Annotated in this window: 59 protein-coding genes, 1 pseudogene and 3 other annotated features (2 of these 63 running past the window's edge); of the genes and pseudogenes, 54 read left to right on the plus strand and 6 right to left on the minus strand. The window is 37.0% G+C overall.

Annotated elements, in window-relative coordinates; all coding sequences use genetic code 11:
- From J7W16_RS10815 to J7W16_RS10850, 8 genes are all read left to right on the plus strand, one after another.
- Window positions 1–1,312 carry the 3' end of a glycoside hydrolase family 3 N-terminal domain-containing protein gene (locus J7W16_RS10815; protein ID WP_210597324.1) on the plus strand. 1,559 nt of this gene lie to the left of the window's left edge, so the window shows 1,312 of its 2,871 coding nt (coding positions 1,560–2,871); its start codon lies off the left edge, out of view; its stop codon occupies window positions 1,310–1,312.
- A gap of 108 nt (window positions 1,313–1,420) precedes the next feature.
- Complete coding sequence (locus J7W16_RS10820; protein WP_210597325.1) at window positions 1,421–3,844, plus strand: beta-glucosidase; 2,424 nt, start codon at window positions 1,421–1,423, stop codon at window positions 3,842–3,844.
- A 30-nt stretch (window positions 3,845–3,874) separates the two neighbouring features.
- Complete coding sequence (locus tag J7W16_RS10825) at window positions 3,875–4,522, plus strand: hypothetical protein (RefSeq protein WP_210597326.1); 648 nt, start codon at window positions 3,875–3,877, stop codon at window positions 4,520–4,522.
- Between the two features lie 54 nt (window positions 4,523–4,576).
- Complete coding sequence (locus tag J7W16_RS10830) at window positions 4,577–5,593, plus strand: glycosyltransferase family 2 protein (RefSeq protein WP_210597327.1); 1,017 nt, start codon at window positions 4,577–4,579, stop codon at window positions 5,591–5,593.
- A gap of 170 nt (window positions 5,594–5,763) precedes the next feature.
- A complete protein-coding gene (locus J7W16_RS10835) occupies window positions 5,764–7,221 on the plus strand; it encodes a family 43 glycosylhydrolase (protein WP_210597328.1) in 1,458 nt (485 codons plus the stop codon).
- 262 nt (window positions 7,222–7,483) lie between these two features.
- The gene (locus J7W16_RS10840) at window positions 7,484–8,638 is read left to right on the plus strand and encodes a serine hydrolase domain-containing protein (RefSeq protein ID WP_210597329.1); all 1,155 of its coding nucleotides are present in this window, start codon (window positions 7,484–7,486) and stop codon (window positions 8,636–8,638) included.
- Window positions 8,639–8,710: 72 nt separating this feature from the next.
- A complete protein-coding gene (locus J7W16_RS10845) occupies window positions 8,711–8,878 on the plus strand; it encodes a hypothetical protein (RefSeq protein WP_210597330.1) in 168 nt (55 codons plus the stop codon).
- A gap of 226 nt (window positions 8,879–9,104) precedes the next feature.
- Window positions 9,105–9,830: a SurA N-terminal domain-containing protein gene (locus J7W16_RS10850; protein ID WP_210597331.1), complete on the plus strand. Its 726-nt coding sequence runs from the start codon at window positions 9,105–9,107 to the stop codon at window positions 9,828–9,830.
- A gap of 457 nt (window positions 9,831–10,287) precedes the next feature.
- Here J7W16_RS10850 and J7W16_RS10855 read toward each other — a convergent pair whose 3' ends face one another.
- Window positions 10,288–11,541 carry a glycosyltransferase gene (locus tag J7W16_RS10855; protein WP_210597332.1) on the minus strand — a complete coding sequence of 418 codons (1,254 nt, stop codon included), beginning with the start codon at window positions 11,539–11,541 and terminating at the stop codon, window positions 10,288–10,290.
- Between the two features lie 173 nt (window positions 11,542–11,714).
- Window positions 11,715–12,926, minus strand: coding sequence for a threonine--tRNA ligase (gene thrS, locus J7W16_RS10860; protein ID WP_210597333.1), 1,212 nt, complete (start codon window positions 12,924–12,926; stop codon window positions 11,715–11,717).
- 58 nt (window positions 12,927–12,984) lie between these two features.
- Window positions 12,985–13,210: a binding site (T-box leader), on the minus strand.
- A gap of 39 nt (window positions 13,211–13,249) precedes the next feature.
- Window positions 13,250–13,475, minus strand: a binding site (T-box leader).
- 251 nt (window positions 13,476–13,726) lie between these two features.
- On the opposite strand from thrS, the gene J7W16_RS10865 reads away from it, so the two are divergent.
- The 35 genes from J7W16_RS10865 (at window position 13,727) to J7W16_RS11030 (ending at window position 44,951) form a co-directional block, all read left to right on the plus strand.
- A complete protein-coding gene (locus tag J7W16_RS10865) occupies window positions 13,727–14,011 on the plus strand; it encodes a DUF3784 domain-containing protein (protein WP_210597334.1) in 285 nt (94 codons plus the stop codon).
- Window positions 14,012–14,072: 61 nt separating this feature from the next.
- Window positions 14,073–14,348, plus strand: a complete 276-nt coding sequence (locus tag J7W16_RS10870) for a hypothetical protein (protein ID WP_210597335.1) — start codon at window positions 14,073–14,075, stop codon at window positions 14,346–14,348.
- A gap of 335 nt (window positions 14,349–14,683) precedes the next feature.
- Window positions 14,684–15,700 (plus strand): phosphotransferase, encoded by a 1,017-nt coding sequence (locus J7W16_RS10875; RefSeq protein ID WP_210597336.1) that lies wholly within the window; start codon window positions 14,684–14,686, stop codon window positions 15,698–15,700.
- Between the two features lie 57 nt (window positions 15,701–15,757).
- A complete protein-coding gene (locus J7W16_RS10880; protein ID WP_210597337.1) occupies window positions 15,758–16,165 on the plus strand; it encodes a hypothetical protein in 408 nt (135 codons plus the stop codon).
- Window positions 16,166–16,520: 355 nt separating this feature from the next.
- A complete protein-coding gene (locus J7W16_RS10885; protein WP_210597338.1) occupies window positions 16,521–16,940 on the plus strand; it encodes a hypothetical protein in 420 nt (139 codons plus the stop codon).
- Between the two features lie 106 nt (window positions 16,941–17,046).
- Window positions 17,047–17,541: a hypothetical protein gene (locus J7W16_RS10890; RefSeq protein WP_210597339.1), complete on the plus strand. Its 495-nt coding sequence runs from the start codon at window positions 17,047–17,049 to the stop codon at window positions 17,539–17,541.
- Between the two features lie 86 nt (window positions 17,542–17,627).
- Window positions 17,628–18,509 (plus strand): aminoglycoside 6-adenylyltransferase, encoded by an 882-nt coding sequence (locus J7W16_RS10895; protein ID WP_210597340.1) that lies wholly within the window; start codon window positions 17,628–17,630, stop codon window positions 18,507–18,509.
- A 240-nt stretch (window positions 18,510–18,749) separates the two neighbouring features.
- Window positions 18,750–20,303 carry a nickel ABC transporter substrate-binding protein gene (nikA, locus tag J7W16_RS10900; protein WP_210597341.1) on the plus strand — a complete coding sequence of 518 codons (1,554 nt, stop codon included), beginning with the start codon at window positions 18,750–18,752 and terminating at the stop codon, window positions 20,301–20,303.
- 1 nt (window position 20,304) lies between these two features.
- Window positions 20,305–21,252, plus strand: a complete 948-nt coding sequence (nikB, locus tag J7W16_RS10905) for a nickel ABC transporter permease (RefSeq protein ID WP_210597342.1) — start codon at window positions 20,305–20,307, stop codon at window positions 21,250–21,252.
- Window positions 21,249–22,097: a nickel transporter permease gene (gene nikC / locus J7W16_RS10910; RefSeq protein WP_210597343.1), complete on the plus strand. Its 849-nt coding sequence runs from the start codon at window positions 21,249–21,251 to the stop codon at window positions 22,095–22,097. Before nikB ends, nikC begins: the two co-directional genes overlap by 4 nt.
- Window positions 22,094–22,885, plus strand: a complete 792-nt coding sequence (locus J7W16_RS10915; RefSeq protein ID WP_210597344.1) for an ABC transporter ATP-binding protein — start codon at window positions 22,094–22,096, stop codon at window positions 22,883–22,885. Before nikC ends, J7W16_RS10915 begins: the two co-directional genes overlap by 4 nt.
- 3 nt (window positions 22,886–22,888) lie before the next feature.
- Complete coding sequence (locus J7W16_RS10920; RefSeq protein ID WP_210597345.1) at window positions 22,889–23,650, plus strand: ABC transporter ATP-binding protein; 762 nt, start codon at window positions 22,889–22,891, stop codon at window positions 23,648–23,650.
- 123 nt (window positions 23,651–23,773) lie between these two features.
- Window positions 23,774–25,120, plus strand: coding sequence for an MATE family efflux transporter (locus tag J7W16_RS10925; protein WP_210597346.1), 1,347 nt, complete (start codon window positions 23,774–23,776; stop codon window positions 25,118–25,120).
- A gap of 144 nt (window positions 25,121–25,264) precedes the next feature.
- Window positions 25,265–25,489 (plus strand) — a binding site (T-box leader).
- 61 nt (window positions 25,490–25,550) lie between these two features.
- Window positions 25,551–26,006 (plus strand): HIT family protein, encoded by a 456-nt coding sequence (locus tag J7W16_RS10930; protein ID WP_210597347.1) that lies wholly within the window; start codon window positions 25,551–25,553, stop codon window positions 26,004–26,006.
- On the plus strand, window positions 25,999–26,823 hold the full coding sequence (locus J7W16_RS10935; RefSeq protein WP_210597348.1) for a PP2C family serine/threonine-protein phosphatase: 825 nt from the start codon (window positions 25,999–26,001) through the stop codon (window positions 26,821–26,823). Before J7W16_RS10930 ends, J7W16_RS10935 begins: the two co-directional genes overlap by 8 nt.
- Window positions 26,824–26,848: 25 nt before the next feature.
- Window positions 26,849–27,274 carry a hypothetical protein gene (locus tag J7W16_RS10940; protein ID WP_210597349.1) on the plus strand — a complete coding sequence of 142 codons (426 nt, stop codon included), beginning with the start codon at window positions 26,849–26,851 and terminating at the stop codon, window positions 27,272–27,274.
- 129 nt (window positions 27,275–27,403) lie between these two features.
- Window positions 27,404–28,360, plus strand: coding sequence for an NAD(P)-dependent alcohol dehydrogenase (locus J7W16_RS10945; protein ID WP_210597350.1), 957 nt, complete (start codon window positions 27,404–27,406; stop codon window positions 28,358–28,360).
- Between the two features lie 312 nt (window positions 28,361–28,672).
- Window positions 28,673–29,377 (plus strand): response regulator transcription factor, encoded by a 705-nt coding sequence (locus tag J7W16_RS10950; RefSeq protein ID WP_210597351.1) that lies wholly within the window; start codon window positions 28,673–28,675, stop codon window positions 29,375–29,377.
- Window positions 29,374–30,375, plus strand: a complete 1,002-nt coding sequence (locus J7W16_RS10955) for a sensor histidine kinase (protein ID WP_210597352.1) — start codon at window positions 29,374–29,376, stop codon at window positions 30,373–30,375. Before J7W16_RS10950 ends, J7W16_RS10955 begins: the two co-directional genes overlap by 4 nt.
- Before the next feature lie 79 nt (window positions 30,376–30,454).
- The gene (locus J7W16_RS10960; RefSeq protein ID WP_283246040.1) at window positions 30,455–31,219 is read left to right on the plus strand and encodes an ABC transporter ATP-binding protein; all 765 of its coding nucleotides are present in this window, start codon (window positions 30,455–30,457) and stop codon (window positions 31,217–31,219) included.
- The gene (locus J7W16_RS10965) at window positions 31,194–33,089 is read left to right on the plus strand and encodes an ABC transporter permease (protein WP_210597354.1); all 1,896 of its coding nucleotides are present in this window, start codon (window positions 31,194–31,196) and stop codon (window positions 33,087–33,089) included. Before J7W16_RS10960 ends, J7W16_RS10965 begins: the two co-directional genes overlap by 26 nt.
- A gap of 175 nt (window positions 33,090–33,264) precedes the next feature.
- On the plus strand, window positions 33,265–34,239 hold the full coding sequence (locus tag J7W16_RS10970) for a YncE family protein (protein WP_210597355.1): 975 nt from the start codon (window positions 33,265–33,267) through the stop codon (window positions 34,237–34,239).
- Window positions 34,236–34,916 carry a response regulator transcription factor gene (locus J7W16_RS10975; RefSeq protein ID WP_210597356.1) on the plus strand — a complete coding sequence of 227 codons (681 nt, stop codon included), beginning with the start codon at window positions 34,236–34,238 and terminating at the stop codon, window positions 34,914–34,916. Before J7W16_RS10970 ends, J7W16_RS10975 begins: the two co-directional genes overlap by 4 nt.
- Window positions 34,913–36,298 (plus strand): HAMP domain-containing sensor histidine kinase, encoded by a 1,386-nt coding sequence (locus tag J7W16_RS10980; RefSeq protein ID WP_210597357.1) that lies wholly within the window; start codon window positions 34,913–34,915, stop codon window positions 36,296–36,298. The genes J7W16_RS10975 and J7W16_RS10980 overlap by 4 nt, the downstream gene beginning before the upstream one ends.
- 248 nt (window positions 36,299–36,546) lie before the next feature.
- The gene (locus tag J7W16_RS10985) at window positions 36,547–38,511 is read left to right on the plus strand and encodes a methyl-accepting chemotaxis protein (protein ID WP_210597358.1); all 1,965 of its coding nucleotides are present in this window, start codon (window positions 36,547–36,549) and stop codon (window positions 38,509–38,511) included.
- Between the two features lie 149 nt (window positions 38,512–38,660).
- Entirely contained in the window at window positions 38,661–39,533 is an 873-nt protein-coding gene (locus J7W16_RS10990; protein WP_210597359.1) for a hypothetical protein, read from the plus strand.
- A gap of 203 nt (window positions 39,534–39,736) precedes the next feature.
- Window positions 39,737–40,108, plus strand: coding sequence for a VOC family protein (locus J7W16_RS10995; RefSeq protein ID WP_210597360.1), 372 nt, complete (start codon window positions 39,737–39,739; stop codon window positions 40,106–40,108).
- Window positions 40,109–40,265: 157 nt separating this feature from the next.
- Window positions 40,266–41,030 (plus strand): GNAT family N-acetyltransferase, encoded by a 765-nt coding sequence (locus tag J7W16_RS11000; RefSeq protein WP_210597361.1) that lies wholly within the window; start codon window positions 40,266–40,268, stop codon window positions 41,028–41,030.
- Window positions 41,031–41,278: 248 nt separating this feature from the next.
- Window positions 41,279–41,488: a hypothetical protein gene (locus J7W16_RS11005; RefSeq protein WP_210597362.1), complete on the plus strand. Its 210-nt coding sequence runs from the start codon at window positions 41,279–41,281 to the stop codon at window positions 41,486–41,488.
- Window positions 41,489–41,651: 163 nt separating this feature from the next.
- Complete coding sequence (locus J7W16_RS11010; protein ID WP_210597363.1) at window positions 41,652–42,212, plus strand: sugar O-acetyltransferase; 561 nt, start codon at window positions 41,652–41,654, stop codon at window positions 42,210–42,212.
- A 78-nt stretch (window positions 42,213–42,290) separates the two neighbouring features.
- Window positions 42,291–42,665: a DUF4181 domain-containing protein gene (locus J7W16_RS11015; RefSeq protein WP_210597364.1), complete on the plus strand. Its 375-nt coding sequence runs from the start codon at window positions 42,291–42,293 to the stop codon at window positions 42,663–42,665.
- Between the two features lie 24 nt (window positions 42,666–42,689).
- Complete coding sequence (locus tag J7W16_RS11020; protein WP_210597365.1) at window positions 42,690–42,845, plus strand: hypothetical protein; 156 nt, start codon at window positions 42,690–42,692, stop codon at window positions 42,843–42,845.
- Window positions 42,846–42,952: 107 nt separating this feature from the next.
- The gene (locus tag J7W16_RS11025; protein WP_210597366.1) at window positions 42,953–43,777 is read left to right on the plus strand and encodes a pentapeptide repeat-containing protein; all 825 of its coding nucleotides are present in this window, start codon (window positions 42,953–42,955) and stop codon (window positions 43,775–43,777) included.
- A gap of 531 nt (window positions 43,778–44,308) precedes the next feature.
- Window positions 44,309–44,464, plus strand: coding sequence for a DUF6366 family protein (locus J7W16_RS21930; RefSeq protein ID WP_246879963.1), 156 nt, complete (start codon window positions 44,309–44,311; stop codon window positions 44,462–44,464).
- 40 nt (window positions 44,465–44,504) lie between these two features.
- Window positions 44,505–44,951: a GNAT family N-acetyltransferase gene (locus tag J7W16_RS11030; protein ID WP_210597635.1), complete on the plus strand. Its 447-nt coding sequence runs from the start codon at window positions 44,505–44,507 to the stop codon at window positions 44,949–44,951.
- Window positions 44,952–45,332: 381 nt separating this feature from the next.
- Here J7W16_RS11030 and J7W16_RS11035 read toward each other — a convergent pair whose 3' ends face one another.
- Entirely contained in the window at window positions 45,333–45,467 is a 135-nt protein-coding gene (locus J7W16_RS11035) for a YjcZ family sporulation protein (protein ID WP_210597367.1), read from the minus strand.
- Between the two features lie 179 nt (window positions 45,468–45,646).
- Here J7W16_RS11035 and J7W16_RS11040 point away from each other — a divergent pair, with 179 nt between their 5' ends.
- The 5 genes from J7W16_RS11040 to J7W16_RS11060 all read left to right on the plus strand — a co-directional run bounded on the left by J7W16_RS11040 (window position 45,647) and on the right by J7W16_RS11060 (window position 50,241).
- The gene (locus J7W16_RS11040; protein ID WP_210597368.1) at window positions 45,647–46,069 is read left to right on the plus strand and encodes an RDD family protein; all 423 of its coding nucleotides are present in this window, start codon (window positions 45,647–45,649) and stop codon (window positions 46,067–46,069) included.
- Window positions 46,070–46,309: 240 nt separating this feature from the next.
- Window positions 46,310–47,077, plus strand: a complete 768-nt coding sequence (locus J7W16_RS11045; RefSeq protein ID WP_210597369.1) for a metal ABC transporter ATP-binding protein — start codon at window positions 46,310–46,312, stop codon at window positions 47,075–47,077.
- Window positions 47,077–47,931, plus strand: coding sequence for a metal ABC transporter permease (locus tag J7W16_RS11050; RefSeq protein ID WP_210597370.1), 855 nt, complete (start codon window positions 47,077–47,079; stop codon window positions 47,929–47,931). The genes J7W16_RS11045 and J7W16_RS11050 overlap by 1 nt, the downstream gene beginning before the upstream one ends.
- 66 nt (window positions 47,932–47,997) lie before the next feature.
- Complete coding sequence (locus J7W16_RS22625) at window positions 47,998–49,581, plus strand: metal ABC transporter solute-binding protein, Zn/Mn family (RefSeq protein ID WP_210597371.1); 1,584 nt, start codon at window positions 47,998–48,000, stop codon at window positions 49,579–49,581.
- A 219-nt stretch (window positions 49,582–49,800) separates the two neighbouring features.
- Window positions 49,801–50,241 carry a pentapeptide repeat-containing protein gene (locus tag J7W16_RS11060; protein ID WP_210597372.1) on the plus strand — a complete coding sequence of 147 codons (441 nt, stop codon included), beginning with the start codon at window positions 49,801–49,803 and terminating at the stop codon, window positions 50,239–50,241.
- Window positions 50,242–50,367: 126 nt separating this feature from the next.
- Here the strand turns inward: J7W16_RS11060 and J7W16_RS11065 are convergent, their stop codons facing one another.
- Window positions 50,368–52,113: a methyl-accepting chemotaxis protein gene (locus J7W16_RS11065; RefSeq protein ID WP_210597373.1), complete on the minus strand. Its 1,746-nt coding sequence runs from the start codon at window positions 52,111–52,113 to the stop codon at window positions 50,368–50,370.
- Window positions 52,114–52,738: 625 nt separating this feature from the next.
- On the opposite strand from J7W16_RS11065, the gene J7W16_RS11070 reads away from it, so the two are divergent.
- The 5 genes from J7W16_RS11070 to J7W16_RS11090 all read left to right on the plus strand — a co-directional run bounded on the left by J7W16_RS11070 (window position 52,739) and on the right by J7W16_RS11090 (window position 56,257).
- Window positions 52,739–52,960, plus strand: a complete 222-nt coding sequence (locus J7W16_RS11070; protein WP_210597656.1) for a hypothetical protein — start codon at window positions 52,739–52,741, stop codon at window positions 52,958–52,960.
- A 169-nt stretch (window positions 52,961–53,129) separates the two neighbouring features.
- Complete coding sequence (locus J7W16_RS11075) at window positions 53,130–53,552, plus strand: hypothetical protein (protein ID WP_210597374.1); 423 nt, start codon at window positions 53,130–53,132, stop codon at window positions 53,550–53,552.
- Between the two features lie 116 nt (window positions 53,553–53,668).
- Window positions 53,669–54,520 carry a P-loop NTPase family protein gene (locus J7W16_RS11080; protein ID WP_210597375.1) on the plus strand — a complete coding sequence of 284 codons (852 nt, stop codon included), beginning with the start codon at window positions 53,669–53,671 and terminating at the stop codon, window positions 54,518–54,520.
- A gap of 151 nt (window positions 54,521–54,671) precedes the next feature.
- Window positions 54,672–55,235 (plus strand): sigma-70 family RNA polymerase sigma factor, encoded by a 564-nt coding sequence (locus J7W16_RS11085; protein ID WP_210597376.1) that lies wholly within the window; start codon window positions 54,672–54,674, stop codon window positions 55,233–55,235.
- A complete protein-coding gene (locus J7W16_RS11090; protein WP_210597377.1) occupies window positions 55,232–56,257 on the plus strand; it encodes a DUF4179 domain-containing protein in 1,026 nt (341 codons plus the stop codon). The genes J7W16_RS11085 and J7W16_RS11090 overlap by 4 nt, the downstream gene beginning before the upstream one ends.
- Before the next feature lie 119 nt (window positions 56,258–56,376).
- Here the strand turns inward: J7W16_RS11090 and J7W16_RS11095 are convergent.
- Window positions 56,377–56,835, minus strand: a pseudogene (locus tag J7W16_RS11095) (AraC family transcriptional regulator).
- Window positions 56,836–57,056: 221 nt separating this feature from the next.
- On the opposite strand from J7W16_RS11095, the gene J7W16_RS11100 reads away from it, so the two are divergent.
- Window positions 57,057–57,362 carry a hypothetical protein gene (locus J7W16_RS11100; protein ID WP_210597378.1) on the plus strand — a complete coding sequence of 102 codons (306 nt, stop codon included), beginning with the start codon at window positions 57,057–57,059 and terminating at the stop codon, window positions 57,360–57,362.
- Window positions 57,363–57,585: 223 nt separating this feature from the next.
- Here the strand turns inward: J7W16_RS11100 and J7W16_RS11105 are convergent, their stop codons facing one another.
- Window positions 57,586–57,671, minus strand: partial view of an APC family permease gene (locus tag J7W16_RS11105; protein WP_210597379.1) — the 3' end only. It continues 1,285 nt past the right edge of the window; only the last 86 of its 1,371 coding nucleotides appear in the window; its start codon lies off the right edge, out of view; it ends in the stop codon at window positions 57,586–57,588.

Below are 57,671 nucleotides of genomic sequence, written 5' to 3' on the forward strand. Positions count from 1 at the left end.
TCGTACGACTGATGACCAAACCGCTGTGAACCAGTTTGATGAAGAAGTAACGGGTGAAGGAAGCATTGAAACATATCTTTCAAGAGCTGACGGCTTTGCTAATTTAGATACGATTGATCAAAATGAAATCTTTACTGTTACAAATGAAGATGGTACGACTAGAGAGGTAGTAGGTACATTAGTTAATACGGCGTTTGTCGACATGGTGAATAGCAAGCGTTATGATGTACCAGCTGATACACATGAAAATGCCCCTACAACTGGAGCAGATAATGGATTAGTTTTGGAAGATTATAAAGATGTTGCTTATGATGATGAAAGCTGGGAGCCACTACTTGATCAATTGACAGTAGATGACCTAGTGAATGTCTTTACACATGGTGGATACAAAACGGCTGAAATTCAATCTGTTCAGAAGCCAGCGACAATAGACTATGACGGTCCAGCCGGGATTAGTAACTTTATTTCAGGTTCGCCATTATCAGGAATCCCATTCCCTGCAGAAGTGATGCTTGCATCAACGTGGAATATTGATCTTGCTGTTGCAATGGGTGAAGCAATTGGTAAGGAAGCACAGGCTTATGGTGTAACTGGTTGGTATGGTCCAGCAATGAACATCCACCGTACAGCATTTGCAGGAAGAAACTTTGAGTACTATTCAGAGGATCCATACCTTTCAGGTAAGTTTGCAGCTGCAACAATTGCAGCCTACCAAGCAGAAGGTGGATACGTTCAAATGAAACACTTTGCTCTAAATGATCAGGAAGATAACCGTACACTTGGTGTTTTAACATGGGGTGACGAACAAGCAATTCGTGAAATTTACTTACGACCATTTGAATATGCAGTAAAAGAAGGCGGCGCATTAGGAGTAATGTCATCATTCAACAGTATTGGTGATGTATGGGCAGGCGCAGATGAGAGCTTGCTTACAGAAGTGTTACGTAACGAGTGGGGCTTTAGAGGTGTTGTTAATACAGATTTCTATATCCTTGATGCATATCCGTACATGAATGCAGAGCTTGCAGTACGTGCTGGTAATGATATCCTTCTTACTGGTGTTGCACCATTTGGTGTACCGCAAGTAAATACAGAAAGTAATGATACATTATGGGCGATGAGAGCTGCGGCGAAAAATGTATTATACACTGTAGCAAATACGAATGCAGTTGATGATGGAATGAGTACTGACAAACCACAATGGGTAATCAACACAATTATTATTGATGTTATTGTTGGTTTAGGTATCATCCTAGGGTTCTTCTTTACTTTCCGTAATAGTAGAAAGAGAGACGAAGACAACATCGCTTAATGGAGTTAAGCATCGGAGATTGTATTGGTTAAGAATTTAATAACAAAAATAATTTTCAGCGGTACTCCTTTGAGGAGTGCCGCTGAAATTGCAAATGAGGCACTGAACATGAAACATAAAGACATCATAGCGAATATGACATTAGAAGAAAAAGCATCCTTAATGTCTGGGAAAGATTTCTGGACAACGCAAGAAATAGATCGACTAGGTATTAATAGTATTTTTCTAGCAGATGGACCACACGGAATTAGAAAGCAAGCCGAAGCTGCTGACCATTTGGGTCTAAATGAAAGCATTCCGGCGACTTGTTTCCCAACTGCTGCAACGGTAGCAAATAGCTGGAATACTGATTTGGGTGAGAAAATCGGGCGCTATCTTGGTGAAGAAGCAGTTGCTCAAAGGGTAAATGTATTACTTGGTCCTGGTATTAATATGAAAAGAGATCCGTTGTGTGGACGAAATTTCGAATATTTTAGTGAAGATCCACTCCACGCCGGCAAACTCGCCGCCGGTTATATAAAAGGCATTCAATCTCATGGGATCTCAGCTTGTGTGAAGCACTTTGCTGCAAATAATCAAGAAGAAAGACGAATGTCAATTGATACAATTGTTGATGAAAGAACGTTAAGAGAAATCTATTTAACGGCATTTGAGATTGCTATTAATGAAGGAAAAACGAAGACAGTGATGTCATCTTACAATATGCTAAACGGTGCTTATACGAATGAAAACATTCATTTAATGAGAGAGATTCTTCGTGATGAGTGGAATTTCAATGGGGTAGTAGTTACGGACTGGGGTGGCAGTAATGATCGAGTGGCAGGTCTAGTGGCTGGAAATGAGTTGGAAATGCCAACAACTGCTGGAGAAACAAATAGAGAAATTATTGAAGCGATCCAATCAGGCAAAATTGAAGAAGATGTGTTAGATGAATGTGTTGATCGTTTACTTGACTTAATCTTTACAACAGAAGCAGTATACCGTCGGCCTCAACCGACAGAGTTCGACGTGACTGAGCACCATCAAGTTGCACAGGAGGTCGCGGAAGAATCGATCGTTCTCCTGAAAAATGAAGGAAACGTACTACCGTTAAATAAAGGGATTAAGGTTGCTACAATTGGTGATTTCGCGAAAAATCCAAGATACCAAGGTGCTGGCTCATCAATTGTTAATCCTACTATTTTAGATAATACGTTGGATTGCATTGAAGCATCAGGAATTGTGAATATTGGATACGAACCAGGATTTGAACGTTACGGAAAGCAAAATAAGAAAAAAATAGAGAATGCATGTGCACTAGCGAAGGAAGCAGATGTTGTGCTTTTGTATATCGGTTTAGACGAAGCGACAGAAGCTGAGGGACTTGACCGCCAAAATATGAATTTGCCAGCAAACCAAATTGAGTTACTACATGCCTTGAATAAGGTCAATCAAAATATTGTAGCGATTCTTGCTAGTGGAGCTGCAATTGAAATGCCATGGATTGGAGAAGTAAAAGGATTATTACACGGTTATTTAAGTGGTCAAGCGGGAGCGAAGGCTATTCTGAGAGTTTTAACAGGAGAAGTAAATCCTTCTGGAAAATTAGCAGAAACATATCCAATCCGTTATGAAGATACACCAGCTTACCATCATTTTCCTGGTAAAGAAGTAAGTGTTGAATATCGTGAAAGCATGTATATAGGATACCGTTACTATGATTCTGCTAACGTGAATGTTCGTTTCCCATTTGGATTTGGACTGAGCTACACTAGTTTTGAATACTCTGATATTCAAGTAAATAAAGACGGGGTAACATTTAATCTATCAAATAGCGGAAAAGTTGCTGGGATGGAAATTGCACAGATGTATGTTGCTTGTCAGTCTGACGCTATTTTTAGACCGAAAAAGGAATTAAAAGGATTTACAAAAGTATTTTTACAACCTGGAGAAACAAAATCGATCACGATTCCATTTGATGATAAGACATTCCGTTATTTCAATGTCAAAACAAATCAATGGGAAATTGAAGAAGCTACTTATTCGATTATCATTGGTGCATCAAGTGTAGATCTTCGATTAGAGGACTCAATTTTCATCGAAGGGACAAATGCAGCACTTCCATATGACAAAGAGATGCTACCTTCATATTATTCAGGTCAAGCAAATAACGTGAGTGAAGCAGAATTCGAGGCTCTACTTGGACGCAAATTACCTATCTCAACTTGGGATCGAACGAAGCCGCTCGGTTATAACGATACGATTGCACAGTGCCAGTACGCTAAGGGAGGCTTTGCTCGATTTGCTTTTCGTTCGATCAGATTTGCTCATTGGTTCCTACGCAAAATCGGAAAAAGAGAGCTCGCGAACCTAATTATGATGTCAGTTTACCATATGCCATTTAGAGGGGTTGCTCGTATGACTGGTGGCATAATTAATATGCCAATGCTTGATGGGATCCTCATGATTGTTAATGGAAAGTTTTTTAAAGGACTACGTCATGTACTAAGTGAACGTAGTAAGATGCAAAAGGTTGCGAAAGGCACGAATTAACAATAGCCTAAGTGACGAAGGAGAGGTAAAATGAATGTAGAAAAAGCAAGTGATAAAAAGGTAGTTTCAGGTCCCATTAAGTTTTGGAATAATTATAAAGAGAAGCATCCAAATATTGCACAGTTTCTAGTGTTTTTTGTGTTAAGCAATGGAATCACTGCATTACAGCTTATCTTAATGCCGGTATTTAAAAGTATATTTGCCCAAACCTCCTTAGTAGATACGAGTTTCCGAGTCATGCAGTTCGGACAAAACTTCGATGGTAGTCCTTACTATGTATTCGATTATGCTGCAGGTCCCTTGTCCGCTGGAGGTGGGGGTGGCCTAGCTTACTTCCTTGCTGTGCAAATAACGATTGCGATTGCACAGATTATTAACTTCTTTGTGCAAAGAAGTGTTACATTTAAATCGAACAGTAATATCTGGAAGGCTGCTTTTTGGTATGTCATTGCGTATGTTATAATTACAATAGGTGCTGCAGCAGCTCAAGGCTTCTACAAAGCTCCGATCTATGATTTATTTATGATTACATGGGGACTCGGTTCATTTGGTGAAACCGCAGCAGATGTTATTACAATGACTATTAATAGTGCGATTGCTTTCTGGGTATTCTTCCCGATCTTCAAAGTGATTTTTAAACAAGAGCCAGAAAATAAGCTAGATGAGTCAAGAGAATAAATTGATTTTTAAACAAGAACCTAAATAAGTAGCATTAGAAAAGGTAGTGTGAGAATGAAATTATTATCAGTAGTTATACCTTGTTATAATTCACAAGATTATATGAGATATTGTATAGAATCCCTATTACCTGGAGGGGACGACGTCGAAATACTGATAGTAAATGACGGCTCCGTTGATCATACAGCAGCAATTGCTGATGAGTATGCAGCAAAGTACCCTACGATTATTAAAGCCATTCATCAAGAAAATGGTGGACACGGGGAAGCGGTTAATGCAGGAATTCGAAATGCAGAAGGACTGTATTTTAAAGTTGTTGATAGCGATGACTGGGTGGATATAAGGGCCTATATAAAGGTATTGAAAACATTACGTGAATTAAGCACGCACGAGCAATTAGTCGATATGGTAATCAGCAATTTTGTGTATGAAAAAGAGGGTGCAAAATACAAAAAAATTATGAAATATGATAACGTCCTTCCACAAAATGTTGTTTTTACTTGGGATGATATTAAGCAATTTCGTAAAGGACAGTATATTCTTATGCACTCGGTTATTTATCGGACACAATTATTGATTGATTGTGGTTTAGAGCTTCCGAAGCATACATTCTATGTTGATAACCTATATGTCTATAATCCATTAGAGCATGTGAAGAAGATTTTCTACGTGAATGTTGATTTATATCGGTATTTTATTGGGAGAGAAGATCAATCTGTTCAGGAAAAGACAATGATTAAGCGAATCGATCAGCAGATTAAGGTGAATAAGCTTATGATCGAGCAGGTTGATCTTGACTCAATTAAAAATGAAAATCTACAACATTATATGTTACGCCATCTAGAAATTGTCACTGTTGTGTCTTCGATTCTATTAATTCGTTCTGGAACAGCTGAAAATCTTCAAAAGAAAGCTGAGCTCTGGAAGTACATTAAAGAAACCGATGCTAGACTGTATCGTAGTTTAAAATACGGTATTATGGGTAATTTAATTAATCTTCCAGGCAGTGCAGGACGAAAGGTTTCTGTTGGTGCATACAAAATCTCCCAAAAGTTCGTCGGATTTAATTAATTGAACAAGACTAATCAGAAAAGCCGTTTTGATGATGGATCATCAAAAACGGCTTTTTTGATTAGTCAACGATTTGTTTAGTGATTGAACGGTTGGTTTATGGTTGTTTTCTAGAATTGTTGTAGAATTAAATGGCAGAGATACGGTCTAACAGGAAGGGAATTATATTGATGAAAAACAACCAAGCGGTTAATCCATTTTTACCAAGCTACGAGTATATTCCAGATGGCGAACCATATGTTTTTGGCGATCGAGTCTATGTCTACGGTTCTCATGATCGTTTCAATGGGAAACTATTCTGTATGAATGATTACGTTTGTTGGTCTGCACCAGTTGATGATTTAGCAGATTGGAAATACGAGGGGGTCATTTATAGAAAGGTTCAGGATCCTAAAAATAGGCTAGGGCTTTTTCAGATGTTCGCTCCAGATGTGGCAAAAGGACCGGATGGAAAATACTATTTATACTATACCCTTGGCTTTCGCAGTATTATGGCCGTTGCCGTCTGTGATACGCCCAGTGGAAGCTATGATTTTTACGGGTATATAAGTCTTCCTACAGGTGAACGGCTTTGGAATCAAAAAGGCGATCTGTATTTGTTTGATCCAGGGATTTTTGTTGATGATGATGGGAAGGTTTATTTGTACTCAGGCTTTGCTCCGAAACAAGATGTTCCTAGCATCCTTACAGATTTTAAAAGGAAAACCTTCAAAGGTGGCTACGTCATTGAGCTAGAGTCTGATATGAAAACAGTCAAGGGTGAGCCAAAGTTAATTTTTCATAGAGAAGGAGAGGCGGAGGGGACTGGGTTTGAAGGACACGAATTTTTTGAAGCGAGTTCGATGAGAAAAATAAATGATACATATTACTTTATTTATTCGTCGATCAATGGACATGAATTATGTTATGCGACGAGCAAGAGTCCTACTGGCGGATTTAAGTACGGTGGAACAATTGTTAGTAACGGAGATTTATATATCAATGGCTATTCAGAAGATGAGCAGGCCTACAATTATATTGGGAATAATCATGGCAGTATTATTTGTATCAAAGAGCAATGGTATGTGTTCTACCATAGGCAAACGAATAGACATCATTACTCAAGACAAGCCCTAGCGGAACCAATTGTGATAAAAGAGGATGGGACAATTCCACAGGTTGAAATGACAAGCAGCGGGTTAAAGAATGGTCCACTAGTTGGACACGGCGAATATGAAGCACGGATTGCTTGCAATCTTATGTCGAAGGAAGGGGCTGGGAGATATGGTACCTACTTTGGAAATATCACATTTAGAAATCACCCTTATTTTACACAAACAGGTAGGGATAGAGAGAATAATCCAACGCAATATATAGCAAATATGATGGACGGGGCAGTTGCCGGATTTAAGTGTTTTATGATTGAAGATCTAAAGAAAATTGCCGTTCAAGTCAGGGCAACAGGTGAGGGTGAAATGCTAGTTTCTACTAAACTCAGCTCAGAACCTTTTGCTAGAATCACTATTCATAAAACGCAGAGCTATGCTTATTTTCAAACGGAAGTGGCAATGGAGAATGGCAAACAAGCATTGTATTTCACTTATAAAGGCTCAGGTAAGGTTGATTTTAGATCATTTGTTTTGGAGTGAAATAAGAAAAAGCAAGGGCTGGAACTTGACGATTATTAATAAAAAAATAACCTAAAATAATTTATGAAACGTCCTACAGGTGAGTAATTTTTAATCTGTAGGACGCTTTTCATTTAGAATGGTTGTTACTTTCTTTTAGTCTGTAAAAGGGAAAATACTGCATGTTCGACAAGGAATAAATTAATTTGAGTCGAATTAGTAAAAGACCATTTATTAGAAAATCTGGAGTTGAAAGAAAACATTCTGAAAGAGGCGAATCGATGTGCAATCCTTCCAGCATCTTCAACCGTTATTAAAGAGATTTGTAGAAAAAGGCCCTGTAGGAAATTCATTAGCAGTGATGCATAAAGGAAAAACAGTATTCGAGGAATATGTAGGCTATGCAGATAAAGAGTTACAAACGAAAATGGAAAAGGATACAATTTTTCGAATCTACTCAATGACCAAAGTAGTGACTTGTGTAGCTGCACTAATGCTGTATGAACGTGGATTATTTTTACTGAATGATCCAGTGGAGGAGTATTTACCGGAATTCAAAAATCCAACCGTATATCGTGGGAAAGATCTAGGGGAAGTGGACGTCACTCCTGCATCAGGCTCAATCAAAATTAAAGATCTATTTATGATGACGTCTGGTTTAACGTATCCTGGTGATGGAAATGCAACAGAACGACACATAGCCAAACTGTCTGAAGAAATGAACAAAGACCAGAGTGAAAAATTAACGACACGTAAGTTATCACAATTGCTTGCAACAATTCCATTAGCATTCGATCCAGGGACTAGGTGGCATTATGGTTTTAGCCATGATGTTCTAGGTGCTTTGATTGAGGTTCTATCAGGTAAATCATTTGGAACGTTTTTGGAAGAAGAAATTTTTAAGCCACTTGGTATGGAAGATACTTCTTTTAATCTATCAGAGGCAAAGAAACATCGAATTGCCTCCATGTATACACGTGACGATGATGGAAGATTAATTAAAGATACTAATATGGATGATGTATTTCTGCCAAGCTTTGAATCAGGAGGAGCTGGCTTGTTATCAACATTAGGAGACTATAGTCGGTTTGCCCATATGCTAGCAAGTGGGGGAGAGTATAATGGTAATCGTATAATCGGTTCAAAGACGATACAGTTAATGGCTACAAATCATCTTTCTCCTGAGCAAATGCATTATTTTAACTGGGATTATCTAAAAGGCTACGGCTATGGTCTAGGCGTAAGGACAATGATTGATCCAGCTGAAGGTGGAATTAACGGTTCAATCGGTGAATTTGGTTGGTCGGGAATGGCTGGTACATGGGTGCTAATTGATCCAAAAGAGAATTTATCGGCTGTGTATATGCAGCAAATGCTACCTAATTTAGAAGCGTTTCATCAGCCGAGATTACGTTCTGTGATCTATGGAGGATTATAGGGATTATCACTGAGTTGACGTGATTCTCTTTAAGGAGCTAGGCGAAAAGCTTTAAGAAGGGAGTTGATTAAAATGAGATGCGGGTCGAAATGTTTTCTTGTTGAACTAGAAGTGGATGGAGAGATGCATCGAAAGTCAGTTAATGCTAGAACACAGGTTGACGCCAGAAAAACGATACGAGTTGAATATGGAGTTGGTGCTCAGATCATATCTGTTAAAGAGGAGAAAAGAGACAAATGATTTTTATATACCAATGGCAACCTTCTCAGAGGGTTGCTTTTTGTGATGATTTATTTAAATTATTTAACTATCCTAACATGTGTATCTGTTGACTCTCATGAGATACAGGCTACAAGATAAGCACTAAGAAAGTTTAGAGAAAATCTTGTTTTTGATTCTATGTTTAAACATATGTAACTCGTGGAAAGGCAGTAGTGACACACATATATAGAAAGAGGGGATAGTAATGAGTAAGAAAAATTTATTTATTGCAGGTGTTGTTTGTTCTACTTTTCTTCTAGCAGCGTGTAATAATGAAGAGGAAGCTGTTGAAGAAATCACAGAAGAGGTTACAGAAGAGACTACAGAAGAGTCTGTTTCATCTGAGACGACAGAGGCAGAAATTGTGGAGTCAGATGCAGTGGTTGCTACAGTTAATGGCGAAGAAATTACAGGAAGTAAGTACAATGATATGTATAGCCAAACATTACTGATGTTTCAACAGAATGGACAGGATGCAACAGATGAGGCAATGGTACAGGAGCAGACATTAAGTAGATTAATTGAACAAGAATTACTTATGCAGGAAGTTGAGACGTTAGGTATTGAAGCACCTAGTTCAGAAATTGAGGAGCGTTTAGAGCAGATTAAATCTCAGTTTGAGAATGAAGAACAATTTGAAGAACAGCTTGCCCAGCTAGATTTAACAGAGCAAGCACTTGAAGATCAACTTGCCTATGAAATTCGGGTAAATAAATATATCGAACAAGAGGTACCGGAAGTAGAAATAGATGAAAATGAAGTTCAAGCATATTACGATCAATTAGTCAGTCAGCAAGGTGAACAGGTTCCTGCCTTAGAGGAGGTAAGAGACCAAATCGAAGAAGTATTAATGAACCAGAGAAGACAAACGAATTTTGCTTCTATGATTGAAATTCTAAAAGAAGAGAGTGAGATTGAGACTCTAATTTAATGTTTTGTGTAAGGGAGTGGTGTCTGCTATAAGGCACCGCTCCTTTTTCTGTAGTTATTACTAAGTAGTATCGAATATTCAGGCTATTAATTCATTAGGTCATGACCCTCTAAAAACATTACTACTATCATCCAAAAGACTAATAATAAGTTAATTTAGTTCAATTATTTTAGCATTCTGGCTCTGTAATTTCGAAAATTGCCATAAACAAACAACTAGTATAATGACCAAAACCATAAAAACCATTTTATTCACCTCAAATGTGATTCTCTATAATTGTTCTGATAATTTTCTAATATGCTGTAATAACAATGTATTATCGCATAAATTACATAGCTGTTCGAAAGATAATCATACTCGCTTCATAAACTATTTGAACATCCTACTAGTATGTTTGCATAACTGTTCAAATGATTTCCTTAGGTAGGAGAACAGAAACGAAATGTTCAATTAAAAGCTAACGAATGCACTCTTCAATAAAATCAACTGTATCCTTGATGCCTTCCTCTTGTGCAATTCGTTCTGACAGTGCTATCGCATTAGAAGTCAGTTCCTGGTTATTTACTAGTTCTTGTATTCTAGTTACAAATGCTTCAACGGTCATATCCTTTTCTCTTAGTGGTGCAGTCGATAAATGTAGGTCATGCATTCGTTTTGCCCAGAAAGGCTGATCCCCCGAAAACGGGCAGATAATCATTGGCTTTCCAGCCTTTAACACTGCAGCAGTGGTACCGGCACCACCATGATGAACGACTCCTGACGTTCTTTTAAACAACCACGAGTGTGGTATAGACTGAACGGAATGGATATGAGCTTTAGTCTTTTTCGTATCCATTCCACTCCAACCAGTGATAAATAAGCCTCGTTGACCTATGATCTCTAAAGCTTCTTCAAGCATTGCTTTTATTTTGTAAGGATTTTTTAAAGGCATACTGCTAAAACTTATTGCTATTGGTGGTGGACCTATTTCAAGGAAATGTAACAAATCGGTAGGTGGTTCCCAATCTATTTTATCCTCTAAAAACCAGAAGCCTGACATCGAAACACTACCATTCCAATTTGGGTCAAAGGGAATTATTTCAGGACTGCACCCATAGAGAACAGGAATCGGTTTATTATGTAGGGTTAAATCATTGGTAAATAGGTTTCGTTTCTTATTCAAACCTAATGTTTCTCGTCTCCAGTTATTAATAAGTTTAAAGAAACTTGCCATAAACAATCGATTGGCTTTAAAACTAATTTCATTCACCCATCCGAAGTTAAATGAAACTGGTAGGGCGGGATTTGAGAACAAACGAGTAGGCGCAATCGCCGGGATTGGGTGAGCAACGAATACAGGAACACCAAGCTTTTCGGCAATATCATAACCCCCGAAAGCCTTCGGATGATAAATGATCAAATCTGCATCTCTAGAAGAAGCCCATAAATCATCTAACATTCGTTCCATCATAGGTATGATCATCGTTTTCATGTTTTTAACGATTTCAATCGGATTGCCACCCATCATTTTTTTCCCTTCCTCAGACTGCGTTAATTCGAGGTAATCAATAGTGACAGGCGAAAAGATTAGTCCGTTGTCTTCAACAAAACGTTTAAAGTTTTTTCCGGTGCAGATTGTAACATGATAACCCCGGTCAACAAGCTCCTTTCCAAGAGCAACAAAAGGTTGTACATCGCCTCTAGTGCCAACTGTCAAAATAGTTATATTCATCATCTACCTCCAGTTTAATCCTTTACCATACAGTCCCTTTTATTCTATTGGAACAGCTTTTGCTTAGTATATCAAGTCAATTAGGGGCCGATGGACGAATGCTGAGATGAGCTCTGTAAAAAAAGTTGCCCAAAAAGAATCGGATTCTTTTCAGGCTTTTAATCTTGATAATCTCAACTAAGATGATGAATCTCCTTAACAAACCTTTTAATTGTATCTTGTATGCTCATACTACCTAGGTTTCCTTGTTTTCGTTGTCGTAATGCTAAGGATTGATTTTCCATTTCTTTATCACCAATCACAAGCATATAAGGAATCTTCTGTTTTTCAGCTTCTCTAATCTTCAATCCCATTTTCTCTGTTCTGTAGTCAACTTCGACACGTATTCCTGCTGACTCAAAATGTGATCTCACCTCATTGGCAAAAGCTGCATGTGCGTCAGAAATAGGAATGATCTTTGCTTGGACTGGTGCGAGCCAGAGAGGGAAGTCTCCAGCGAAATGTTCAATTAAAATCGCCATAAATCGTTCAACAGAACCCAAAATCGCTCGATGAATCATAACGGGCTGCTGTAATTTATTATCTTCATCAACATATGCACAATTAAATTTTTCTGGCATTTGGAAATCTAATTGGACAGTTCCGCATTGCCAGTTTCTTCCGAGAGAATCTAATATATGAAAATCGATCTTTGGACCATAAAAAGCCCCATCACCAGCATTAATTTGATAATTCACTTTCTTCATGTTCAAAACAGACTCCAAGGCTAATTCGGCCATATCCCAAATTTCCACAGAACCCATATACTCTTCGGGTCTTGTCGAAAGTTCTACCCTATACTCAAACCCAAAGTAGGAATAAAACTCATCAATTAATACAAGTATTCGCTCGAGTTCTGATTCGATCTGATCAACCCGAACAAACAAATGTGCGTCGTCCTGAGTAAACGAGCGAACCCTTAATAGCCCATTTAAAGAGCCTGATAGTTCATGTCTGTGGACTAAGCCAAGCTCTGCATAACGAATAGGGAGCTCTCGATAGCTTCGTCGTTTGCTATTGAAAATTAGTATTGCACCAGGGCAGTTCATTGGCTTGATGGCATAATTTTGATTATCAACGTTGGAAAAATACATATTTTCATGATAGTGATTCCAATGACCTGATTGCTCCCAGAGCTCCTGTTTCAGCATGACAGGTGTTTTGATTTCCTGGTAGCCTGCAGTTTGATGCTTTTTTCTCCACAGATTTTCCAGTTCATTTCGAATGATCATTCCATTCGGTAAGAAAAAAGGCATGCCTGGAGCCTCTTCCATTGAAGTGAAAAGTTCTAATTCTTGACCCAACCTTCTATGATTTCTTCTTTCAGCTTCCACTTGTTTAGACATTGTAATCCTCCTCAATTTTGTTTGAATTAAATATAAAAAAGACCGCACTCTTCCCAATAAAAGGGACGAGTACGGTCGTGGTTCCACCCTGATTCCATAAAACTAATACGTCTTATGCTCAGAAAGATAACGGATTTACCGATTATAGATACTTTGATTGAACATTTCCCTATAATAGCTCAAAGGTGGTAAACCACTCACATTTCTTCAGGGTTCTCAGCCACCGACCCTGTTCTCTGTAAAGGAAATATTTGAATGATTCGTGTCCTTTTCAACGCCTAACTATTTCATTTCTAATAAAAAAAGACCGTACTCCTCCCAATAAAAGGGACGAGTACGGTCGTGGTTCCACCCTGATTCCATAAAACAAATGCGTCTTATGCTCAGAAAGATAACGGATTTACCTATTATAGATACTCTGATTGAACATTTCCCTATAATAGCTCGAAGGTGGTAAACCATTCACATTTCTTCAGGGTTCTCAGCCAATGACCCTTTTCTCTGTAAAGAAATAAATTGAATGATTCATGTCCTTTTCATAGCTTGATTAAATATCGATTATTATTGCTGATAACATTATTACACATACTGGAAAATGTCAAGCGGGTTATTATACAGTAAAATTACCCTATTCAATGATTAATGATTGAATACTGAGCATTTCAGTTTTTTATAAGTTACTAGAATCTTCGAGTGTTTGTAACAAAAAAGTAAATTAATGTTAAAATAAAACAATAAACAGTAAAAAACTAGTCGTGGTAGGTAGCAAAAATTTTTGGAGTAACTAAGGAGGTAGCATAATGAGTCAACATCTGGTATTCATAGCAATCATCCTCTTTGTATTAGCTTATTTTGTCGGTGTTAAGAAGAAAACTTGGCTATTGACTGGTTATAACCAAAGACGTGTTAAAGATCAAGATAGGTTGGCAAATCTTGTAGGTTCTTATAATTTTGTAATGGGTATGATTATGCTTGGTGGTTCTTTCATTAACCATCCAGATACCCAAGTATTAATTCCTATTTTAGTAATTGGTTATGTGATTCTGCTCGGTTATGTAAACACAAAAATGGTTGATTCGCAGTGAAGTTCAAGGATTTTGATTAGAGTAAATCTTCTCCAAACGTCTTAACTGTAGGATGATAAAAATGAAAAAAATTAATCTCATTATTTTATTTATCTTGTCGCTTTACATTTTAACCGGTTGCCAAAATGCGAATCCGAACATAACTGTAGAAGAAGCGGAAACCATTGTCGTTGAAAAACATACTGTCGACATAGGCGAAGTTGAAATAGTATCAATAAGTCACAAAAGAGGTAAGTATATTGTAGAGTGGGAAAATACAGATAACTGTGAAAATGGTGTTGATCATATTGATGACCAGAGCGGTGGATATATTAAAGGCGAGACAACCATTTGTTAAATTGTTGAATGGTGCTTCTTCTGAATTTATCAAAACAAGGGAGGGGAAGTTGTGAGTAAACCCTTTTGGATACCACTAATAGTTGCATTTGGAACGATGGCTTTGCTTTATTCAATAGGCATTATAGCTAATGAAAAACTTCTTATCATGAAACTCTCACCCTCTTATACTGAGATATCCCTCGTACCAATCATTATTGGTATATTGATAGGATTTATAACCGAGAGAATGATAAAAAATAGATCTAAAAAGTATAAGTATTAATATAGCATTCAATTTTAGATGACTTTGGACATGAAAATGTTCTGTATTAAGCATTGTGAGGAGTAGGTAGAATGACAGCGGCTGCTGAATTTGATTATCTAATTAACTATTTTTTTGATGACAACGTACCACAGGTAATATATGAAGGAAAAAGTGGATATAACAATACGACTCGTTACCTTGAACGAGATAGAAAGAAATATATTATTCGTATCTATGAGACGCATCAGGAGGAATCGAAGGTTAAGGTGGAACATGAGCTCCTATTGAAACTAGCTGAAGATCCTGAACGTCCTTTCCAGATTCCTATACCAGTCTGCAAGGAAGGTAATTCCTTAGTTCGTTTGCCATCAAATAAAATTGGATGCTTGTATCACTATATCGAAGGAGATAACCCAGTTTTTGATCGAGCTGACGTGCTCTTTTCGTTTGGACAAAGTACAGGGTATTTATTGCATGCATTAGAAAAGATCAAGCTGAATCAGCCTCTAGTGTACCGTCCATATTATGAGATCGAATATGCTCATCCTAATTGTCCTATAGAAAAAGTAGAAGCTTGGTGTAGTCAGCCACCTGACTATTTCAAAAGATACATAAAGGAGCTTTCATGGGTGTCATCTGAGCTAGTTGATTTTCAGAGGTTCACCCCACAACTTAAGAGACTTCCCCATCAAATGATCCATGGAGATTTAAACGAGTCGAATGTTCTCGTAGGTGCAGATAATAAAATAAATGCTATTCTTGATTTTGAATTTGCTACATGGGATCTTCGAATAATGGAAGTCGCTGTTTGTATATCAGAAATCATGTCTGAGGAACCAAATGAAAACATTTATCTTGATAAAATCAAACACTTTTTCGATGGCTTAGGAAATACGGGGACGTTTACAAATCCTGAACTTGAGGCATTACCTGTGCTCGTTCTACTTCGCAGGTTAGATGTATTTCTACACTTTTTAGGCAGATACCAAGATGGACTAGATGATGCCTCGGTGCTTGAGGAACAAATTATTAAGGTAGCTACTTATGAAAACTGGTTAACTAGTAGAGCGGAAAAAGTAGTGAGATTATTGAGACGAGCTGAGTAGAACTCAAGAAAATTATAGATGATTTAAGGCAGGTGAGAATCTCTGAAAAAGATTATATTGCCAATAATTTATGCAGGTGAATGGATTCTATTCCTGTATGTTTTTCTCTTTGTCACTGTATTTAATATGGCATATTACGCTAATACCCTTCTAATTGATCTGCCATGGGAAGAGCCAATTGTTTTACCTATTGTAAATTCATCATTGGCTGTAGTAGGAACTGGTATCGTTTGCTTTTTATATATCAAGTTTTTAACAGGAAATAGGTTATATAAAAAATGTAAAGAAGTGATTTGGGGATTGTTATTTGGAGCAAACCTAGTATCATGTATTCTCTGGGTAGTGCTTAGTTATCCTGTTGGTTTGTCAAATAGTGAACGAACATTACTATTAATAGCTATTGTAGTTAGCTCTGTACTAACAATTCAGGTTATTAGAAAATTTCGAAATGAAAATAAGGAGTAGACATTTTTTCACAAAGGCATAAGGTGTGGACGTTATTCTACATAGGTGTCGAGGATAAATACTAAACTAGTCAATCTGTATTGTAGAATTGGAAAAATGAAACCGGTTTATATTGTCAGTCGTAATCAATATCGTAAGAAGGTTAATTAGGGAAGAGATTGTTAATTCTATTATTATTGTTACGAGTCCCACATGTATTATTCTAAAATATCAAGAAAATCCAACTAGAGAGTAAGCCAATATATATAATTGGGGAGAGATGAATCTGAAAAAGAATATTATAATTTCTATTTTAAGCGTATTGGCTGTCATTTTTGTTTTAACTAGTTCGCATTTTTTCAAAGAAACCAAGAGAATGAAAGTGGATGTGGGTTATGATTACGCGGCATTAATTGAGGAAGCAGATAATGCTCTGGACCATATGCTATCAACTAATGTAAGGGATGCACTTCAGACAGATCATGGAATTGCCCTAATCGAGACTTTTAGAACTCAAACAATTAATAAACATTTCCAATTTTCCCGTCATTATGAGCCAATGCCGCAGATTGGAGATCTGTTTTATGAACTGTATTTAATTCAGGATAAGGCTCTAGAACATAGAGAAATTCCAGAAGAAGATATAGAAATTTACAAGGATCGACTGGAGAAACTTACATATATAATGTTGGATTTAAGTCATAGTTCAATGCCTGAACTGTTTGACACCTTTCATGGTAATGCAGATCCAGAAGTTACCGAGGAAATTAGAAAACGTATAGAAGCTGATTATTAAAAGAATTCGGTCAGCTTAATATAATGAATTAGTTATTGTCAGGAGGGAAATAAATATCATAACTAGCTATAGTAATAGACATATCTATATGGCATTAGGAGTTGGATTGGTCTTTCTATCACCTGTTCTGTTGTTATTAATACCATCTTTTGTAGCGAATACTATCCACCATACTTCAGGGTCTTGGCATGTTATTATACCAAAGGAAGGTTATATTACTTATGGTGTAGCTTTTATTTTTTTATGCTTAGCTCCATTCATTGTTTTTATTTATGACATGAAGAAAAAGTCAATTATCATAGCCCTTATTTTAGTATTCTTCAGTGGCGTATTCTTCTATTTGGCAAGCTTTCACTTTATTTCAATCGGTGGCAAATCAATTATGTATAGAGAAGGCTATTTTAAAGAGGAATATCACTATTCTTGGGATGATGTAAAGAAGGCAGAATATTATGAGGTACCTAGATCAGATGGATTTTCAACGTATAATATATTCTTTGAAGATGGAAATACGGTTTCTTTAAAAGAGAATGGCATAGTTAGAAATTATAGAAGAGCTATATATGCTAAATTGAGTGAAAGAAATATAGCTGTTGAATAATGTACTAATAGGTAAAGGATATAAATGTTTTATACATACTTTAGTCTCTATGCAGATGCTCGCATAACTAGGAAGGGAAAATACACATGAGAAGTGAAAAAGAAATGTTTGATCTAATCATAGGAGTAGCAGAAAGAGATGAACGAATTCGAGCAGTATATATGAACGGTTCTAGAACGAATGCTAATGCTCCAAAGGATATTTTCCAAGACTATGATATTGTCTATGTAGTGACGGAAACTGGTTCATTCATAAAGGATGAAAAGTGGTTAGAGGTGTTTGGAGATTTATTGATGCTTCAAGAGCCTGACAAAATGGATTATGAGATTGGTATGAACCGAGATCTTGAACGTTCATATGGGTATTTAATGCTTTTCACTGATGGGAATCGAATAGACCTTCATCTTGAAACGAAAGAAGCCATGATTGAGAGTTATGGCAATGATAAACTTACAGTTCCACTATTAGATAAAGATACTATTCTCCCATCGATCCCCGCTCCAACAGACATCGATTACCATGTGAAAAAACCTTCAGAAGCTCTGTTTGTAAGTAATACCAATAATTTTTGGTGGTGTTTACAAAACGTAGCAAAAGGAATCTGGAGAGATGAATTGCCATACGCGAAATTAATGTTTGAGTATAATACGAGAAGCTCTCTTGATCAAATGGTCTCTTGGTGGATAGGAACGAAATATGATTTTCAACTGTCAACAGGGAAGTTGGGTAAGTACTTTAAAAATTATCTTCCGGAACCGTATTGGGAGATGTATGTAAATACATATTCTGATCATAACTATGAACATTTTTGGGATTCGATCTTTGTTACATGTGATTTATTTAGGGTTTTAGCAGAGGAGGTTTCAGAGAACCTCTCGTTCACCTATCCAGTTGAAGATGATAAAAATATGACTCAATACCTTAAACATGTTAGAAGTTTAACTCCCGATGCAGAGGGGATTTATTAATTACATATAAATAAGTTTGCGATTGCTCTAATGGGTAATCGCTCTTTGTGTTTAAATAGTTAACTAAAGGCATAAAAATTAGCTGTCTGACTTTTTCAAATGACTTCAACTTGCAAGACAAATGAACGATATATGTAGCTTAGCTATTCCTACATAAAAAAATAACAATTGCTAAATAGTAATGATTACGATAATATATAAAACGTAATCATTACTACTTGTGGAGGTTAGCTTGAAACAATGAAACTATCATCATACATACAAATTCGTAATTTTGCTTTTGTCAGTTTATTTTTTGTCGTTTGTTTACTAGCAGCATGTGGAGATACGACGTCATCGAGTGAGAAGGAAGTGGCTCAAGAGAAACATATTCACTTCCTGTATAATTTCACAACAAATTCCTTGGATCCGCATGTGGATAGTAGCTATGTCCCATTAAGGGCAGGGATTACGGAAACTTTAGTTCGTTTAGATGAAGAAAATTTAACAGTTGAACCTTGGCTAGCAGAGAGCTGGGAAGGTGAGGATGGCATCAATTGGATTATTCATCTTCGCGAGGGGATAACCTTTCATAATGGCAAAGAAATGGATGCAGATGCAGTCAAGGCTTCATTGGAAAGAGCGATTACAGAGAGTGTTGCAATGGAAAATGCTTTAAAAATCGATGAAATATCAGCAGAAGGATATACGCTAAAGATTTCAACAACCGAAGCGTTCCCGGAGTTTATTTCCGAGCTTGTTAACCCGAATGTATCAATAATTGATGTGACAGCAGAAGATATCTTGAACAAACCAATTGGAACAGGTCCTTTTGCATTGGAAACATTTACGCCAGGAAGTCGACTTGAACTAGTGAGATATGATGAGTATTGGGACGGGGCTTCAAACTTGGATCGTGTAACTTTCTCCTTTAACGAAGATGCTAATGCGAGGTCTCTTGCATTAGAATCTGGTCAAGTTGATATTGTCTATCGTCCAGAAGTCGAGAGCTTAGATTCATTAGAACAAATAGAAGGTATACATGTTGAGGCAACGTCAACATTTCGTGTTCATCAGATGACGATGAATATGGAACGTGAGAGTTTGAAGGATGTTCATGTTCGTCGTGCCGTTGATGCTTTGATCGATCGACAGGAGATCGTTGATTCGATTTTGTTAGGGTACGGTGAGGCAGCTGTTAGTCCGTTCCTACCGAGTCTTCCATTTGCACCTGCTTATGAGGAGCGTGAGTCTGGTGCTGAGATAGCTATTGAGCATTTGCAGAAGGCTGGTTATACACTTGAAAATGATGTAATGCAAAAGGATGGAGAGGCCCTAACACTTACATTATTAACGTATCCGGCAAGAGCTGATTTACCTTTGATTGCCCAGGTATTTCAGTCAGATGCTAAGCAACTTGGAATTGGAGTGGAAATTAAGCAAATTGATACTCCTGAAGAATACATGGCTTCGAATCGAGATTGGGATTTGGCAACGTATAGTAATTTAACTGCACCTCGTGGTGACGCAGGCTATTATCTAAATGCAACCTACCATCCAACAGGAGCACTTAATTTCAGTGGAGCTGAAGAGCCAGAGCTGACTGCGATTATTGATGAGCTCAATCGAACGGTTGACCAAGAAGAGAGAGCTAAGCTTGCAAGAAGAGCAACGGATTATGTGAATGGAAATGTGATTAATTCATTTGTATTACATCCATCTACAATCGTTGCCTATAACGAAAACAAAGTGAAAAACTGGGTAACGACCCGAAGTGAGTATTATATGATTACCAACCAATTGGATGTGAACTAATTTGATCCGAATCGTAACACGTAAATTTCTTGAAGTATTTATTTTCGTACTAGCTATTACATTTTTGAGCTTTTTGTTTGTTCGCTTGGCTCCTGGTGACCCTGTGCTAACGATATTAAACGCCGATGAGCTATCGGTTAGCCAGGAGCAAGTAGAGCAGTTAAGAGAGGATATGGGATTCAATAAGCCGCTACTCGTTCAATACGGGTATTGGCTTATTGATTTTGTTCAGTTTGATTTTGGATCGTCCTATGTTACAGGACAGCCTGTCATGGAAATGATCTTACTAGGTCTTCCAGCTACGCTTGAATTAACGTTGGGAGCCTTATTCGTCATGATCCTTATCGCCATTCCGCTCGGCTCTTTGGCCGCCGTTTATCGAGATAGTTGGATTGATCAGCTAAGCCGTATCCTATCGATTATTGGTGCAGCCATACCGAGCTTTTGGCTTGGACTCATTTTAATTGATTTGTTTAGTGCTCGTTTACATTGGCTCCCGAGCATGGGAAGAGATGGAACAATGAGCCTGGTTTTACCGGCATTAACACTCGGCTTAGCCATATCGAGTGTCTATGTCCGATTACTTCGATCCAGCTTGCTCGATTCTCTTAGCCAGGAGTTCATACGAGCAGGGAGAGCAAGAGGTCTATCAGAGTTTCGCATCTTTTTCTATCATGCTTTTCGTCATAGCCTGCCTCCTGTTATTACTGTTTTTGGGGTTAGTCTAGGAAGTTTAATTGGTGGCGTAGTCGTGATAGAGGTATTGTTTGCTTATCCAGGGATAGGAAAAATGGTTGTTGACGCGATACGAGGGCGAGATTATCCGTTGATTCAAGGATATATTTTAATAATGGCTGTGATCGTGTTTGTCGTAAACACATGTGTTGATTTGTCATACCGTTATTTAAATCCTGAGTTAAAAATGAAAGAAAGAGAGATAAATAGATGAAGAGATTTGCTGTACGTTTGCCTCAAAAAAGAAAACAAAAATTTCAAGTCGGCATTGCAATCATCTTCGTTGTCCTGCTTTTGCTAGGAGTAGGGTATACTTTTTTGGTTTTAAAGCATGACCCCTACTTAACTAATTTAAGTGGTAGACTTCAAGGTGCGAGTCTGCAGCACCCATTTGGTACAGATCATCTTGGTAGGGACGTGTTAACACGGATACTGCTTGGAGGAGGGCAAACGATAGGTTTTAGTTTATTAGCACTTATTATAGCCCTAGGCATTGGAGTGCCACTAGGTATTTTTGCTGGATATAAGGGTGGCTTCATTGATCGGTTGTTTATGCGAATTGCGGACGGCTTTTTAGCTTTTCCAGATACAATTGTTGCCATCGTTTTAGTTGGTTTGCTCGGGCCTAGTATCAGTAATTTAATTCTTGCTATCATTTTAGTCAAATGGGTTAATTACGCCAGACTAGTGAGAAGCACTGTATTATCAGAATCACAAAAAGAGTATATCCTACTTGCACGTATCAATGGATTAACTGGAACAAGAATTATGACAAAGCATTTGTTTCCACATATTGTCGGCCACGTACTAGTACTTGCAAGTCTTGACCTAGGGAAAATCATCTTACTAATATCTGCATTTTCATATATTGGCTTAGGAGCACAACCACCAATGCCTGAATGGGGAGCGATGTTGAATGATGCTCGTTCGTATTTTAAGTCGATGCCAGAATTGATGATTTATCCTGGACTCGCAATTGTCTCTGTTGTATTAGTAACGAATATGTTAGGAGATTACTTAAGGGATCGCTTTGATGTGAAGAAAGAGGTAAAGCCATGATACTGTCTCTAGAAGGAATGACGATTCGCAGTGAAAGTAAGATCATAGTCGACCAAGTATCACTTTCGATTCGGGAAGGTGATTGGTTTGCGTTAGTTGGAGCAAGTGGCAGCGGCAAAAGCATTCTCTCCCAAAGTATTGGACAACTGCTTCCGTCCCAATTGCAAATTGAAGGTAGTATCACTTTCAAAGAACAAGACTTGCTCAAACTTTCTGCGAAAGAAATTCGTAAGGTTCGTGGAAAGAAGATTGCCTATATTTTTCAAGATTATCAAGGCTCGTTTACCCCCTTTCGAAAAATTGGACAGCATTTTGATGAATATCTACGTGTACATACTCAATCTGCAAAGAGGACGCGTTACGAGCAAGCAATAGAAGCACTTGAATCGGTTGGCTTAGCGGAAGATCTTTATCATCGTTATCCTTTTCAGCTAAGTGGAGGTCAGCTTCAGAGAGTGGCAATTGCATTGGCACTATTACTGTCACCAGACCTTGTTATTGCCGATGAGATTACAACAGCACTTGATAGTGTTTCAGGACATCGTGTATTAGAAATGCTTGCAAAAAAACAGAAAGAAACAGGTTGTTCGATTTTATTCATTACCCACGATTGGCGTCATGTGAGACGCTATGCTGATCGATTAGCGATCATGAAGGACGGAAGCATTGTTGAAACTGGTGGAAAGCATCGAATCCTTGACCATCCTCAGCATGAATATACCAAACAACTAATAAAAACAGCCCCGATCTTTGAAAAAGGGCTTCGATCTGGTTTAGATAGGAGTTAAGTCATGACATTGCTTACTGTAAAAGACTTATCAAAATCATATAAGCGAGGTAGACCGGTATTTTCTAATATAAGCTTCGATTTACATAAGGGAGAATGTCTCGCACTTGTCGGAGAGAGTGGTTCTGGTAAAAGCACATTAGCCCGTTGCTTACTGCGAATTGAAGCGACTGATCATGGTAGCATTTTCCTGAATGGAAAAGCTATAGAAAAGTTAAGTGAACGTCAATTGAAGCCTTATCGTAAGAAAATACAAGCGGTCTTTCAGAATCCCATGGCTTCGTTAAACCCAAAGCTCAAAATAAAAGACTCTCTTATTGATCCATATATGCAATACAAGAGTGAATTACGTTTAGCACATTTCTCTTATACGTCTAAGGATGCTTATGTGAAGCAACTTTTAGAGGCAGTTGAATTACCGGTATTTCTAGCAGATCGCTATCCACATGAATTAAGTGGAGGACAGCGTCAAAGAGTGACGATTGCTCGTGCAATTAGTATAGAACCAGAGCTGGTTCTCCTCGATGAGCCTACTGCGAGCTTGGATGTTATTTCTCAAAATGCTGTGCTACAATTATTGACTGAACTTCGGCAAAACTTGAATTTATCTTATTTATTTATCTCACATGATTTAGCAGCAGTTAACCAAATGAGTCAGCGTACGATGGTGATGAAGGATGGCCAAATTGTCGATCAGTTTGAACAGCAGCATTTATTTGCAGACGAACGTCATCCTTACACAAAGGAGCTTGTTTCGATTTTCTAGACTAAATATACAGAAGTTGAACCGGGACCAACGATTATGTTGGCTCGGTTCAACTTGTTCTGATAATGGGGATACAACATCGTCATTTTCAATGTGATGATTGATGTAAGGAAGGGGAACGTGATGCAAGCCAAAGCAAGCTATCAAAACATTGAAACGAAACCATCGGTGAGTCAGCGGCAATATTTAATGCTGGCTATTCCGTTAATTATTTCAGGAATATCAACACCAATCTTAGGGGCAGTTGACACAGCGGTAATTGGCCGTATGTCTGATGCAGCTGCAATCGGTGGAGTTGCGATTGGTGCAGTCATTTTCAACACGATGTACTGGCTACTTGGATTTTTGCGAGTAAGTACAAGTGGTTTTACTGCACAAGCCCAAGGAGCAAATGATTCGCAGGAAATGCTATTATCCTTTGTACGCCCAATGATTATAGCTCTTCTTTTTGGACTACTCTTCATTATTTTCCAAAAGCCAATCATTACAATAGCTCTATCTGTTTTTGGAGGGAGCGAAACGGTCTCATCATTTGCTGAGAGCTATTTTGTCATTCGAATTTGGGGAGCGCCCTTTATGCTATTAAGCTATGTAATCATTGGCTGGTTGATCGGCATGGGAAAGGTACGGCTCTCGTTGATTACCCAAATTTTTATGAATTTATTAAATATTACCTTGGACATTATATTCGTATTTGGCTTTGATATGGGGATCAAAGGTGTAGCAGTTGCAACCCTTATTGCCGAAGTTAGTGCAGTACTACTAGGAATCGGCATCATCCTTTATACAAAGCAAATCAGCTTCTCATCACTAAAACTTTCTATGCTTATGGAGGCTAGTCCACTACTTAAGATGTTAAAGGTTAATAGTGATTTATTTTTAAGGACGGTGTGCTTACTCACTATGACGGGTATGTTCACAGCGATGGGAGCCAGTATGGGAGAGGTCACATTGGCTGCAAATGCGATTCTGTTACAGATCCATTATATTATGGCCTATTTATTCGGCGGATTTGCTAATGCATCTAGTATTCTAGTAGGTAGGGCAATCGGTGGCAAACAGAAGCCATTATATAACCGGGCATTTACGCTGTCAGCTCAATGGGGTTTTGGTTCAGCCGTTGTGATGTCCTTAGTCATGCTAATAATAGGGCAAGAGGTCATCTCCTTTTTCACGACTATTTCAGATGTAGTAGCTACTGCGAATACCTTGATTATCTGGATGGTCATCTTCCCAATTTTTGGCTTTTGGGGGCTCCAACTGGAAGGTATTTTCTCAGGGGCAACAGAGGCTAGACCGATTAGGAACTCCATATTCTATGCACTACTTATCTTTTTACTTGCAATCTGGTTACTTGTGCCTGCATATCTGAATCATGGTCTTTGGTTAGCGTTTGTTTTATTCAGCCTGTCTAGATCAATCTTTCTGTCATTATATGTGCCGAAATTAAATAAAATCATAAACAATTAACGTTCTGAAAGAGGTCAATCCTGTCCGCGGTTTTAAAGTAATGTGGACAAGAATTCTTTATATCCTAAATGGCAGAAATAAGTGAAATAAATATGTTGACTGGATGTATAGTATATTATATATTTAGTGAAAATTTACCATATTATAAACACAGTGATTAGGAGTATTAAGGAGTCCTTATTGTTTAGAGAGCTATCGGACGCTGAAAGATAGTCAATAAACTCCCCAACTCGCCTATGAGTGGTTAGACCGATATGTAGGTCTGAACGGTTCACTTCCGTAATAAAGTTTTGAGAAGGTTTGTTCAAATGGTTATCTGACAAACCAAGAAGAGTGGTACCACGCGAGGTTAATCCTATCGTCTCTTTATGAGATGTTAGGATTTTTTTATTTTTCATATTTCAAATACTTACATGAAGGGGAGTTTATAATGGAGGGAGATTGTTTCATTTGTAACAAACATCGTGGAACGATACGAACATCTGGATCTACTATCTACGAAGATGATTATGTATATGTTGGGCATATAGATAATGATGGGAAATCTAATTATCTAGGACATATTATGATTGATTTAAAGAGACATGTTCCAACGCTTGCGGAAATGAATCCTGATGAAGCAAAAGCGTTTGGAGTCATGATGGCGAGAGTGAGTAGAGCATTGAAGAAGAGTGAGAATGCTGAACATATTTATGCCCTAGTGACTGGAAATTCAGTTCCGCATCTTCATATGCACGTAGTCGCTCGTTATCCCAATACCCCTGAGCAATATTGGGGACCATTTGAAGTTTCTCACTCTCCAAATGCCAGAATGGGCACGAATGATGAAGTAATTGAGCTATGTAATAGAATAAAAGCTCACTTGGAGATAAATCGATATGAATAATAAAACGGGAATTTATGATTATGATTGGGTAGGTAGCCAAGAAGATTTTGTGGATGACATAAGTGTCGTTAAGTTAAATCATATTGTTTTAGGTCGTTTTGGAGGTAATTCATCTGCAGGTCAGGATAAAAATGAAGACGGATGTATCGTTTGGATAAATACTGATTTAGGGTATGAATTTTCGGTGGTGCTAGATGCACATCAAACGGCTGAAAGTGCAGAGTTAGTTGTATCTACAATATGCTCCCTTAAAGAAGACATAAAAAGAATATTGACCTTTTCAACACGACAAGCGTTTATCAGTCTCGATAAATTATTGATAAGAACGTTTGAGAGTAAAAGGTTTAGAGACGCTTGTAAAAACATTCAAGGAGAAACGGCATTTTTGTGTGCAGTAAGAAAAGAGAAGTTCCTTTGGTGGTTTTCAGTTGGAGATTGTCTCCTTCTTTTAAACCATCCAGAGCTGTCAGACTTAAATGAGTACCAACAAAATCATCGCAGCTTCTATGAGTGGATCGGAAATGTGAATACTTTTGATTTAGAAGTTCCTTGTTTCAGCACGGGAACAAAGGAACTTCGTCAAGGAATGAATCATATCTTCTTAACTACTGATGGACTTGTAGAATGCCCTAACGTAGACTTTGCGGATCCGCTTAAATTATTTAATCAATTTCAGAAGAGTACGAATGAACAAGGGGTAAAGGCGTTGTTGAAGGAGATTCAGGATAATCATGTAAGAGATAGCACAACACTATTGTCGTGGTTTGTTGATATTGATATAGCAGGAAGTTATCCGAGTAATAGGGTGTCCGATTGATGTGGATAATAGAAGGAGGTTTTTTATGCATCCAACAGAGATAATTGAATTAATTGTTGTTGGGCTAATCATTGTTGGAATCATAATTATCTCGCTCCTTCTAAAAGGTAACTGGAGAAAGCTAGTTTCCTTGGTAGCGGTAGTTGTTTTTCTAGTTTATACTGCATTTTTCATTGCTCGTCCGTATTGGATTGATGCACAAGTTGAAAAGAAAGTTGAACTGTTAGAATCATACTTAGAGCGCCAGTATCCAGATGAAATATGGACAATAGCGACTGTCCCTCATCGAAAGCAAGGCTACAAACACCTTAATCCCTATTATATTGGGGTCATTTTTGAAAACGAGAAAGAAGTTACTTATCATTATTGGGTAGACGAGAATAATATTTACCAAATTAGTTATTCGACAAACAAACATGTTGACGAGTTAATCTATAAAGAAAGTGAATAAGTATTACTTTATTTAGGACACGGTTTGAAATTATTTACAAATAGTTCACATAGATTTGTTAATGTAAGACCAACACAATTAATTTGTCATCTCTGGTAAAAAGCCCATCCAAAAAAACGGAGGTACCTTATGAAGGCCATTATTTGTAGAGAGTACGGCTCGGCAGATGTCCTACAGCTTCAAGAGGTTGAAAAACCTGTTCCAAAGGAAAATGAAATACTAGTCAGAGTGCACTCGACAGCAGTAAACTCAGCTGACTGGCGTTTGCGGAAGGCTGAACCAGCTGCTGTGCGTTTGTTCTTCGGTTTGACAAAGCCAAGAAAGGGGATTTTAGGTGGTGTTTTTTCAGGAGCAGTTGAAGCGGTAGGTAAGGGCGTAACCCGTTTTAAGGTTGATGATTTACTCTATGGATCTACTGGAATGCGTTTGGGTGCTTATGCAGAGTATATATGTCTTTCAGAAAAAGGGGCTATTGTTACGAAACCAAAAAACATGTCCTTTGAAGAAGCGGTATCTATACCTTTCGGTGGGTTGACAGCCTTGCATTTCTTAAAGAAAGCAAGAGTCGAAAAGAGGCAAAGCATTTTTATTTATGGGGCCTCTGGGGCGGTTGGGACGATGGCTGTGCAGCTTGCAAAATACTTTGAGGCAGAAGTGACCGGGGTTTGTAGTACGGCCAATCTCGATCTAGTTACGTCTTTAGGGGCTGATTACGTCATTGATTATACACAAGAAGATGTTGCTAGTAGTGGCAGATCATATGATATTATTTTTGACACGGTGGGAAAGATGTCTTTCTCAGCAAGTAAAAAGCTAGTCAAGAAAGAGGGCATTATAATTTTAGGATCCTCTAATGTGTCCAAAGAAATTCAAGGCGTATGGACTTCAATAAGTAGCAGCCGAAAAGTAATCTCGGGTGTAGCGAGTGAAAAGGCTGACGATCTCATCTTTCTCAAAGAGCTTATTGAGCAAGGATACATTAAACCCGTTATCGATAAAAACTACAAACTAGAAGAAATTCCAAATGCTCATCGCTATGTAGAACAAGGTCATAAAAAGGGAAATGTAGTTATTACAATAATTTAGATAACGATACGTATGTAGAGGCTGGGACATAACTAAAGTGACTAACTGAAATACCGAACAAAGCAATCACATAGCGAAGTATATTTCAGGAGCGGTTTATAACTGCCAACTTTTGTTCGGTTTTCTATTAGTTCATTCACTTTTGTCCCAGCCTTTTTGTGTTCTGATAAGAAAGAGTATCAAAGTTTTCTTTGATTTATTAGAAGAACCTACAGATTTTTTACAACATGAATTTCATTGATAAATAGTATTCACTTGATCTCCTATGTTAAATTAAACTGGAGTAAACTAATAGAGCTGGAGAAATCAAACATGGAAAAAATGATGATTGTTGAAGATGATATGAAAATTGCTGAATACCTAGGTTCCTATATAAAGAAATACGGCTATGAAGTGGTGATTGCAAAGGATTTTGAGAGGATCATGGATACATTTCGGGATATGCAACCGAAGCTCGTGCTGTTAGACATCAATCTACCTAGTTATGATGGCTATTATTGGTGCAGGCAGATTCGAAAGGAATCGATTTGCCCAGTGATTTTCATTTCGGCAAGAACAGGTGAGATGGATCAAGTCATGGCACTGGAGAATGGGGGGGATGATTTTATCACGAAGCCATTTCATCCCGATATTGTGATGGCGAAAATACGGAGTCAGCTGCGTCGTGCTTACGGGGAGTATGCTGTTCAATTAGAGGAGAGAAAGCTTGTTGAAGAAGGATTGAACTTGTATCCGGAGCGTCTGGAGCTACGATTTGAAAATAGAATGACGCAATTAACGAAGAAAGAATCAGACATCATTGAAAGTCTAATGGAGCGCTATCCTCGTGTGGCAGGTCGGCAGGATTTGCTTGCGAAGCTTTGGGATGATCATGCGTATGTCGATGAAAATACGTTAAATGTAAATATCACACGTGTGCGAAAGAAGTTTCAGGAGATCGGGATTGAAGATGCAGTTGAAACGGTTCGTGGAGCAGGATATCGTCTAAAGATGACCTGGAAAGAGGGGCAGGGATGAAGTTATTTCTACGCGAGCATTTGTTACTGATCGTCATTCAACTGATTCAATGTACCTTAATCCCTGTTCTGTTTTTATTGGATGGGTATCGAGGTACTGGCGTAATCATCTACGCGATTTTTTTATCATTAATACTTTTCTTGGCATTTCTTATTTATCGATACATCAGTAGAAGGAAATTGTATCAAAGGCTACAGACACCAATGGGAACGTTAGATGCATCACTCGAGACTAGTGGACGAACGTCATTATCAGTGGCACTTGATCAATTGCTAATCGCTCAGTATCGTTTGTACCAAGAAGAAATTCAGAAGGCTGAGGAAAGACAGGATGAGCACCTGTTATTTATGGATCGTTGGGTTCACCAGATGAAGACACCCCTTTCTGTGATTGAACTAACGGCACAAACCCTCGATGAGCCCGAATCTTCTAGCATTCGAGAGGAAACAGAGCGTATGAGAAATGGGTTAAATACAGTCCTCTATATGGCAAGGCTCCGTACGATTGAGGAAGATTTTCAGATTAAGCCGGTTGTTCTATCCAATCTCATTCATGAGGTGAATCAGGAGAATAAGCGTTTTTACATTCGAAATGAAGTATATCCACAATTAAAGGAAGAAACCACTGGTATCACCGTTGAAACCGATGAGAAGTGGCTTTTCTTTTTATTAACACAGCTCGTACATAATGCAGTGAAATATTCGAGTGAACTAACAAACCATCTCGTTATATCGATTTATGAAAGAGGAGGGGAAGCGGTTCTTGAAGTGAAGGATTTTGGTATTGGTATCCCGGTAAGTGATCAAAAGCGGGTTTTTAATAAGTTTTATACTGGGGAAAATGGCCGAAAATACCGAGAATCAACGGGAATGGGGCTTTATTTAGTAAAGGAAGTAGCTGAAAGACTTGAGCACCGCATCGAAATAGAATCCTACGTTTCAGAAGGAACGACCGTCCGAATCATTTTTCCTAAAACGCAAAACATTACAGCGATGTAAGGTAAGTGAAAGCATAATCGATAGTTCAGAAGGGAACACTCGAGCTATACTTTTACTAGAAGCGGAGAGGAGAATGATTATGCTTAAAGTTACTAAATTAAGTAAGGTGTACGAGGGGAAGGTCGCGTACCGAGCCCTAACTGATATCAATCTAGAAATTGAAAAAGGTGAGTTTGTTGCGATTATGGGTCCGTCTGGAAGTGGGAAAACGACGTTGCTAAATATTATCTCAACGAACGATGTACCTACAACGGGTGCAATAGAAATCGAAGGACAAAATCCACATCAGCTGAAGAAAAATGCATTAGCTAAATTCCGTAGAAACGAACTAGGATTTATCTTTCAGGATTTCAATCTTTTGCATACATTAACAGTCGAAGAAAATATTGTTTTACCCCTGACACTAGATGGAGCTCGTGTGCAAGAGATGAAGGAAAAGGCTGATCAAATGGCGGAGAGTCTGGGGATCTCGTCGATTATGAAGAAACGAACGTTCGAAATATCTGGTGGGCAGGCACAACGGGTTGCAATTGCAAGGGCGATGATTCATCAGCCGAAACTACTTTTAGCTGATGAGCCAACAGGAAACCTCGATTCGAAAGCGGCAAAGGATGTTATGAACATGCTTGTCTCGATCAATGAAAGGGAGAAAACGAGCTTGTTAATGGTTACACATGATCCACAGGCAGCGAGTTACTCCGATCGTGTGGTCTTTATCCGAGATGGTAAGCTACATTCGGAAATTTACCGTGGTGATAGTAGACAAGCCTTCTTCCAAAAGATTATTGACATGCTTTCGTTGATGGGAGGCGAAGGTAATGACTTTTCGTCAGTTCGCGTTTAACAATGTTCTACGCAACAAGAGACTATATATTGCTTATTTCCTGAGTAGCATGTTCACGGTGATGGTCTTCTTCACCTTTGCGATCTTTGCATTCCATCCAGCATTTTCAGATCCCTCTATTAACGAAAATGTCATGCTGGGAATGGCTGCTGCAGGTGGGATCATTTATGTGTTTTCCTTCTTTTTTGTCCTATATTCGATGAGTGCATTTCTCCAGTCGAGAAAGAAAGAGTTTGGCTTGTTGCTGATGATGGGGGCCTCGGATAAGCAAATTCGTTTGATGGTATTTCTAGAAAACATATTAATTGGCTTTACAGCGACAATCGGAGGTATTCTATCTGGATTGTTATTTGCCAAAGCGATTCTGTTGCTTGCTGAGAATGTACTAATCATTAGTGAATCACTTAATTTTTATTTTCCTACATTTGCAATCGTCGTAACATTAATTAGCTTTGCGATTCTCTTCTTTTTGATATCAGTATTTGTTTCGTTTATTCTACGGACGAACAAATTAGTTGATCTACTTAAAGGAGATAAAGCATCTAAGGGTGAGCCAAAAGCCTCTATTATTTTGTCGATCTTAGCGGCACTTCTACTTATCGGAGGTTATGGTACGGCTCTTTATGTGAAGGGTATTAATGTAGCCTTTGCGATGATTCCGGTTATGATTGTTGTCACATTAGGAACCTATCTTTTATTCACTCAGTTAAGTGTGTATGTCATCCGTCGTATGAAAAGGAACAAATCATTCTTCTGGAAAAAAACGAATATGATTCTGTTTTCTGATCTATCGTTTCGAATGAAGGATAACGCTAGAACGTTTTTTATGGTAGCGATCATCTCAACTGTTGCTTTTAGTGCAATTGGTTCATTATATGGATTTCAGTCCTACTTAACGAAAGGAGTCAAGGAGAATAATCCATATAGTATTACGTATATTCCCTGGCTTAATGATACTCAGGATGTTATCAAACAGGATGTTAAGTTAATTAACGACATCTTACAGAAAGCAAAGATTGATACAAAGTCAGAAGCCTTAGAATTAAACTATTTTGAGATACCAGACTTAGGTGGAAGAGTACTAGTCGTTAAAGCGTCCGACTTTAACCGGTTTGCATCATTGATTCAGGAAGAGGAAATTCATCCGGAGAGAGATGAGGCAATTGTAGTGGAACAGAGTGACGTAATGATAGTAGATGGGCCGAAAGCGAGTGTAGCATTAATGAAAACAATGCTTCAACTAGATGACGGACAAGAGATTCAACCTAGTCGTGTTGTAGAGTCCAACGCATTATCTGAAATAGGCGGCTATTATGTTGTAAATGATCAGATCTATGAGCAGCTCGGAGCACCAGCAAGCAGTGATATGACTGCCGCATGGAAAGTGAAGGCTGGACAACAGGATCAACTCATTGATGTCGGAAGAAATTTTGATGGACGGTTGAAACACAAAGCGTTTTCTGTTGATTATGCAATATATGAAATCAATAAAGCCTATGGACCGATCTTATTTATCGGCTTGTTCATTGGGATTGTTTTCTTTGTTTCTGCGGGAAGTTTTCTCTACTTCCGGGTATTCAGTGACTTGGATGAAGAAAAGCGAAAATTCCGTGCCATTGCCAAAATTGGCTTAACAGAATCCGAGCTTAAGAAAGTCGTTACAAGGCAAATTGCCCTTCTCTTCTTCTCGCCAATTGTTATTGCATTAATTCACGGTTCTGTTGCATTGACCGCTCTATCCCATTTGTTTAATTATAATTTACTCGTGGAATCCTCCCTTGTATTAGGAAGTTTTGCTGCTATTCAAATCATTTACTTCTTTATCGTACGTTTTTCGTATGTGAAGCAATTGAGAAGGTCGGTATTTTAAGGACTAACTCGCAAATGTTGAGAAATCAACGTTTGTGAGTTTTTTAGTTCAGAAACCTTTGAAAACGATCACTAAACAAATATTGGGGAAACTTCAAACTTATTTCACATAATCATGATAAGATAAATAATCAAATGTAAAATAGATACTAGAACACTTAAATAAGGAGAACTCAATGAAACTGAATGTCTTTGCTATATTTGGATTTATTCTTTTAATCCTTTGTGGATGCAATACTGAACGTTTTCCTAGTCCGGATCTTACCGACCCTGTTTTGATGGTGTCCCATGTCAATCAAGAGAAAATGTCCTTCGTTGATATTGTGCAATCGACTGAGGTGATTACTGAAAATAGTCATTATCCAATAACCGAAATGGTTAGCATTGGCAATGGTCAGATTGTTGCTACAAGTCAGCAGGAGGACTCGCTTCTACTCTATGACTTAGAAAAAGGAACGGTCTCAGAGTTCTTAGAAATAAATGAAGGGTTGACTGGACTAACGTATAACGCAGTGACGAATAGAATATTTGTTACAGATAGTATAAATAACAAGGTACATTTAGTAGATATGAATACAAAAGAATTGATTCAAAGCATAGAGGTCAATTCATTCCCAACTGATATGAAGCTTGGCAATGATGAAGTGTATATCCTTGGCGGAGAGACCAATGAGGTGACGGTTACCGACCTTGGCTTACGGAATACGTTACGTTCATTTCCGGTTTTAGAGCGTCCTGCAGGAATGTATTTGGATGGTAACAAATTGTGGGTTGGAGGTCATGGTTCAGTCGGTGAGTTAAATAAGCAGATTTTTGCGTATGATATTCAGACTGGAGAGATTGTTGAAGAAGTTGAAGTAGGACAAATGCCGATTGATTTCTTTGGGGATCAGCATGAGCCTTATTTCTACGTTCTTTGCCACGGCGATAACCAGTTATACAAGGTTAATAAGGAAACTGGTGTCGTTGAAGCTACGTTGAGTGTTGGACAAAATCCGAATTTTGTTACGGGCAATGAGAGTGAGCTGTATGTAACAAATCTTGATGGTGATTCCTTGTCAATCATTAATAGAGAATCCTTTGAACTGAAACAAGAAATCGCCATAACAACTAGTCCTTATTCAATCGTACTGTTGGAGGAATCAAAATGAATAATACTACCATTTTAGTCGTTGATGATGAGGTTGCCTTACTCGATCTGGTAACGTCCTTTTTGAAAAAAGAATATAATGTCATAACAACAACAAGTGGTATGGAAGCCATTCAACTTATTCAAACAAAGGCAGTAGACTTAATTATTTTAGATGTCATGATGGAAAAGATGGATGGGTTTACAGCTTGTGAGAAAATAAGAGAGATTTCTTCTGTACCAGTTCTTATGTTGACTGCGAGAAGTGGGGAAGAAGATAAAATAAGAGGATTGAAGCTAGGGGCTGATGATTATATTGTCAAACCATTCAGTCCAAGAGAACTTGTTGCTAGAGTCGAGGCTGTGTTACGAAGGTCTAGTGGTCAAAAAGCAGCGAGTAACATAATTAAATTTCAGGACCTAGAGTTAGATAAGAGTGGAAGAATGGTCTATGTTAATCATGAGCCGGTTAATGTCACTAAAAAAGAGTATGATCTGCTGCTTTTTTTACTAGAGCATCATGGACAGGTATTCTCACGGGAGCATCTTCATGACCGGATTTGGGGGATGGATGCTCAAATGGGGACATTACGAACAGTTGATACCCACATTAAAACTTTACGCCTAAAGCTGAAATCGGGAGAACGATATATTAAGACCGTTTGGGGAGTAGGCTATAAATTTGAGGGTGGAAAATGAAGAATTGGTCGATTAAGAAAAAGGTTTGGCTAGCTCTTACGGCAATGATTGTAACAATTATCATTGGAGCTTGTTTCCTTATTTTATTTTTATACAATGAGCTCTATGTTGAAAAACAAAAGGAACTATTAGTAATGGAAGGAAAGCAAATTGGCGATTATTTTGATACATATGGTCCGAATGAGGCATTTGTTGAGCGATTACGGTGGACAGAGCAAAATAAAGCGATCAATGTGTTATATTCCGATGATCCGATGCAATTAGGAAGTGGAGTGCCGTTTGGGCCATATTCACAAGGGAATGTGATCACCTTTCAAGAAAGACAGCAGCTATTAGACGGGAAAACGGTCGTGATGATTCGTCCACATCCACATTTTGAACAGGACATACTTGGTGTCGCGATCCCTTTATTTCAAAATGGGAATTTAGCTGGATCTGTTTTGTTATCGATGCCACTTGCAGATGTTTATGAGCCTTTTACAGAAGTAAGGACGATTATTATTGTCACACTAATACTCATTATTATCCTTATTGCATTTATCGGTAACCAAGTGATTAACCATATCGTGCGGCCATTATATGAAATGAAGGTGACCTCAAAGTTAATGGCTGACGGGGATTTTACAAGAAGGATTAATGTGAACAGAGCGGATGAGCTTGGTCAATTAGCCAACTCATTTAACGTACTTTCCACATCGTTGGAAAAGGTAGATGAGAATCGACGAGAGTTTCTAGCGAACGTATCACATGAGCTTAGAACACCTCTGAGTTATATGAAAGGATATGCAGAAGCTATTGAAGAAGGAATGATTGATCAAAAAAGAGGAATTGAGATCATTCAAACAGAGTCAGATCGATTAGAGCGCTTGGTTAACGACTTATTGGATTTGGCACAGCTTGAAGGTGATTCCTACCCATTAAGACTAGAGCCTGTTGCATTTGCTCAACTTGTTAACGATGTTATTCAATCATTGCAAGTGATTGCTGTGAAAAAAAATATAAAGCTACAGTGCAACTTGAATGAGGAGAGTATTGTCTATGGGGATAGTGACCGGTTAGAACAAGTTATCCGAAATCTACTAGATAATGCAATAAGACACACTCCAGAAATGAAGGACATCTGGATAACATTAATGAGTAACAATGGTAGAAGTGAGCTTGTTATTGCAGACGAAGGGGAAGGAATCCCTGAAGAAGAGCTGCTTGCAGTGAAGGAGCGCTTTTATAGGGTCAATAAGGCGAGAACTCGACATAATGGTGGGACTGGACTTGGCCTTTCGATTGTCAGTGAAATAATAAAAAAACACGATGGTACGTTTGAATTGCAGTCAGAGATTGGACAAGGCACTAAAGCAATTATTACTCTAAATGAACTAGCCTGATAAAAAGTGTTTTTTAAGGGAGAATAACCTTTTTAAAACATTTTTTTTGTGGACTACTTTTTTATAAAACTGCTTTTTTTATTGTTAATTAGTCGTTCTAGCTTATTGATAGGAGAGTTATTTATAGTGAAAAGTTTCTGACTTTTATCCGATATATATGAGGGAGTCGTTAAGCGTTTATTGAAAGAACGAGAGTCCACGTTATGGAAGGGAATTATTGGAATACATCACAAGGGGGGGAACCACAAATGTTTACTAAAACACTAAACAGAAAAATTTTATTAATAATGTTTATAACAGCTATCATCCCGATTATCGCTATTTCACTCGCTAATCATATCAATACTAGTCAAGCTTATTCTGAACTAATCAATGATCAGCAACTGACTATACAGAACTCGGTAACAAGCCAGCTAACAATTGCCTCAGAGGATTTATTGGAAATCTCTGAAAGCTACGCATCTAATGAACAACTTATCAGTGCATTAAACTCCGATGATCGTGAGCAGATGGCCTCTGTTCTAGACGGAATATTTCAAAGACTAAAGGAAGAACATAACTTAGAGGTTTTTGAAATTGGAGATGAGCAGGGAATTGTTTTTTATCGGGCACATAATCCGGAAAAGTTTGGGGATGACAAGAGCGGAGATCAAGCTATTAACTCAGCTTTAAGTGGAGAAAGTCAAGCAGGGTTTGCTTTTGGTAGTTCTGGTTTAAATATTCGAGCCTTTATTCCAATTCAATCAGGTGGTCAAACGATTGGAACATTACAAACAGGTCTTAATGATGTGTTTTTACAAAATATAATACAAAGTTTATCAGGGGTCTCAATTAGTCTGTATAACGACCAAGGTGAATCGTTAGCCTCAACTAATGAAAATATAGAGCAAATAACTATCAATAATGATCTAAAAAAAGTTCTAACAGGTGAAACCATTACAAGTGAGGACAGTAATTACATAGTTACGTATCTTCCAATGTTTGAACCGACACAAACCGAAACAATCGGTTTTGTTCAGATTAAACAAGATATTTCAGATGTTAGTCGAGTTATAGCACAAAATGAAGTAATAGGTATGGTAATTGTGCTGATTACTTTAGTATTTGTTATTGTCGTTTCTGTTTTATTCAGCAGAGGGATCTCTGTTCCGTTAAAACAGGTTGCAACTAACATGAATGAAATCTCTAATGGTAACCTACTAGTTAAAGACATCAAATACAGAGGGAAAGATGAATTAAAGCAGCTATCAGATTCAGTTAATTCAATGAAAAATAACTTAAAAGAAATTATTACAAATGTATCAAAGGCATCAAAGAATGTTTCAAATAAAAGTGAAAAATTAACACAATCTGCTAAAGAAGTGAGAGATGGTAGTGAGCAAATAGCTTCTACAATGCAAGAGCTGTCTTCGGGTACCGAAAATCAAGCTACAAACTCTACTAGCTTGTTTGAGGTGATGGAAGACTTTGAAGCGAAAATACAGCATGCCAATAACAATGGAAACGATATGGCTAATATGTCTACAGATGTATTAGAAATGACTCAAAAGGGCAGTCAATTAATGCATCAATCAGTGTCACAAATGAAAACGATTGATGATGTTGTACAGACATCTATTTCAAAGGTTGAAGGATTGCAAGAGCAATCTAAAAAGATTTCTACTCTAGTTAAAGTGATCAATGACATAGCAGAGCAAACCAATTTATTAGCTCTAAATGCAGCAATCGAAGCTGCACGTGCTGGCGAACATGGAAAAGGATTTGCGGTTGTTGCTGATGAAGTTCGTAAATTAGCTGGACAAGCATCTGAATCTGCTCAAGATATTACAAGCATTGTTTCAAGTATTCAGTCGGAGACAGGTAATGTTGTTCATTCTTTGAACGTAGGTTACGAAGAGGTTAATAAAGGTAGAAACGAAATAGAATTAACGGGCCAATCATTTGAAGCGATTAACGAGTCTGTAACTGAAATGGCAACTAAGATTCAAGAAATATCAGCCAGTCTGAGGGAGATTGCAAATAATAGTCACGCTATGAAATCCTCAATTGAAGAAATCGCGTCAGTTTCAGAAGAATCAGCAGCTGGAGTTGAACAGGTAGCAGCTTCAGCCCAACAATCTACGAGTTCAATGGAAGAGATAACTCGCAACGCTATGGAACTAGATGAATTAGCTGTAGATTTAAACAATCATGTCAAAAGGTTTAAACTATAACCATTATAAGCAGCCCTTCCATGTCTAATGATTTCTACTTTCGTAGGACATTACAGTAATAACCACCACCTTTTTCCTGAATTTAGAATGCTTCTTTTCTCTATGGGGGAATCTAAAAACATATGGTTTTTAGAAGAGGTGATGGACTAGTGAAGAACAGAACGCATTATTTTGGTTTATCTATTTTGTCAGTATTAATACTGGCGATTGCTAGCATGAAAGTTCAGAAGCAGCAGCGGCGATTTATACTGCCGCTATTTCTGGCATATACAGGGATGAATTACATTTTTGAATACTTCATTTTAATTATTGGTAATTCATATCGGTATTACCCGAAGCTGTTGAGAAATTCGTATTTTGACAATGTGTTTGGCTCCACTATTTCGCAGTTATTTGTTATCCCTACTTCTGGTGTTGTCATTGCTCTATTTCGATTATCCTATAAATGGATCTTATGCTGTGCGGCTGTTTTATTAGTTATTGAACAATTGTTTATTAAGAGAGGATTGTTTAAGCACCATTGGTGGAAAGGGTATTATACACCGGTTTTAGTCCAGTTTTTTTATGGTTTTGCAAAGCTTTGGCGTTATTTACTTGTGGATAAGAAGACAAAGGTGGTTAGGTTAATAACAGTTGGATTAGCAATATTTTCTTATTACGCGACTATAACCTCCTTGCATGTTTCGTTACTGAAAACATGTTTGGTGAATACTCAATTGTTTCAAAATCGGTATAGGGACCATTTTATTATGGCAACAATCTATTGTGGGATAAGTGCGTTTATATTTTTTATGCTAATAAGGTTGAAAAGTCGAGTTGTGACAGTTTGTACGGTATTGACTTTGCAAGGTTTCGAACAGTTCCTTATTAAAAAGAACCTTCTGATAGTTTCTAATCAATTACTGTTTGTAATAGTATCTCTTTCTACAAAGGTTTCGAGTCTTTGGGTTGGAATATATATAAGTCAACTGCTTACAAACGGACAAAGTAAAAAAAATTTGAAAGTCAATATTGAAAATTGATGCTCTTTATAATAACTCATGAAAGGACTTGTTATAGTCCTTTTTTTGTTGAAGAAATTAAGTAAATGTATTGAGAATTGAAGATTATTACCTATTAATTAAATAGAATAAATTACTATAAATATAATGTACTAACAAACAAATTTACGCTATACTAAAATGGTAAAAAAATACAAATATCCCAAATTAGGTGGTGGCGTAAAATGGTTGAAGTAACCGAAAAATTAGTTGAACGAATTGATGCAGTATTCCTCCCTGTTAGTAATCTCGAAGAATCGTTGAAATGGTACCAGGACTTATTTGGTTTTAAATTAAGATGGAAAAATGAACGAATGGCTGGTCTCGCCATTGCGTCGAATTGTGGGTTTCACTTGGTACAAGTTGAAGAACATACTCCAAATAGAAACTATGTCCCCTTCAATTTTGCCACTAAAGACATTCAATTATTACATCAAACCTTGAAGGATAAAGGCGTGAAAGTAACAACCGTTGAGAATGACGTTGATTTTAAAGAAATGAGATTGTTTGATTTTTGGGATTTGGATGGAAATATTCTTAATGTTATAGCAATCTAATAGATTTATTATTTGAAAGAATGGATGCGGTTGCTCAAAATTGGGTGATCGCTTTTTGTTAAGCTATGAAAAAACATCTACCATTTATTGGGCGGAGATTATGATAATATGTAGATAAGTATACTGGTTGAAAAACGTTCAAGAAAGTAGGAATTAAATGATATACGAAGTGAACGCAGATGTAAGAAAGAAGCTAGTACCAATGTTCGAAAAAATTGACAGCACAATGACTCTCTCGTATTTGCAAGGACATATGGGAACGGCTTGGGTGGACAACTTGGAAAATCCAACTGTCGCTCAAATAACGGTTGGGATTTTTGTTTTCTTTGCAGGGGATCCAAAAACAAACGAAGCTAAAGAATTACTTTATAATCTTCCTGATTTTGCCCTGGTAATTGTTGATTCTGATGACTGGAAGGAGCTTATAGAGACTGTTCATGATGGGGTATGTGAGAAATTTCAACGATTTCGCTTTCATAAAAAACCAGATCATTTAGATCGAGACCATATTCAGCAACTACTCACTGCATTACCGGAGGGGTATGAACTGAAGAGAGTTGATAAACATATTGTAGAGGCAGCAACATTCCATGATCTATCAGAAGACTTTATTAGTCAATTTGATTCGGTTGAAGACTTTTTAGATAGAGGGGCGGGTTATGCTATTTTAAAGGAAGGGCAGGTTATTTCAGCGGCAACATCATTTAGTATTTATGATGATGGACTCGAGATTGAGATTGCAAGTCATCCTAATTATAGAAGACAAGGTCTAGCAACAATTGTTGCCTCAACCCTAATACTAGATTGCCTAGAACGAGGAAAATACCCTAGTTGGGACGCTGCTAATCCTGAATCGGTTGAACTAGCTAAAAAGCTCGGGTACATTTTTAAGGAATCATATGATACTTATTTTATTGAATAGACATGTGCGATGCTAAACAAGGGCAATCGCTTCTTTTACGAAGAAAAGATAAAGAAGTTGAAAGGTAAAAGAGTTAACAAGTTACATACTAAGAGATGTAGCTGAAAGGAAAGGAATCCCGTTTAACGTCCAAATTTGGCAAGCTTCTAACAGGGCTTATTCCATAAGAAGGATGCTTGGATTGATATGAAACCAATACCAATTACCTGACGTAACATAGATATATCTTATATAAGGTGGGCGAAAAAGTGACAATCAATCATGAAAAGAGCTGTGTGAAATGTGGAAGCGATATGATAGAGTGTTATGTCGATCAAGGTTTAAAAGGCTTGTTAGTGAAAAACCCCAGTGGAGAACAGCTGTTTAAGAATAAGAAGAATACCCGTATGAATCCTTTCGTCTGTATTAAGTGTGGCTATGCAGAGTGGTACGCTGATACCCCAGAGGATTTGATATAAAAATAACCGATAATTAAAGTTGAAGGTTAACTGTGGAGGATTCTCCTTATAGGCCTTAAATATTTCTAGCGAATGCGTTCCTCTAAAGAAGGTACGCATTCGCTATATCAAGAGAAAGGATGAATGGTAAAATCAGATTGGAGAACGGAAAGGAGCTGTAACTATGAGAACAGAAAAAGAAAAAATGTTGGCTGGTGAAATGTACAATCCTGCAGACCCATTATTAGTATGGGAACGTCAGGAAGCGAGACGGAAAGTAAGGGTATATAACCAAACATTAGAAACTGAAGAAGAAACAAGGACAAAATTATTAAAGGATTTACTTGGTTCTACCGGAGAAAAGGTGTATATGGAGCCCAATATACGTTTTGACTATGGCTATAACACCTATGTGGGAGAAAACTTTTTTGCGAACTTCGACTGTATAATTTTAGATGTTTGTGAGGTAAAGTTTGGTGATAATTGTATGCTCGCCCCTGGCGTTCAAATCTATACAGCCACACATCCCATTCATCCGACTGAACGTAATTCGGGGAAAGAATACGCAAGACCAATTACTTTTGGTGACAATGTCTGGATTGGTGGTGGTGCAATCGTCAATCCAGGTGTGAGAGTAGGAAACAATGTTGTCATTGCATCAGGTGCAGTGGTAACTAAAGATGTACCAGACAATGTTGTTGTTGGTGGTAATCCAGCTAAAGTAATTAAACCAATTGATGTGTAGGCTAGCTTCCTATTCCGCAATGACTAGAAATATAACCTCTAATAATTAAATGGCAACCAGCATATCAAGGGGGATAAGATGCTAGCCTATATGATTTTATATTTATCTGTTTGTGCTGTTCAATTTCTTTTAAAGAAATTTGTTAGAAAAAAATATAATATCGAACCCGATCCTGAAGGGTATAGAACATACGTGAACAACGAACATAAAAAAGGTCTCTACATACTAGGTTCGTTAACTATCGTTTTTCTTGTCCTTGCCTATATTATCCAACACCCAGTATTGTTAGGTGCTTTCGTGATTAGTGCGATTGCACTGGGTGGTTTCGGTGCTTTTATGGAATTTAGATACGAGCGTGAGAGAAAAGGATTCATCATTTCCATAATTGAGACTGTATCTATTAGTATATTGGTAATCGGGGGAGTTCTTTTAATTATGAATGATCTATTGTAAAAGCAGTTAGTAGGAGGTGTTATATTGGGAGAAAGTATAGTAGTTTTATTATATTTAATACCTATTATTTTAGTTGCTCTGGTCATTCGATGGATTAGGATCATCATGTTAAATTCAGAGGAACAGGTTAAACAAAATCAAGAAATAATAACGCTTCTTAGAGAACTGAAGGAGAAGTAAGACATCTTCCTCCAATGTTTCTGGTGGTTATAGAGTTGAAATAGATTTACATTGTCTTAGTTTTTATATTATTAGAAAACATTAACTGTTTAGCAGGAAGTGTAATTATGATTAATAGATTAAAGTCAGATTGTAGTCATTGTTTTGGTTTATGTTGTGTAGCATTGCCTTATGGAAAATCAGCTGATTTTCCTTTCAATAAAGATGGTGGAGTGCCTTGCCGAAATTTATGTTCAAATAACCTTTGTTCTCTACATGATCAATTGCGAGAGAAGGGATTTCGTGGTTGTGTATCCTATGAATGCTTCGGTGCGGGTCAGCATGTCTCACAATTTATTTATCATGGGCAAGACTGGCGTGAAGACATTAAGCAAGCCGAAGAGATGTTTGCTGTATTTCCACTTGTTCAACAACTGCACGAAATGCTTTGGTATCTTCAACAAACACTCACTTTAAGAGAAGTAGAATCATTACATAATAGCCTGAAAAAAATGTACGAAGAAACAGTTGAACTAACAGAAAAAAGGCCAGAAGACATTTTTAAAATAGATATTGTAGCACATAGAAGTAAGGTCAATTCTCTATTAGTAGAGTCAAGTAAAATCTATAGAGCAAACAGCAGCAAAAAAAGTCAACAGAACAGATTAAAGAATAAATCAGATTACTTAGGAGCTAACTTAAAAGGATTGAACCTTCAGGGTGAAGATTTTCGTGGCAAACTCATGATCGCATCAAATTTAAGCAAGAGTGACTTGAAGAGAGCGGACTTCATCGGTGCTGACCTTAGAGACGCTAATTTAAATGGTGCCGACTTAACCGAGGTTCTCTTTCTTACCCAGTCGCAGATCAACTCAGCCCTTGGTGATAATCATACTAAAATACCTAGTTATTTAGAAAGGCCAAGTCATTGGGGAAAGAAAAATATTTCTTAGCTTGTTGTAATGAGTGAAGAAGATCATCATTAGAATATCTGTTAGGTAGTTTTAATTATCTAGTTTATGAAGGGAGTGAATTTATACTCCAGGAAGAGGCGGTTTAATGATAATAAGCATAGCAAGCTTAACGGATGTACAAGGTATTGCAAAAGTACATGTCGATCCAATTTCAGGTGCTGAGTCGAGTCTTCTTATCTACGAATAGCAGGATCTAAAAGAGGTATTTTCTAAGCTGTAAATTGAATTATTTTTTTAGTCAGACTCATTAGTAGTAGAACTTTTTTCATACATGGAAATGGTGTGCTTAAATGAAAGGAGTCGAAGTACATTATCATAATTTTAGATGGTTTGATTTTATTATCGAATTACGTATCTTTGTTGGTACACTACTGTTGGTCTTCGTTAGTTATAAGTTTGTAAGAAGGTTAAAGCGAAAGTAATTGTACTAAGAAAATGATAAACAAAATAATACTAAGGGTGAGTTAGATTAGACAAGAGAGAGAAAGACCTGAAAGAAGAAGAGAAAGAATGAGGCAAGAAGAACTAAAAAGAAATCCGACTAGTAGTTTCCAAGGTGGTGGAGGGTTGTCCGATTTGGTGGGAAGCTTAGGTTGGAAAGGCATGGGAATACTTATCCTTCTTTGTATTTTAGCTACTATTATTTATTCAGTTTTCTTTCAGTAAATCTCCGATGGTTATGACATTATGTAGAGGAGTGTTTTAGCTGAATACTCGAACTATTGTTGATGAGGATTATTTTACAATAATTGATGTTATAGATAATTGGTGGGGGGATAGACAAATGTCGCATTTGTTACCTCGATTATTTTTTGAACACTTTCAGCAAACGAGTTTTATCGTTGAAGATAGCAATCATCATCTGGCTGCTTTTCTTATTGGTTTTCTCTCGCAAACCCAACGAAATGTAGCATATATTCATTTTGTCGGGGTGAATCCTGAATTTCGAAATAAAGGACTAGCTAGAGAATTATATAATTTATTTTTCTTGACGGTTCATACTTTAGGTTGTGAAACGGTTAAGTGTATAACGTCCCCAACTAACGAAGGATCTGTGTCTTTTCATAGAGCCATGGGCTTTTCTGTAGCATTAGGCACAAATTATGCAGGTTATGGACAAGATCGAATTATATTTTCAAAATACTTAGGTTAACTAGTTTTTGAGTCTTACGTATATTAGACAGTACATATGATAAGATTGGAGCGTCATTGTGAAGAAATCTGAAAAGGTTATTGTAGTTATTTCAGTAATTGTTTATTGTCTAGCATTTTTAGGCTATATAGGTTTAGCACTATTTTCTAATGGTGTAGAACCATATCTTCATGCTGTTTTTATCTCTACATTTTTTCTTTTTGTATTCTTTATTGTTAAGAAAGGTAAGAAAAGTAGTAGTAGCTAAGTAAGTAAACTGAACTGAGTGCATTGTGTGCTTGTATCAGTTAAATCATGCATATCTTTGTTAATATGGAGATAATACAAGGGTGACTCATTGTGGCACTGCCACGTGTGAGTCACCCAATCCCACTTATTTAATTAAAGCCAAGAAGCGCCGACAATGATAAGAAGGATGAACAACACGACGATTAACGCGAAGCCATTACCTCCAGTAGTTGGTGCGACTGGAGTGCCGTACCCATAACCATATGGTGTATATCCGTAACCGAACATTCTCAATCACTCCTTTCTGCTATTACATTAATACTCTATTCAAAAATAAAGTGAGTGTGAAAGTTTACTCTGGAAATGGGCAGTGGACCTGGCAGAATAGTGAACATGCTTTTAAGGAATGGAATTGTATCAAAACGAAAAATGGATAAGTATAAATCAATTATGATATAAGAAATGGGGTGATTTTCATTAATCCTGTAACAGACAGTCCTGTAGGTATAACGGAGCGAGGTTTCGCATTTGTGATTGACTTATTAATTGCTTTTGGGATTGCTTTGTTACTCAATATCATCTTTGGTTATCAGACGCTTATTATTGCGGTATTTTTTTCGTATATCTACGAGGTATTCCTGCCGTTATTTTGGAACGGGTATACTGTTGGAAAACGTATAGTTGGAATTCGAATAGCTCCGTTATCAGGGGAAAAGTTAACTTTAGGTACAATGATAATTAGAGGGTTTTTAATACAGATCCTTTATAACATTACTGCTGGCCTGCTTACAATCATCAGCATATATTTTGTCTCAACAAGAGTTGATAAACGTTCAATACACGATTTAGTAGCACAAACCTATGTTACAGCTAATCCACCGGAGTCATGAATTACTAATCAAAACTGAATAAATAACTTGCTTCCAAATAGATAATGTACTACAATTTAAAACGTAATGATTACGTTTTGTAGACAAGACTTATGATTATAGTTGATTTTCTTATAGATAATTCAGACTAAGTTTTTTACATACAAAATTCGTTTCCAAAAGTCATACTATTTTTTTACTCCTTAAATCGTAATCATTACTTTTTATTTTGTGGAAATTCAAAAATTGAGGGGGGAAATAGTGTCTGGTCGCAAGATAGTCGAAGTGAAAAATGTTTCTTTTAAATACGAAAAAGAGTGGGTAATCGAGAATAGTAACTTTTCTCTCGAGGAGGGGCAATTCCTTGGATTGATTGGTCCAAATGGTTCAGGGAAGTCAACTTTAATTAACTTAATCCTCGGGCTTGTCAAACCTGATAATGGAAGCATTCAGGTCTTCGGTAAACCTATCAAACAATTTAATGATTGGAAAGAGATCGGTTATATTTCACAGAAGTCCAATAGTTTTAACTCTGGTTTTCCGGCGAGTGTGTTAGAAGTAGTAAGATCTGGTCTCGTCTCGAGTCTAGGTATGTTCTGTTTTCTAAAACAAGAGCATACACAAAGAGCGTTGGAAGCATTAAGACTGGTAGGGATGGAGAAATTCTCAAAATCAAATATAGGAGAGTTGTCCGGTGGTCAGCAGCAGAGAGTATTTATTGCACGTGCTCTTGTTAGTGAACCTTCCCTCATCATTCTTGATGAACCAACAGTAGGAGTTGACACCAAGAATGTAAACAAGTTCTATGATTTATTGAACAGATTGAATAAGGAAAATGGAGTCACACTTCTTATGATCACGCACGATTTAGACAGAATCAAGAAATATGCAACTGAGATCGTTTCAATGAAGAGCAAAAGTTTCACTGGTCTTTCAGATGATGTTAGCTATATCACTAATCCTGGAGATGATCACAAGTATGAAGATACGGACCAACTACTTTCTAGCAGTAGGGAGTTGAATTCCTAATGCTGGAAGTGTTCTTGAAATATGAATTTTTACAGAACGCTGTCATTACAGGATTGTTGATTGGACTTGTTGCACCTATTCTTGGCATTTTTATCGTTGTCCGTAGACTGTCCCTAATAGCAGATGCTCTTTCTCATATTACATTAACAGGAATTGCAGCAAGTCTATTTTTAGAAAAGAAGGTGCTCGGAATAGACACACTGAATCCAATTTATCTGGGAATGATCTTTTCTGTTATAGGAGCATTGTTAATTGAGCGACTTAGAAAAGTGTATAGACATTATGAAGAATTAGCTATTCCTATTATCCTATCTGGTGGGATCGGTCTAGGTGTGATATTCATTTCCTTGGCAGAAGGCTTTAACACAGATCTGTTTAGCTACTTGTTTGGCAGTGTAGCTGCGGTGAGTCGTTCGAATATGTGGATTGTTTTAATCATTACCATTATTGTTTGTTTACTAGTTTTCTTGTTTTACAAAGAGTTATTTATTTTATCGTTTGATGAAGAGCATGCGTCGATTTCAGGTGTGAAAGGTCGATGGATTCATCTTCTATTTATCTTGATGGTTGCGTTAGTGATTGCTTCATCTATGCAGGTAGTCGGAATTTTACTCGTTTCAGCCCTGATTTCATTGCCAGTAGCCTCTGCTATCAGGATTTCAAAAAGCTTCAAGCAAACAATGTGGGTATCCGTCATCTTTAGTGAAACCTCTGTTATTGTAGGGTTGATTTCTGCCTACTATTTAGGTGTTCCTCCTGGTGGAACCATTGTTATGACAGCGATTCTTATTTTGATCCTAGCAATTGCTTACAGTAAGTTCAGTAGATATTTTTGGTCAAGATTGATGAGGTGAATGACTTGAAAGAATTCTAAATTGTAGGAATGCCTTAAAAAATAGTAGAAGGGTGGATTAGAAACAATGTATAAAAAATTGGTTGGTGTAATGAGTCTATCTATTATGATTTTGACAATAGCAGCTTGTGGCAATGTAGATACGAATAGCAGTGGAGGAAATGGTCATCTCCAGGAAGAGACCGAGCCGTTACATATATATACTACTGTCTATCCTTTACAATTTTTTGCTGAACAGATTGCAGGAGATGAAGCTCTGGTAGAATCGATCTTGCCACCAGGTTCAAATCCTCATAACTATGAACCAACGACAGAAGATATTGTAGAGCTTGCTGAATCAGATGCTTTTATTTACATTGGAGCTGGACTGGAGCCTTATGCAGAGAGTATTTCAGAATCAATTAAATCTGAGGACGTAAAAATAGTAGCAGCATCAAATAACTTAGAGTTAATTGATCACATCCATGATCATGAGGAAGAACATAGTCATGAAGAAGAGGAAGCTGACCATCATGATGAAGAAGATCAGCATGATCACGGAGACAAAGATCCACATGTATGGTTAGAACCGGTTCTTTCTATTAAGGTTGCAGAAACGATTAAAGAAACTCTTGTGGAGCTCAATCCTGGTAAAGAAGAAGAATTTAATCGGAATTTCGAGAAACTAAAAGAAAATCTAGAGAATCTAGATAGCGAGTTTCGTTCACAGCTTGAACCTTTACCTGGTAATAAAATAATTGTCTCACATGCAGCATACGGATACTGGGAGCGGGCCTATGGTATTGAACAAATTGCCGTTTCGGGTCTAAGTCCGACGAATGAACCTTCACAAAAAGATATAAAAGATATTATCGAAGTTGCCGAACACTATGAGCTGAAGCATGTCTTTTTTGAGCAAAATGTTACGCTAAAGGTTGCGGACGTTGTAAGAAAAGAAATTGGTGCAGAAGCGTTACAGATCCATAATTTATCTGTGTTAACAGACGAAGATATAGACAATAACGAGGATTACTTTTCACTCATGCGTAAAAATTTAGAGACTTTAACAAAAGCTCTATCTATTGCTTCAACAGCTAAATCAAGTGAGCACACTCATTCACATGATGAAGAAAGTGAGAAAATCCATGAAGGGTACTTTGAAGACAGTCAAATAAAGGATCGTTCTCTTTCTGATTGGGAAGGTGACTGGCAGTCTGTCTATCCATATCTTCAAGACGGGACTCTTGATGAAGTGTTTGCTCATAAAGCAGAACATAACGATGACAAAACAGCGGACGAATATAAAGAATACTATCAGGTAGGGTATCAGACAGATGTAGACCGAATCATAATTAGTGAAGGTACAGTAACATTCTATGAAAATGGTCAGGAAAATTCTGGCGAGTATGTATATGATGGGTATGAGATTCTAACGTATGAAAAAGGCAATAGAGGAGTTAGATTTATATTTAAACGAGTAGAAGAAGCTGAGGAACTTCCTCAATATATCCAATTCAGTGATCATAGCATTTACCCGACGAAAGCCGATCACTATCATTTATATTGGGGTGACGATCGTGAAGCATTACTAGAGGAAGTAACGAATTGGCCTACCTACTACCCTTCAGAAATGAATGGGGAGGAAATAGCCGATGAAATGATGGCTCACTGAAAATGAGGACATATGACTAAGTATGAAGGAGAAGCTGCCTTGTGCAGCTTCTTTTTTCGTAATTACAGAATAATTAAAGCACTGTAGAAGCCTTAACTTTAAATAGATAATATAGGTATTTATATACATTAAAATAATTATATGTAAATTAGAAGGTTTTTGAATTAATAGAAAGAATTATTTACCTGCTTAAAATAAAAATTGATTGGAGATGAGGGAATGGGATTAAAGGTGGAAAAATTAGATTTAACTAAGGTTGATATTTCTGGCTCCAAGTGGCAAGAAGTTAATGCTGAGAGACTGGAAATAGATAATGTTAGTTTAGCAAATACAAAAATTAATAATGTAAACATGAGAAGAATGATATTGAATGATATAAATATGGAGGAATGTACAATAACAGATGCTAACTTTAGTAATGCAGTTATTGACCATGTTCATTTATTTGGAACAGAATTTCGAAATATAGTATTACCACTGGAGGGTGATGGGAACTTTAAGCAAGATGGACAGTATAAATCAATAAGTTTCAAAGATAGTAATTTGGCAGAAGGACAGCTAATGAACTGTGATCTAACAAATATGGAGATAATTGATTGTGATATTACTGGATTAAAAATTAATGGAATACTAATTGATGAACTGATTAGAAATAAGTAAGGGTTAAATGAAACTTAACTACAAAAGGATAGTTTCTCACTACGATCTGAGGCGTTATTTTCACCTAGAAAAAAAGGCTGTTGAGACTCTCAACAGCCAAAAAACATCATTGTCTAAAGGTTATTCCTAGTCAATCTTATATTCCTTTAACATATTGTTTAGTTGATGATTTAATTGGCTTAGTTCCTCTGCAAGCTTAGCAACGTCAGTAACAGCTTTCGATTGATCTTCTACAGACGAGCCTATTTGCTCTACTGTCGCCGCTATCTCTTCAGAAACACTTGAGGAGCTACTAATTCCATCACTGATTTTTGAACTTTGTTCGATAATTTTAGTGATTTCTTTATTCAGAATATCTAGTGCGTTTCCAGTGTCTACAATTGATGAAGACACTTGATTGAATTTGCTTTCTGTTTCTAAAACATCCTCACTTAATTGCTTGGTAGTGTTTCTTGTACCTTCTACTGTTTCAACTGTCTGTTCTGTTTGTTTAGCGATGCTTGTAACAACTTCTTGCACCTCGTGTGTAGCTCTACTAGATTGTTCAGCAAGTTTGCGTATTTCCGATGCTACGACTGAGAAGCCTTTTCCATGTTCTCCAGCTCTAGCAGCTTCAATACTAGCATTTAGTGCAAGTAGATTCGTTTCAGCAGAGATACTCTCTATCGTCTCCATAATATGGTATATTTCTCTTGTTCGCTCATATAAACTTTTGACACCAACACTTATCTCTTCTGAAGCAGCCAATGAATCTTCATTCGACTTTTTCAGCTTATTCACAATAGAAATTCCTTGTGTTGAAGCATCCTCAGAATGTGCGATGATATCTTTAATGATCGTGCTTTGCTCATTCATCGCTTCAATCGATTGTGTCAGCTTTTCGACACGATGATTAATATCTTCTAGAGCATGAGCTTGGTCCTGTGTACCTTTTGTAATCTCCTCCATAGAACTCCCAACTTCTGCACTACTAGCGGACGTCTGTTCTGAAACGGCCGATAGGTTTGTCGATGAATCCAAAAGTTGATTGCTTGTGTCAGAGACTGTTCTAATTAAATGTTTAATTTGTTTGGTCATTTTATTAAAGGATACGGCTAATTGTCCTAATTCATCCTTCGATTCTGGTAAATTAGTATCCATACAATTTCCATCAGCTATTTGAACTGAAACATAGGTTAATTGTTTAAGTAATTTGACTTTCTTTCTAATTGCTACATAGAAAAGAATGAGACTTATAACAATAATTATAATCATGCTGGAAATAATGAAAAGCTTAACAACTGACAATCCTTCATAAAATTCATCTTCGTAGACCGCCATCCCAACATACCATTCAAACGGTTCGTAGTAGTTCATATAGACAATCTTATCACGGATTTCTCCTGTTTCGTCATTTTTGTCTTCATAAGAGACGTAATGCTCCTCAATAACAGTGGACCTTGCCCCAGCAACCATCATCTCTCGGTTAGTAACGTTGTCAGGAACGATTCCTATCTCATTAGTTGGGTGTACTTGTGAGGATAAATCTAATCCGTAGGCGAGCATATAGCCCTCTTCTTTGTACAAAAACTTAGATTTTTGAAAATCATAGCCTTCAGCTAACTTAGGTCCACTTAGGTAAATTCGAGCTTGTTCTTTCGCTTCTTCTAATGTGATTTCTCCGGAGATAACCCGGTCATTTAAAGAATCTAAAGTGGAAAACGAACTGTCGACAATATGTTTTAAATCTAACTTACCTGCACTAATTAACTGGTCTTCTGCAATAAAATAACTAATTGAACCAATGACTGCACCGGTAACCAAAACAATACATGTAATCAAAATCATCAGTTGTGTAAAAATACTTTTACTAGCTAGCTTCAACCTGTTCATAAAAACACCCCATTTTAGTTTTCTTTTTTTATTATCGACAATTTACGACAAATTCGGTATAGCGTTTTCATATTAATTGAGTTAAATGAGGTGGCAATTACTTCCTCGAATACCTATTGTGGTGGAGAAACCAAAGTCGTTTGAGAAAGGGGAATCGTTCTTTCTGTTGAATTACTAGATAAGGGAATCTTTTTGAGGAAATTGGATAGAAAAGGAGGGAATGAAATGATACCGATTATTTTATCTGTGATAACCATAATTGTATTTATTCTTTCAATAACTCTTGTGATTAAAAAAAGGAAAAAAGAAGGAATAACCGGGATCAAAAGTGCTTTAACTCCAATTTGTTTCTATCTAATTTGTATAATAAATCTTTTAGCCTACTGGTTTAATTTTGTTGGTTATTAAATTGGTGTATTACTTTGCTTTTGTTAATTTTAGGTGTTTATTTCACAAAGTATTTGCCGTTATCTAAAACACAAAGTTGAGGGAGTATCTTTAAAAGGGGATGCTTTTTCTTTTGATATTTCAACCAAAATATGGATTAGGTGTTAAAATGAAGTTGTATGATTGTTAGAGTGTTGGAATAGAAATTGATTATTTAAGTGTTTTTGAGGAGGAGAAAATGAACTATTATATTATGTTTGGTTTAGCTCTTGTCATAGGCCTTTTATTCATATCTGTTACTGGGTTTGGCTTTAACTTATTTATGTTTTTACCTCTAATTATCTATCTTTTTGCCATAGCCTTTGTTGTTTGGTTTGCAGTTAGCTTTATTAACATTCAGCGAAAAAGAAATGATCTTCTTGCTGAAATATCAAACAAGCTTGAGAGGAAAGACTCGTAATCTGTTTTGTGACTTTCCTTCCGATAAATAGGTGATTGCTCAAGTAGAAGGGCAATTGCCTGTTGGTGTGGATTGTTTGAAATTACCACAGATTGGAGAAAAGTGATTTGGATTAAGGGTGATATATGGGTGGATAGTGCAGAAAGTTTGCTATTTTTGAGGTGAAACTATGAATAAATATCTATTTCTATTAGTGTCAGTTATGTTAATTAGCACAGGGTGTTCAGCTGCGAGCGAGGATGAAAACGAACAAAAAATAATGGACTACATGACATCTATTGGGTCTGTAAATCTTGATCAGGACAAGAACGATATGCAAAAGCTGACTTATGAACTTACAATAGCCAATGCAGACGATATTAATATTGTTGACGAGGTAAATGTTATTCCAGCCAAACTTATCCAAGATAGATTAATCGAGACGACAAGGCAAGGAATCTCATACCACCAGAATACTATTGATATTAACGGAGAAATTGTTTTTGATTCAAGGGGGCTTTCAAAAGAGGAGATTACTAATTTTGAACCTCTTATAAAAGGAGTACAATTTATTGGTGATAATAACAAAGAATATTTACTTATTAACAAGTAAGAAAAAGTAGAGCGATACTGATTATTTGATCAAATAAACAAGGATCTCTGTTTCCCCATTTAGTATAATAAATGTGAGGAATATCTCCTAATCCATTGAAAAAAGGAGCATTTTATTTGAACACAAAATTAATAATAGTAGAAGGTCTTCCGGGATTTGGAAAGTCGACCACTGCAAAGTTACTCTACGACATTCTTAATGAAAATAATATTGATGTTGAGTTATATCTTGAAGGGAATCTTGATCACCCTGCTGATTATGAGGGTGTAGCTTGTTTAAATGAGGATGAATTTGAGAGTTTTTTAGTCAATAGTGGACATTTAGGCGAAGTATTTAATGAGCAAGTTATGAAGACCGGAAACAATTACTTATTACCATATCAAAAAATTAGAAATGAAAACAGCGCCAATATTCCTGACAGTCTATTAAACAGCATTGCCCAGAATGATATATATGAACTGCCTTTTGAAAAGAATGTCGAGTTAATAGCTGAAAAATGGAGACAATTTGTAAGTGAAGCTCTTACGGGGAACAAAACGTACATTTTTGAATGCTGCTTAATACAAAACCCTGTTACAATCGGTATGTTGAAATATAATGAGCAAAGAGAAAAAGTTGTTAGTTATATTTGTTCACTAGCGAAAATAACAGAGCAGTTAAATCCAATCCTATTTTATGTAGAGCAAAAAGATTTGGAATTCTCATTCAGAAAGGCAGTTCAGGAAAGACCAAAAGAATGGTCTTCTGGTTTTGTTGATTATTATACAAACCAAGGATATGGAAAGATGAAAGGTTATCAAGGTTTAGATGGAACAATCAAAGTTTTAGAAGCTAGAAGAGAGCTGGAAAGAGAAATATATGATAGCTTACATATTAAAAAGACAAAGATCAATAATTCCAATTATGAAACTGTCAATTATAAGTCAAAGCTAAGTGAGAAATTGAATGTACTAGAAATTCTAAATTGAAAAACGATGTTGGAAAAAAGAGTGCGACCTGTAATCACAGGGCGCTTTTTCTATGTTGAATACAAAAAAAGCTTCAAAAATTTGAGAATATCATCAACTCCTGTTCGTTGTACTTTATGAAACGCGTTTCAGCTATAAGGGAGAGAAGAATATGAAAAGCTCACCAACAAACTTTATTAAAAGATTAAAGAAGCAAAAAGAGGATGCACTCGAATTCATCATTGATGTTTATATGCCATTCGTTAAAACAATTGCAACGAAAATTCTGATAAGTACAAGACGTCAAGACATTGATGAATGCATCAATGATGTCTTTCTAACGGTTTGGCAAAATGCATCGCAATTTGACGGCGATGCTGAGGATTTTAGAAAATGGATTGGCATGATTACGAAATACAAGGCGATTGATAGGTATCGAAAAGTACAAAAACAACTGTCACAAGAACAATCTGATGCTCCTCTTAAACAAGAAGCAAGCCCGTTGCAAACAGATCGAACTGTACTGAAAAAAGAAGAAAAAAATGAATTATTACTAGCCATTAGTCAATTAGATCAACTCGATCGTGATATTTTCATGATGAAATATTTCATGGAACTACCTAACACCGAGATTGCCGAGGAGCTAGGACTAACAAAAGCAGCTGTAGATAACCGCCTGTATCGAGGGAAAAAAGTATTAGCGACAAACACCACGTTGAAGGGGCGATTTGTATGAGTATGAAAGAATGGATGGACTTAGATATTGATCAACTTGAGTTACTTGAAGTTGATGACTTAGAAAAAGCAAGAGTGAAAAAACATGTTTTGAACAGACAAAAAAAGTCGTCGATTTGGCGGAACATGGTTGTTTCAGCGGCACTAGGAGTCAGTGTATTAACAGTGGCAACGGGATTTGCATTTCCGTCCCTAGTATCACAAATTCCATTTATGGATCATGTCATTAGTTATTTTGATGATGAGGAGCAACACTATAAGAATTTTGAGACTTTCTCGACCGACATTGGTCTTGCACAATCGAGTAATGGGATTACAGTTATGATCGACAATGCGGTTTATGACGGGACCAATGTTACGGTCGCATATGCAATCGAAACGGAGCATGATTTTGGTGAGGTAATGGATGTACGTGCCCCGAACTGGTTTGATGTTAGTGAAGCAAGCGGTAGTGGTGGGACATCTAAGATTACAAAAATTAGCGATAATCATTATGTAGGATTAGAAACATTTACTCCTCATTTCGAAGAGAATCAACACCCAGAAACCATAGAAGTCACATGGAAACCAGAAGCATTTAACAGCTTTTCAAATGAGTTAGAAGTAGAGGGGGATTGGTCTTTTGCTTTTTCACTAAACCGTGTAGAAGGCGATATACAGCTAGTGAATGAAACGGTACAACAAAAAGATGTGAGCTTTACATTGAAATCGGTTGAATTTACTGATGTGTCAACTGTTATTAGCTATGAACAAGTGGTGTCAGATGAACTACTTAAAGAGTGGCCAAGTGTAACACCAACATTCCATATAAGCGATGATCTTGGTCATGTGTACTTAGATGGAGGAGGTGGAGGTGGAACGTCACATGATAATGGAAAAGCATTTTACGGAACAACTGACTTCGGTACGATTCAAGAAGGGGCTAGTAAATTAATCATACAGCCTGTGGAAATTGCTAGTCTTATGTCTGGGAAAGGGCATATTGAAGTGGAGCTTGAGCCGATTGTGATTGAGTTACAGTAACAATTAGAAGAATCGTACTGGTTTCTTTCTACAACAACTTTTATATTGCGAATCCATGAGAAGTTTTGTTTTGTAAGAGGAGCGATTACTTGAAGTAATCGCTCTTTGTTTTGACTAACTTAAGAATTATTAAGCTTTATTAGAACGCATATTTCACAATAATCGTTTTTAAGTAAATCGCCAATATACCTTTCCATAATTGGTTTGTCCGCTATTTGAAATTCACTGCTTTCTAGAGAAGTAAAGATTTCAAAATAGGCTCTTTGAATATCAGTTGCCGTATCTTTGACTTTATAAATAAGAAATCTTCCTCCAGCAAGCTCAGCTTCAAAAACTTAATCATCTACCTGATAATCACTTGGAATTACAATGCATGCATCAAATCTACAGTTGTTAGGATGGGTTGTTTCTGGATTATCTTGTGGAATTGCAAAAAGAATTGCAGATGCAAGAAGGTGATTCTCGTTAGCCCACTTCTTTAATCGCTCCATTATTTCAATATTAGCAGAACCATATTGTCCAAAACGTCTCATATAAGTAATACGATAAGTAGGGAGTGTTTCGATTTTGTATTTCATTACATTTTTTGCTCCTTTCTTTTATTATTTTGTTTGACAAATACTGAATGTAGCATGCTTTAAAAATATATTCATTTCGATGATTAAATTTTTTTAAAAAGACTTTATCCGTAACTCAGCAGACAGTGTTACAAGGGGAGTTTTCCTTATTTTGAATTGAAACTATTTCAATTTTTTTGCGTATAAAGGGATAGATATTTTTTTCAAGGGGTGATGGTTATATGTTTGTTGTATCAATCATTGTTATGCTTTGTGGGTTAACAGTTATCTTTATTGGAAATAAAGTACGAGTGAGTGGTAAGACGACATTTATTGCTGGGAATCATGTAACATTTCATCCTCAGAATGAACAAAAATTAGCGATAAGAATTGGAATTTTATTAATGGTGTTAGGCTTAGAGACTTTATTATTTCCTCTAGTTTTTCATTTAATAAGTGGAATTGAGGGTTATCATTTTGCAGTGGTTGTCTTCTTACACGTATTTGTAGTTTTTATTTTAATGATTTTTGATCAGGTGGGAATATAGTATGTTAGTTGAATTCTTAATGCGGATGGTCCAAATCTTTATTACTAACGATCAGAACGGATTGTATTATAAGACCTACAAGCAGAGTGAAGTGGGAGAGTTTTTCTAGAAAAAAGTGATATCTCTTTGATTTTCTATCAATTTAAAAAAGGCCACTGAAAAAGGGAAGCCCTCTTTCAGTAGCCTTTATTTATACTAGAATAATTTCTGGTGTTCTAAAAAGTTAATTTGCTTTTCTCTCGAGTAAAACGACATCTACTTTTACTGGTTCTATCTCTGGTAGTGATTGTTTAAATCCTTTTGTTACGA

The organism is Halalkalibacter suaedae, assembly GCF_017939705.1.
GTDB classification, from domain to species: domain Bacteria; phylum Bacillota; class Bacilli; order Bacillales; family Bacillaceae_D; genus Halalkalibacter; species Halalkalibacter suaedae.

Excerpts from the sequence above, each read along its gene's own strand:
- J7W16_RS10930 (WP_210597347.1), top strand. The coding sequence starts at position 25,551 with ATGGAGGGAGATTGTTTCATTTGTAACAAACATCGTGGAACGATACGA.
- J7W16_RS11075 (WP_210597374.1), top strand. The coding sequence starts at position 53,130 with ATGAATAAATATCTATTTCTATTAGTGTCAGTTATGTTAATTAGCACA.
- J7W16_RS10980 (WP_210597357.1), top strand. The coding sequence starts at position 34,913 with ATGAAGAATTGGTCGATTAAGAAAAAGGTTTGGCTAGCTCTTACGGCA.
- J7W16_RS10870 (WP_210597335.1), top strand. The coding sequence starts at position 14,073 with ATGAAAAAAATTAATCTCATTATTTTATTTATCTTGTCGCTTTACATT.
- J7W16_RS10855 (WP_210597332.1), bottom strand. The coding sequence starts at position 11,541 with ATGAATATAACTATTTTGACAGTTGGCACTAGAGGCGATGTACAACCT.
- J7W16_RS10995 (WP_210597360.1), top strand. The coding sequence starts at position 39,737 with ATGGTTGAAGTAACCGAAAAATTAGTTGAACGAATTGATGCAGTATTC.
- J7W16_RS10865 (WP_210597334.1), top strand. The coding sequence starts at position 13,727 with ATGAGTCAACATCTGGTATTCATAGCAATCATCCTCTTTGTATTAGCT.
- J7W16_RS11060 (WP_210597372.1), top strand. The coding sequence starts at position 49,801 with ATGGGATTAAAGGTGGAAAAATTAGATTTAACTAAGGTTGATATTTCT.
- J7W16_RS11000 (WP_210597361.1), top strand. The coding sequence starts at position 40,266 with ATGATATACGAAGTGAACGCAGATGTAAGAAAGAAGCTAGTACCAATG.
- J7W16_RS10830 (WP_210597327.1), top strand. The coding sequence starts at position 4,577 with ATGAAATTATTATCAGTAGTTATACCTTGTTATAATTCACAAGATTAT.
- J7W16_RS11050 (WP_210597370.1), top strand. The coding sequence starts at position 47,077 with ATGCTGGAAGTGTTCTTGAAATATGAATTTTTACAGAACGCTGTCATT.
- J7W16_RS10835 (WP_210597328.1), top strand. The coding sequence starts at position 5,764 with ATGAAAAACAACCAAGCGGTTAATCCATTTTTACCAAGCTACGAGTAT.
- J7W16_RS10875 (WP_210597336.1), top strand. The coding sequence starts at position 14,684 with ATGACAGCGGCTGCTGAATTTGATTATCTAATTAACTATTTTTTTGAT.
- J7W16_RS10940 (WP_210597349.1), top strand. The coding sequence starts at position 26,849 with ATGCATCCAACAGAGATAATTGAATTAATTGTTGTTGGGCTAATCATT.
- J7W16_RS10945 (WP_210597350.1), top strand. The coding sequence starts at position 27,404 with ATGAAGGCCATTATTTGTAGAGAGTACGGCTCGGCAGATGTCCTACAG.
- J7W16_RS10925 (WP_210597346.1), top strand. The coding sequence starts at position 23,774 with ATGCAAGCCAAAGCAAGCTATCAAAACATTGAAACGAAACCATCGGTG.
- nikC (WP_210597343.1), top strand. The coding sequence starts at position 21,249 with ATGAAGAGATTTGCTGTACGTTTGCCTCAAAAAAGAAAACAAAAATTT.
- J7W16_RS11070 (WP_210597656.1), top strand. The coding sequence starts at position 52,739 with ATGAACTATTATATTATGTTTGGTTTAGCTCTTGTCATAGGCCTTTTA.
- J7W16_RS11010 (WP_210597363.1), top strand. The coding sequence starts at position 41,652 with ATGAGAACAGAAAAAGAAAAAATGTTGGCTGGTGAAATGTACAATCCT.
- J7W16_RS22625 (WP_210597371.1), top strand. The coding sequence starts at position 47,998 with ATGTATAAAAAATTGGTTGGTGTAATGAGTCTATCTATTATGATTTTG.
- J7W16_RS11035 (WP_210597367.1), bottom strand. The coding sequence starts at position 45,467 with ATGTTCGGTTACGGATATACACCATATGGTTATGGGTACGGCACTCCA.
- J7W16_RS10985 (WP_210597358.1), top strand. The coding sequence starts at position 36,547 with ATGTTTACTAAAACACTAAACAGAAAAATTTTATTAATAATGTTTATA.
- J7W16_RS10885 (WP_210597338.1), top strand. The coding sequence starts at position 16,521 with ATGAAAGTGGATGTGGGTTATGATTACGCGGCATTAATTGAGGAAGCA.
- J7W16_RS11090 (WP_210597377.1), top strand. The coding sequence starts at position 55,232 with ATGAGTATGAAAGAATGGATGGACTTAGATATTGATCAACTTGAGTTA.
- J7W16_RS10975 (WP_210597356.1), top strand. The coding sequence starts at position 34,236 with ATGAATAATACTACCATTTTAGTCGTTGATGATGAGGTTGCCTTACTC.
- J7W16_RS10970 (WP_210597355.1), top strand. The coding sequence starts at position 33,265 with ATGAAACTGAATGTCTTTGCTATATTTGGATTTATTCTTTTAATCCTT.
- J7W16_RS10820 (WP_210597325.1), top strand. The coding sequence starts at position 1,421 with ATGAAACATAAAGACATCATAGCGAATATGACATTAGAAGAAAAAGCA.
- J7W16_RS11025 (WP_210597366.1), top strand. The coding sequence starts at position 42,953 with ATGATTAATAGATTAAAGTCAGATTGTAGTCATTGTTTTGGTTTATGT.
- J7W16_RS10845 (WP_210597330.1), top strand. The coding sequence starts at position 8,711 with ATGAGATGCGGGTCGAAATGTTTTCTTGTTGAACTAGAAGTGGATGGA.
- J7W16_RS11100 (WP_210597378.1), top strand. The coding sequence starts at position 57,057 with ATGTTTGTTGTATCAATCATTGTTATGCTTTGTGGGTTAACAGTTATC.
- J7W16_RS11065 (WP_210597373.1), bottom strand. The coding sequence starts at position 52,113 with ATGAACAGGTTGAAGCTAGCTAGTAAAAGTATTTTTACACAACTGATG.
- J7W16_RS10965 (WP_210597354.1), top strand. The coding sequence starts at position 31,194 with ATGACTTTTCGTCAGTTCGCGTTTAACAATGTTCTACGCAACAAGAGA.
- J7W16_RS10915 (WP_210597344.1), top strand. The coding sequence starts at position 22,094 with ATGATACTGTCTCTAGAAGGAATGACGATTCGCAGTGAAAGTAAGATC.
- J7W16_RS10950 (WP_210597351.1), top strand. The coding sequence starts at position 28,673 with ATGGAAAAAATGATGATTGTTGAAGATGATATGAAAATTGCTGAATAC.
- J7W16_RS10955 (WP_210597352.1), top strand. The coding sequence starts at position 29,374 with ATGAAGTTATTTCTACGCGAGCATTTGTTACTGATCGTCATTCAACTG.
- J7W16_RS10920 (WP_210597345.1), top strand. The coding sequence starts at position 22,889 with ATGACATTGCTTACTGTAAAAGACTTATCAAAATCATATAAGCGAGGT.
- J7W16_RS10935 (WP_210597348.1), top strand. The coding sequence starts at position 25,999 with ATGAATAATAAAACGGGAATTTATGATTATGATTGGGTAGGTAGCCAA.
- J7W16_RS21930 (WP_246879963.1), top strand. The coding sequence starts at position 44,309 with ATGAGGCAAGAAGAACTAAAAAGAAATCCGACTAGTAGTTTCCAAGGT.
- J7W16_RS10825 (WP_210597326.1), top strand. The coding sequence starts at position 3,875 with ATGAATGTAGAAAAAGCAAGTGATAAAAAGGTAGTTTCAGGTCCCATT.
- J7W16_RS10895 (WP_210597340.1), top strand. The coding sequence starts at position 17,628 with ATGAGAAGTGAAAAAGAAATGTTTGATCTAATCATAGGAGTAGCAGAA.
- nikA (WP_210597341.1), top strand. The coding sequence starts at position 18,750 with ATGAAACTATCATCATACATACAAATTCGTAATTTTGCTTTTGTCAGT.
- thrS (WP_210597333.1), bottom strand. The coding sequence starts at position 12,926 with ATGTCTAAACAAGTGGAAGCTGAAAGAAGAAATCATAGAAGGTTGGGT.
- J7W16_RS10960 (WP_283246040.1), top strand. The coding sequence starts at position 30,455 with ATGCTTAAAGTTACTAAATTAAGTAAGGTGTACGAGGGGAAGGTCGCG.
- J7W16_RS11085 (WP_210597376.1), top strand. The coding sequence starts at position 54,672 with ATGAAAAGCTCACCAACAAACTTTATTAAAAGATTAAAGAAGCAAAAA.
- J7W16_RS11015 (WP_210597364.1), top strand. The coding sequence starts at position 42,291 with ATGCTAGCCTATATGATTTTATATTTATCTGTTTGTGCTGTTCAATTT.
- J7W16_RS10850 (WP_210597331.1), top strand. The coding sequence starts at position 9,105 with ATGAGTAAGAAAAATTTATTTATTGCAGGTGTTGTTTGTTCTACTTTT.